The following is a 42,064-nucleotide window of genomic DNA, read 5'->3' as shown; positions in this document are numbered from 1 at the left end:
GGGTATTTAGCAAGAATGGAGGAAATTTAAGGGAAATAAGTGTGTTTAAGGAAGATGAAAAAGCCTTCAAGGTAAGTAAGAAGAAAATAAAAGAAGCGATAAGAAAGATAAATAAATCTTCACGTGAAGTTATGAATAATATAACGATATTGAACATAGGGAAAGTAACGCCAATTTACAGGATATTAAAATCAATAAAATATGAAAATATAATTTAAGTTTTTTAAATTTAACAAACGCCTTGAAACTAGCTAATTTAAGGGGTTGTCTATAAAAATTAACCTACAATATCTTGACACTATCGAAGTATATCACAAAAATATATTTGAAAGGAGGATATAATGTAATATAATATATAAAAGAATGCCTAGAAGGAAAAGCTAAAGATAGATACGAAGTAGTTGAGGTGATTATATGAATAGCATTCAGAGCAATTGCCCTGTTTTAATTCCAGAATCAGAAAGAAAACCCTTAGCCGAAATAGAAAGGGCCATAATAACAAAATTTAGGCACAAAATCTATTCACCCTTTGTAAGGGCAATTAAGGATTTTCAACTTATAAAGGATGGAGATAAGGTTGCGGTTGCGATATCAGGGGGTAAAGATAGCCTTCTTATGGCAAAGCTCTTTCAGGAATTTAAAAACCATTCAAAGGCAAAGTTTGAAGTTGAGTTTATAGTTATGGACCCAGGATACCATCCCGATATTAAAAAGCTTCTTATAGATAATTTAAATTATTTAAACATTCCTGCCCACATATTCGATGGGAAGATATTTGAAGTTGTAGACAGAATTGCCAAGGACTATCCTTGTTACATGTGTGCAAGGATGAGAAGGGGAGCTTTATATAATAAGGCCAAGGAGATTGGGTGTAACAAGCTTGCCTTAGGTCACCATTATAATGATGTTATTGAAACAATCCTTTTAAACGTTTTATACTCAGGGAATTTTAAAACCATGATGCCTAAATTAAAGGCACAAAACTTTGAAGGGATGGAACTTATAAGGCCTATGTATTATATTGAAGAGCGTTATATAGAGCAGTTTACAAAATACGCAGGAATATGGCCTTTAAATTGTGCCTGCATGGTGGCTGCTAAGAAAATAGGAAATAAGAGATATGAAATTAAAGAGCTTATAAATAACCTTAAAAAGGACTTTGAAGACGTTGAAAAGTCGATATTTAAGGCAGCTCAAAACGTAAATCTAGATAGCATAATAGGTTGGCAAAAGGGAGGACAAAAGTATTCCTTTCTAGATTTTTATGACAAAGAATGATTGACGTATATAATTTTAAAGTGTATCATATAATTAACTGAATAAAAATTTGCCGATCGCTAGGGGAGCCACGTGCTGAGAGGAAGGCATAGCCTTCGACCCTTAGAACCTGAACTGGGTAATGCCAGCGAAGGGAAGCGAAGCCTAACTCCTTTTGCGTCGGCTAAAAGGAGGTTTTTTTATGCAATTTTTAAACATCTTTAAAAGCATTTCAAAAATAACATTGACTTCTTGGGTTTTAATTATTATCTTGGTAGGTATTGGACTAGCTATGTCAAGATCCAAGGAAAAGATGTCGGCAAAGAAACTTACCTATGCAAGCCTTTTAATTGCCATGTCCTTTGTTTTATCCTATATTAAATTTCTGCAGATGCCCCAGGGAGGGACAATAACCCTAGGCAGCATGATTCCAATAATGCTTTTTGCTTATATTTTTGGCTATAAGGATGGACTTATTGCTGGTGCTGCCTATGGAATATTGCAGTTTATTCAAGACCAGTATATAGTTCATTGGGCACAGGTTATAGTAGATTATCCCCTTGCCTTTGCTGCCCTTGGGCTTGCAGGACTTTATAGAAAAAACTTTAGCATAGCTTTAATAATAGGTGGAATTTCAAGGATGATTTTTCATATAATATCTGGGGCTATTTTCTTTGCAAGCTATGCACCGGAGGGGATGAACCCGCTATGGTATTCAATTGTTTATAACATAAGTTATTTAGGGCCGGATCTTTTACTTTGCCTTTTAATATCCTTAGTTCCTCAATTTAAAAATGCCATAGAAAAGATAAAGCAGCAAGCCGTAAGCTAAAAAACTCCTCTAGGACACCTAGAGGAGTTTTTATTACATAGATTGAGTTTTTGAAGCGTTTTTATTAGCAAGTCTTGTAAAGAATACTAATACATATCCTAAAATTATTAGGATTACAGGACCACCATAGGTCTTAAAGATTAGGATTGCAGCTTCCTTTGTAGTTTCTGATCCCATTACATAGTCAAGTCCTGCACCGAAGAATCCTGCAATGCTTAAGATAAGAGCTATCCATGAGAAAATCATAGCCGTTGTGTTGGACTTAAAGAATGTAAATGGAGCTTCTTTACCTTTTAATCTAAATACTATATACGCTGCAATTAAAACTATATAAGGAACAACAAGCGATAACGATGAAAGGTCAGTTAATATTCTAAAGAAGGCATCGATTGAGTCAAGTCCTAATAGTGGGACTATAATCATTATGATAACAAGGGCACATTGAGCCCAAAGAGCCTTCTTTAATGTTCCGTTTTCATCCTTTTCAGTTAAGAATTTTGGGAAGGTTCCCTCTGGAACTTCAGCAAACATAGCCCTAATTGGTGATTCAATCCATACAATATATGCAGCGATAGATGTTATAGTAAGGATAGCTGCATATATTTGAACTACAATCTTGCCGTTTATTCCAAAGTTTTGTGCAAGTGTCTGATATACCACATAACCTGCGTTCTTAAGGTTAGCCTCTTGAAGAGCTTCAGGTGATATAACAAGGCATACAGCAACAGAACCTATAACGTAAGCTAAAGCTATAAGAACAGTTGCGATGATAACTGCCTTTGGGAATGTCTTCTTTGGATTATCAACGTCTTTAATATAAGTTCCTGCAACTTCAGCACCGGCAACAGCAAAAAGAAGCCATGAGAAGGTTGCAAAATAGCCTGTATCAAACTTTGGAATGGTGTTTTCAACTGTAAATTGAGTTGCTGAGGGTTTACCAACCAAAAGCCCAACAAAGGCAAAGAGAATAAATACTACTGTTGCTGCAATAGTGAATTTTCCACCAAAGTCAGCAAGCTTTGAGAACTTCTTAACTCCTGTTGTTGCGATATAAGTTAGTATTATTGCAAGAATAACGCTCAAGTAAGGAAGAAGATATGCGTTTTGGTCATTGAATCTGTTTTCACCAAATATTGCCCATGAAGTTGAAACTGGTATCCTTGCAAAAACCATTTGTAGATAAAATAAATTAGCAACGAAGTAGGACCATGTTCCAATGAAGGCCCACTTTGGACCAAGAACGCTCTCAATCCAAGTATAAATTCCGCCTTCCTTATCTTGGTTTGCTGATGCAAGTTCTGCCATCATAATTGATAATGGGAAGAAGAATAACAATGATACCAATACCCATGATGGAATCGCAGCAGGTCCAAGTGCAACAGCGTTGGTAGTTATGTTACCAAATCCAAAGGTTGGAACGAAGGTAAGCATAACCAAAGTCCAAAGTCCTAATTTTTTAGCATTGCTCATAATAAGACCCCCCTTTATACATTTGATGCATAAATATTGATAAGTTAATTATCTATGAAAAGAGGTGAATAGTCAATAACAAAATTTTAGCAAAATTTTAAAAACGGTGCCAGGCACCGTTTTATTTTATGATATTCTGAACAAATTTTGGAATATTAAAGGAGGATTCTAATATTTCTTTTGAGACATATTTTGTATCTATATCATTAACTTTATTTATCTTATCATATTTTTTTGAACCGATCGTAAAGCTCCAAAATCCTCCGGGATAAGTTGGAACTGTTGCGATGGAGATTTTAACTATAGGGAATATGTTTTTTAATTTTTTATATGTTGCCCTAAAAATATCAGGATACAAAATAGGAGATTCGCTTTGGCAGGCCATTATTCCATCTTCCTTGAGGGCATTGTAAACATCCCTATAAAAATTTTCGCTAAATAAAACTTCAGCAGGGCCAATTGGGTCCGATGAGTCTACGATTATTATGTCATATTCATTTTCCTTTTCCCTTACAAACTTTGCACCGTCTTCAAATATAAAGTTAACTCTTTCATCCTTTAAATCCTTTGAAATTTCCTTGAGATATTCTAAGGATGCTTTTACAACATCTTCATCTATTTCAACAACATCAATTCTTTCAACAGGATATTTAGTCGCCTCAAAGGCTGCCCCTAAGTCGCCTCCCCCTATTATAAGAACATTTTTTGGATTTTCATGCATGCTAAGGGGAACATGGGAGATCATTTCGTTGTATATGAAGCCATCCCTTTCGGTTGTCTGAACCACGCCATCTATTACAAGCATTTTACCAAAATCATAGGAGTTAACTATATATATGTCTTGGAATTTTGATCTTTTAGAGTAAAGTATATCTTTGACTTTGTAGGAAATCTTTAAGCTATCCCTGTCTACTTCTTCAAACCAAATCTCATCCCCTACTTTTTTGAAAAATCCATCCATCTTCATCAGCTCCTTTCCTACATATTTTTTATTATTAACAAATATTAGCTATTTTATAAAAGGCAATAAAAATAGCACTATATATTGATGATATCAATATATAGTGCCAGAAAACAGTTTATTTTATAACGCTGAATATATCGTTAACATTTATATTAATTCCTAATGATGATTTAACAATCATATTTTTTGTATAAATATTTGAAGATAAATATTTTCCGTTTGTATTTGTGCTATAAACTATAATTTGCTCTTCCCTTATGTCGACTATCCAATATTCAGGAACGTTGAATTTTTCATATATCTTCAACTTTAGGCCTTTGTCTCTGTATTCAGTGGCATAGGATAGAATCTCTATTATTAATTTTGGTATTCCCTTGTATTTTGAACCTTGAAATTTGTCGTCACAACAAACCATGACATCGGGTTGAAATTCATATTTTTCTTCGTTACTTTCGAATACAACTGCAACGTCGCTTGTAAAAACATCGCAGGATTCAAATCCTAAAAATTTTATTAGTTCACTTGCAATTTTATTTTTTACTCTATCATGATTAGGGTGAACAGGAGTCATAAGATATATATAACCATTATCATATTCCAATTTATTTGGATTCTCATTTTGTATTTTTTCAAATTCTTCATAGGATACGTATTCGTAAATTCTGGCTTTATCGCCCATGCAACTCACCCCTTAAGTTAATTATACCAAAAAAAGAATAAAAATAAAGGGTGATGGACTCACCCTTTATTTTACATATTTTTTCTTTATATCCTTCCAAATATCAGCACCTTCAATGCCCCATTTTTCAGGTTCAAATACTGGATCAAGCCCCTTTGCCTTTTGTTCTTCATAATCCTTTAATGTTGCAAGGGCTGGCTTTTGGAGTATTATTATTGCAATGATGTTGAGCCAAGCCATTATACCAACACCAAGGTCACCAAGGGCCCAAGCAAAGGATGCTGTTCTTATAGTTCCATAGAAGGCTGATGCTAAAAGAACTACTCTTAATACATTGATCAAAGTTTTTCTAAGCTTTTCATCGTTTATAAGGTATGCAAGGCTTGTTTCTGAATAGTAGTAGTATGCCATAAGTGTTGTGAAGGCAAAGAAGAATAGAGCAATTGCAACAAATGCTGCACCAAAGGATGGGAAGAGAGTCTCAACGGCCTTTTGAGTAAAGGCAGGTCCGTATTGAACACCTGGTAAGTTTTCAACGAAGAAACCGCCACCTGGCTTATGAACGTTGTATTTTCCAGTTATAAGGATCATAAATGCAGTTGCTGAACATACGAATAAGGTATCAACATAAACTGAAAATGCTTGAACTAAACCTTGTTTTGCAGGGTGTGAAACTTCTGCAGCTGCAGCTGCCATAGGGCCTGTTCCTTGACCTGCTTCGTTGGAGTATACACCTCTTTTTACTCCCCAAGATATAGCTGAACCCAAAAGACCACCAAAGGCAGCATCAAGACCAAAGGCATTTTTGAATATTAAAGCTAAAACGCTTGGAAGCTGATTGATGTTTACGATTACAATAATTAATGAAACTATTATATAACCAATAGCCATAAATGGAACTATAACTTCTGCAGCTTTACCGATTCTCTTTACACCACCGAATATAATAAGTCCAAGAAGAGTAATTACAACAATACCAGTTATATATGGCTTAATACCAAAGGCGTTATTTATACTTTCACCGATGTTATAAGCTTGGACACCTGGCAGTAATAGACCACAGGCTATAACCGTTGATGCAGCAAATAAAACTGCATACCATTTCATCTTAAGTCCCTTTTCAATATAATATGCAGGGCCTCCTCTGTATTGTCCGTCTCTTTCTTCCTTATAAATCTGTGCAAGAACCGATTCAACGTAAGCTGAACCTGCACCGAGGAAGGCGATAGCCCACATCCAGAAAACTGCACCAGGACCACCCATTGCAATTGCCGTTGCAACACCGGCTATATTACCTGTCCCAACACGTCCTGCAACTGCCATTGCAAAGGCTTGGAAGGAAGTTACACCTCTTTCGGAGTCTTGACCGCCAAGAAGATACTTAACCATGTCTTTGATATGTCTTACCTGGAAGAATCTCATTCTGAGTGAGAAGTAAAGTCCAACTAGAAGACAAAGATAGATAAGTGCCTTACTCCATACAAGACCGTTTAGGAAGTCGACAAATTGTGCTAGATTCATTCAAAAACCCCCTCTTTACTTTAGTTTGATATTAAAATTTTAACATATGGAATGAATAATATCAATAAAAATAATTCAAAATTTATAAAATTCTAAAAATTGTTATAACTTTAACAATACGGACAAGCTCTGAATTTACAAGAATTTCTTGATTTGTTATTCGTTTTTTCTATGCAAGATATAGAATATTTCTATTCATGAAGAAAATGGAAATAAAAAAGGCTGTTTAATTGTAAACAGCCTAATAAAGTTCCATTTCAAATATTTTTTTAATTTCCTCTAAATTTCTAGTTTTAGAAAGTGCAACTATTAGCTTAATTCGTGCCTTTTGCCCGGGAAGGTTATCACCGAATATTACTCCGATGTTTCTTAAATTTTTTCCACCACCTACATATCCATAAGAATCTAAAACCCTTCCCTGGAAGCACCTTGATACTACGACTACGGGGATGTTTCTATCTATTGCTCTTTTTATTCCATCAACCATTAGTGGGGGGACGTTACCCCTTCCCATGCCTTCTATTACAAGCCCATCAATTCCCCTTTCAATACAATAATCGATGTAGGAGGAGTCCATTCCTGTTACTGCCTTTATAAGTTCAACCTTTGCATTTACATTTTCAATATCGATATATTGGCTTTTCTTTGTATTTCTATAAAATATTACTTTATTGCTGTCTACGATTCCTATTGGTCCTAAATTTGGTGATTGGAATGCGTTTAAACTCATGGAATTTGCCTTTGTAACTTCGCTTGCTAATAGTAGCTCGCTGTTAAAGCATACTAAAACTCCTCTTCCTTTAGCTTCCTCTGATATAGCCGTGCAAATGGAGGCTGCAAGATTATGTGGCCCATCGTATCCAAGCTCAGAGCTATTTCTCATGGCACCAGTTACAATAACAGGTTTTTCAGAGTTTAAGGTAAGATCTAAAAAGTATGCTGTCTCTTCTAGTGAATCCGTCCCATGGGTTACTACAACACCTGTAATATCCTCCCTATCTAAAAGATTTTTTATAAACTTTGAAAGCTCAAGCATCTTTTCGGGAGTCATATGGGGACCTGGAAGATTTGAAAAGGTATGGGGCTCAATCTCTGCATAACCTTCAATTCCAGTTACCATAGCAAGGATTTCTTCTGCCGAAAGGGTTGGGACAGCTGCCTTTATCCTTGGGTCAACCTTCATAGATATGGTTCCACCGTTGAATACTATTGCGACCTTTTTCATAAAAATCCTCCTTTAGGTGATAGGCACTTAATTTTTATATACAATATTTTAATATAAGCTATATTATATGCCCATGTCAGTCTAATTTTATTATACAATAAATTAAACAAAATAAGAATAGATAATATTTGGAATAGGGGGTTGTAAAATTAACAAAATTATTTTACAATATTTATATACCCCACCGGGGGAAGGAGGAATACAATGCGAGATATAACATTTGGAATAGTATTTTTAGAAGGTGTTGCTTCATTTTTATCCCCATGTTTTTTGCCTTTGCTTCCTGTATATCTTGCCTATCTTTCGGGGGAGGCTAAGGAAAGAAGGATACTTAGAAATTCTTTCTCCTTTATATTAGGTTTTACTGTAATTTTTGTCCTTTTAGGCGCCACTGCAAGTGGTATAGGTAAATTTTTATTATCCCATAGGGAAGCATTTAATAAAACCTTAGGAATTTTAATAATTATAATGGGACTTTTTTACCTAGATATAATTAAGTCAAGTTTTTTGATGATGGAAAGAAAATTTGAGTTTAATTTTAAAGGAGAGGGATTTTTAAAGGGATTTTTGCTGGGCGTGGGTCTTGCCTTTGGATGGACACCCTGTATAGGACCAATTTTGGCATCAGTCCTTGCCATTGCTGCCAGCAAAAGTTCGCTTATATATGGTATGGTTTTGCTTTTAGTTTATTCTTTAGGAATTGCAGTTCCCTTTATAATTATGGCCTATTTAATTCAAAGGTTTAATATAAAAACTGGTGTATTAATGAAAAAAGTAAAATATGTTAAAATAGTTGCGGGGATAATAATGATAACAACAGGCATTATGCTCTTTACGGGATACTTTGAAAGATTATCGAGTTTTCTATGGAGGTTGTGATTATGAATAGAAAGACCATTCTCATTAGTATAATAATCATTCTTATAGTTGCTATTGGAATTAGCTTTAAGCTATATAAACCACAAAAACAGACTGAAGACAATACCATTACAAATGAAGATACAATAAAAACTGAGGGAAACTTTGCCTCAGATTTTTCCCTTGAAAACCTTAATGGCAAAACTATAAAGCTCTCTGATTATAAGGGGAAGGTAATAGTTTTAAACTTCTTTGCAACATGGTGCCCGCCATGCAAAGCAGAACTTCCCGGGTTTGTAAAGATGGTGGATGAATATAAGGGTAAGGATGTTGAGTTTGTTTTTGTGGATATTGGAGAGGATAACAAAACAGTAGAGAGCTTTTTAAAGGCTAATTCCTATAACATAGTTCCCCTTATGGACTTTGATGGGAATGTTGCTAATATCTATGGCGTTCGAGGTATTCCAACCACCTTTATAATCGACAGAAACTTTGAAATAATAAACCAGCATGTTGGATACATGGATGAGGGAACGCTAAAAGATTTAATAGATTCTACATTGAATAAGTAAAATTAGGCTCCACTTTACAGGTGGGGCTTTTTATGTTAAAAAAATATTATTAAGTTATTTAAGTTAATGGAAAAATTTGAAAATGTCAAAAAGTCAAAATGTCAAGAGGCAGGCACTTGAGGTGATAGAATGTTAAAGGATGGAGAAAGAATAGATGATTTACAGCTTGAGGGCCTAAAGATAATTCAAAACCCTAGTTGGTTCTGCTTTGGTATAGATGCGGTTCTTTTATCGGATTTTGCAAAGGCAAGGCATAAGGAGAGGGTTGTTGATCTTGGAACAGGAACAGGGATTATCCCTCTTTTAATGCATGGGAAATATAAGCCTAGCAAAATAATAGGGGTTGAAATTCAAAGGGAAGTTGCCGATATGGCAAGAAGAAGCGTTGAGTTAAATAATCTTTCAGATAAAATAGAAATATTTGAAGGGGATATTAAGGACTGCTTTAATGCACTTGGGGTTAATTCCTTTGATGTTGTTGTTACAAATCCTCCTTATAAAAAATCATCAACAGGTCTTACAAATCCGGAGGATAAAAAGGCGATATCCCGCCATGAGATACTTGTAAATCTTGATGAGGTTATTTTTTCTGCATCAAGACTTTTAAAGGGATATGGAAGACTTTATATGATTCACCGCCCTGAGAGGCTAAAGGACATAATATTAAGCCTTCATAATAATAAGTTTACTCCAAAGAGGATAAGGTTTGTTCATCCAAGTTTTAACAAACCACCAACGATGGTTTTAATTGAAGCAGTTAAAGCTGGTGGAGATTTTTTAAAGATCGAGGCACCCTTATACGTATATGATGATAAAGGAAACTACACCGAAGAAATTTTAAAGATTTACGGGATAAAATCTTAAATCTTAAGTGCCAGGCACTTAAAAAGGAGGTCGAAAGATGTCGGGGGAGATTTATCTTGTTGCAACTCCTATTGGGAATTTAGGCGATATTACACTAAGGGCTCTTGAAGTTTTAAAGGAAGTTGATTTTATAGCAGCGGAGGATACAAGGCAGACCCTGAAACTGCTTAACCATTTTGGCATAAAAAAGCCCCTTATAAGCTATCATGAACACAACAAATACGAAAGCGGAGAAAAGATTATAAAAAGAGTTCTTGAAGGCGAAAATATGGCCCTTGTTACGGATGCAGGAACGCCTGGAGTATCTGATCCAGGTGAGGCCCTTGTCAAAATGGCCATTGAAAAGGATATAAAGGTTTCCTTAATTCCTGGGCCAACTGCCTTTGTTTATGGTCTTGTGGTGTCTGGACTTAATACATCAAGATTTGTATTTGAGGGCTTTTTGCCGGTAGATAAAAAGGGGAGAAAAGAAAGACTTAATGCTCTTTTAAACGAGGAGAGGACTATAATTTTTTATGAAGCACCCCATAAATTAATAAGGACTTTGGAGGATCTTTATAAAACCTTTGGAGATAGAAGGATCGCCCTTTGCAGGGAACTTACTAAAAAATATGAAGAAATAATAAGATGCACTTTAAGTGAGGCCATTGAAATATTTAAAGAAAAAAAGCCTTTAGGAGAATTTGTTCTTGTAATGGAAGGGCTTTCAAAGGAAGAGGCTAAAAAAAGGCAAGAGGAAAGTTTAAAGGAAATATCCATAGAAGAGCAGGTTAAATTATATATGGAGGATGGACTTTCTAAAATGGATGCAATAAAAAGGGTGGCAAAGGAGAGGGGATTATCAAAGTCGGAGGTTTACAGAAGGGTCCTTGACTTATAATCAAAAAGGCATGCAGCATATTTGGGGGGCTTGCTGCATGCCAAATAAAAGGGGATTACTTGTCTGCTTTTAATTCTTCTAAACAATTTTTGCAAATGTTTTTGCCCTTGTAGTTTATAACATCCCTTGCGTCTCCGCAGAAGATGCAAGCTGGTTGATATTTCTTTAATATAATATGTTCTCCATCTACATAGATTTCAAGGGCGTCCTTTTCTCCTATTTCTAATGTTCTTCTAAGTTCGATTGGAATAACTATTCTACCAAGCTCGTCTACTTTTCTTACAACACCTGTTGACTTCATTTTTTCTCCTCCTATCAACAATATTCGACACTTTCTAATTAAATAATAACAGCATTCCCATTATTAGTCAATAGAGTAAAAGAAATTTTTACTAAAAATTAAAAGTTATTTTTTGAACAAAATAGGAATAACTTAACATTTTTTAAAATTTTAGTTTTGGTATAATTATATTGAGGTGGTATTATGTTTGAAGGCTTTAAAGTAAAACTTTCAGAGATAAATGAAAGGCTAAAAGGACAAGTTGAAAGGGTAAGCAAGAGGGAAGTTGAATCCATTATAAATGATTTTAGCAATAAGTTTAAGTTAAAAAGATTGTCGGATGAAGATATAAAGAAAGTAACTAAAGGTTTTGGAATAATAGGTGTTGATGGTTCTATAAATAACTTTGGTGGACTTTATCCCCATTACATATCGATAGTCCAAGCCCTTGCAAAATCCACATTAAATGAAAGTTATTTTCTTCAGGATGTTTATGCCCCTTTATTTGAAGATGAGGACGGCCAACTTAAAGACGAACAAAGAAGAAGATCAAGAATGTCAAGGCTAGAGCTTGAGGCTGCCTCCTATGCAGTGGAAAATTTTAAGTCGGATATAATCCTTTTGGATGGTTCCTTAATGCACTATGGGATAGATTGTCCAATAGAGTGGCAGGATTTAAAGGAAAAGGCAATAAAAAAAGGGAAAATCCTTATTGGAGTTGCGGAGGAGGTTAAGACAAAGGATATAGCAGAAAAGATAAGGGAAAGATTAAGTTTTTCTTCTGTTGTTTATGATAGAGAGGTTTTATTTGGACTTTTAAATGAAGGGGAAGTCCTAGAGATTACAGAGATTAAAACGGAAAAAACTCAAAAGGGAATTAAAACTCTTTATGGAAGGTTTTCAAAGGATCCACAGGTTATAGGGCTTGACTTTTTAGAGGAGCAGTTTGAAGAGGCAGTTAAGTATTTGGATCTTTTATATACACTAACCCCAAGGGATGGGAGGGGAATCCCCCTTTGGCTTGATATAGTTGATAAGGATGTTAAGGTTACCGATGACATGGTAAAGGCTTTGGTTGAGACGTATATAGACAGAGATATAAGGGAGAGGTTTTTTAATCCAAAGAGAAATAAAAGATAAGGAGGTTTACTATGCAGGTTGCAGGAATTACAAATCAGCAGGAGGTTTTTGTTGTATCTAAGGACAAACCCTTTAAGATAAATCAAATTTTGATTATAGAGGATAAGCTTCAGGGAACCTTAAGGGGAGAGGTTGTTGAAACAACATCCTATAACAAGTTCGTTCCCCTTAATATAAACGGGGAAATGGCGGATGGTAATATTTTAGCTTCCCTAAAGAATTTAGGCTACGAGATAGATGAAAATACTATCTACATAGCAAAGGTAAGGCTAATCCAGGAGGCCATGTATCCTGTAACAACGGGAAGCAAGGTAAGATTTCCAAAATTCAATGAGGTAAAGGACCTTCTTGTAAAGTGCAAGGATAGTGGGCTTGTGTTAGGGGTTATAAAAAGCACGGAGGAGCTTTTAGATACAATAGATGAAGACCTTGAGGACCTTTTTTGCACTTTGGAGAATGGGAAAATTACAAATCAAAATGGCGTCCCCTTTATATTCGATATAAAATCCATGAATCAGTATCCCCATATAGGGATATTTGGAGGTTCAGGCTCAGGAAAGAGCTTTGGAATGAGGGTTATTTTAGAGGAGATTATGAAGCTTAATATCCCAACGGTTGTTTTAGACCCCCATTATGAGATGGACTTTTCTAAAAAAAGCGATCTTCACTCTAAGTATTCCTTCGATTTTAATGATAAGTTTTTATGCTTGCAGATAGGAAGCGATATTGGGGTAAAATTCCAAGACCTTTCAACAAGGGACCTTATAAATTTAATTTCAGCTGCTGCGGCAGGAACTTTAACGGAGGCTATGTCCAGCGTAATAGAAAGGATGCACAAGTTTAAGGATACCTATTTTTCCTTCGAAAGAAGATTGTCCCTTTTAAAGGAGGCCTTTGAAATAGGAAATGAAGCGAAGATAAACAGGCTCCTTGAGGATGCTAAGTCAAGGGGTGATGATGAGGACGTTAGAAGGTATGAGGAAATGCTGGAGGTTTTTAGCGAATATAAAACAGTTCCAGCCCAATCTTTAAACGGAGTTTTATGGAGGCTTCAAAGGCTCTACAGGGATGGTCTATTTACAAGGGATATTAAGGATGTGGAAAATGGACTTTTAAACGGAAAGACAATAGTAGTTCAAGGCCCTATAAAGCTTTTAAATGTATTTTCCACATACCTTATAAGCACCCTTTATTATAAAAGAAGAGAATACAGGGATGCAAAGCAAAAAGGAGAGGCTGCGGACTTTTTCCCACCCTTTATCCTTGCCTTTGACGAGAGCCACAATTTTGCACCTAAAGGCTATGAAACGCCTTCAAAGTCAATTATAAAAGAAATCGCTCAAGAGGGAAGAAAATACGGTGTATTTTTAATCCTTGCCACCCAAAGGCCAGCTCTTTTGGATGAGACTATAACGGCACAGCTTAATACAAAGATAGTATTTAGAACGGTAAGGGCTTCAGATATAGATATTATTAAAGAGGAAACTGATATAACAAGCGAAGAGGCAAAGCGTTTGCCATATTTAACTTCGGGGGATGCCTTTGTATCCTCTGCAATAATGGGAAGAACTATTCCAATAAGGTTTAGAATGGCTATAACAACAACCTGCCATGGTGAAAACCCCTTTGATGAGCTGGATGAGGCTTTGAATAAGAAATATGAAGATGCTTATAATAAGATAAAAAGACATTTTCCTATATCACCGGCTGACCTTACTAGAGTTTTAAGTGAAGTTGGAAGTGATTTAGCACCCAACGTTGAAGCCTTTAAAATAATCCTTGATAAACTAGTTGAAAAGGGATACGTTGAAGTTAAAAATTCACCCTTTGGAGCATTTTATATGGATAAAAAATAGCAATACTATAAAAGTTACTTGGTTTAGCCCCGTGAAGGATTTCCCAGGCATTCGCTCATTTCGCTAAGCAATTCTAAGCTTTTCTTTGTTTTCAAAAGTCCTACCCTCATGAGCCGACCTCCATGTCGGCCATTCGGCTCTGCACGTCCGTGTGCAGAATTACGGACTTTTGAAAAGTCGAAAAGCAAGAATTGCTAGAGCTTATGAGAGATGCTCTTTTGAAATCCATTCACGGGGCTCTTGAAAAGTTAGTCTCATGGAAATGGTATGTCTACAATTTTAAAGTAGGAGGTTGAATATGAATATAATTGGAGAAGTTTATGATTTTTTAAAGGAAAAGGATGTAAAAGCTTTTTTAGTAGGTGGGGCAGTTAGGGATATAATTTTAGGATATAAGTTATCTGACATAGATATTGCTGTAGATAAGGATTTTTTATCCCTTGCTGAGGAGTTTTCAAAGGAAAAGGGTGGGCACGTATTTTTGATGCATGAGGATGTTGCAAGGGTTGTAATAGGCGATTTTACGATAGATTTTTGCAGGATGAAGGGGAAAACAATAGAAGAGGACCTTAAAAAAAGGGATTTTACGATAAATGCCATTGCAAAAAGTTTAAAGGATGATAAGATAATAGATATTTTAGGAGGTATTAAGGACTTAAAGGATGGAATAATTAAGGTTGTTTACCCTGATGCCCTTTTAGATGATCCGTTAAGGATGTTAAGGGCCTTTAGATTAAAGGCAAAACTCAATTTTAAGATCGAAGAGAATACGTTAAATCTTATAAAGAAAAACTATAAGAGGATAAATGAGGTTTCCGGCGAAAGAATTAGGGATGAAATATTTAAAATATTAGATGGCGAAAAGTCTTATCAGATATTAAGGGAGCTTGATGAAGTTTCACTTTTATCTGAAATATTTCCTGTATTTAAAAGGATGAAGCTGGTTGGCAAATGTAAATACCATACCGTTGACTCCTTTACCCATTCTATGTTCTCTTTAAAAACCTTTGAGGATATGATTGATAATGTTTTAAAAACAAAGCATGGTGAAGATATAAAAAGGCATTTAGAAGAGGATATGTCAGGAGTAAAAAGAAAAACCGTATTAAAGCTTGCAACCCTACTGCATGATATTGGAAAACCTAAGGCTTATAAGAAGGAAGGGGAAAAGATAACCTTTAAGGGACACGATGTAACGGGTTATGAGGAGTTTCAGGATATAGATAAAAGATATAATTTTTCTAAAGAGCAAAGAAGTCTTATTACAGCCGTGATAAAGGGCCATATGAGGATACTTGGACTTTTTAAAGTGGGGGCAACCGATAGGGCCCTTTATAAGCTCATTAGGGATTTTGAAAATAATACCCTTGATGTCATATTGGCCTCCCTCTTTGATGTTACTGCAACAAGACTTTTATTAGATGAAAGTGGTGAAAGGGAAAGATATTTTAACTTTTGTATGGAATTAATCGACAGGCTCTATAAAAAGAAGGAGCTTCCTAAAAAACTGGTATCGGGGGAGGATGTAATAAAACTTACAGGCCAAAAGGGAAGATTTGTTGGAGAAGTCTTAGACGCCCTACATGAGGAGGTCTTCTTAGGCAATATAAGAACAAGGGAGGAAGCGATAGATTTTATTAAGAATAATTATGCCAGGTAATATTGCCTGGCATAATTAATATTCTATATCCTCAATTCCTGCGAATATCTTTTCTAAATCTATTACTAAATCCTCAAATATGCTCACCCTTATTTTATCAGTAGATGTATAGTAGGATGCTTTTTTAAAGGATTTATCTTCACCTAATATGTGGGCAAATACGGTTTTATTTATAGGATCTACTATCCAGTATTCCTTTACTCCTGCTTTTTCATATAAGAAGTATTTATCCTGCAGGTCTATTTTCTTTGTTGCAGGAGATAATATTTCCACTATCATATCAGGGATACCAAGGCAGCCGCGTTTATCGATTTTGGATTTATCGCAAATAACTGATATATCAGGCTGAACGACATTTTCTATATCTTCATCCCTTTCATTGTTTAAAGGAATTCTTACATCAAAAGGAGCAGCAAAAACAAGGCATTCTTTATCAATTAAATAGTTAAATATATATCCGAAAATTCTACCGGAAATTAGCTGATGAAGGCTTGATGGGGAAGGTGCCATACAATAGGCAATACCATTTATAATTTCCCATCTAAAATCGTCCTTCCATGTTAAATAGTCTTTGTATTTGAACTTTTCTTGTTTTTTCGCTGCTTCACCCATTAAAATCACTCCTAATGTATTTTATATATATTATAATGCACAAATTAGGAAAAATTAATAGAATTATGTATAAAATATTAGGCTACCCTGAATTTGAGGTAGCCTAATATTCTATGGTATCTTTATTACTTGCTTGTATTTTGATTTAATCTGTATCCCAATCCTGCACCTTTGCCTAAACCATTTCTTAAGCCCTTTCCTTGACCTCTACCTTGCCCAATTCCCATTCCTTGACCGAATCCTACACCGTATTTTTGTCCTATTTTCGCATTGCCGCTTCCGTCACATGTAGCTTGATTATTTTTTATAGCATTATAAATTTCATCAGCTTGAGCCTGTGTTAAAACGCCTGATTTTACTTTTGCATCAAGAATTTCCTTTTTTACCTTTAACATTTCTGATTTAAACTCATCAAGCTTTCCAGCTTCCTTTGCAATAGTGCCGTATGTCTTTCCTGAAAGCCTTTCTTGATATAAAGCGTCAGTGCTCTTTCCAGTAAGTTTAGACACGATATCAACTGGTCTTGATGCAGCAAAGGCAAGGGCTGTTGAGCCGATTAAAGTTGTAGCGGCAAGTGCCACCAAAAATTTTTTCATCTTCATAAAATCAACCTCCTTGATTTATCTTATGGTTTTATTATAGGCTCTATTTTTGATGACATTATGTTGCTAATGTGTAGATTTTGTGAAGATAATTCAAAAGAAGTAGAATTTGTATTATGATATTCTTAGGGGTGATGATATGAGTAGTATCCTTTTAGTTGAGGATGAAGAAAGATTAAGGAAGGTTTTAAAGCTTTACCTTGAAAAGGAAGGCTTTAAAGTTGAAGAAGCTGAGGATGGAGAAGAGGCTTTAGAAAAGTTTGCAGAAAATGTCTATGATATTTTAATACTTGACGTTATGCTCCCTAAAAGGGATGGCTGGAGCGTCCTAAGGCAGATTAGAAAAAGAAGCGATGTTCCAGTCATAATGCTCACTGCAAGGGGTGAAGAAGATGATAAAATATTTGGCTTTGAGCTTGGTGTGGATGATTATGTTGTAAAGCCTGCAAGCCCAAGGGAAATCGTTGCACGGGTAAAGGCGATTTTAAAAAGGGTAAATAGGAAAAGTAGTGATATTCTTCAGGATTTTATAGTTGATAAAGCTGCAAGGGAAGTTTATGTGATGGGTGAGAAGGTGGAATTAACCCCAAAGGAGTTTGACTTGCTATTATATTTATATGAAAGGCCAAATGTTGCTTTATCTAGAGAACAAATATTAAATGCTGTATGGGGTTACGATTATTTTGGTGACCTTAGAACTGTTGATACACATATAAAAAACTTAAGGGAAAAGCTTGGTGAATATAGAGAATACATTGAGACTGTAAGAGGATTTGGATATAAATTTGAGGTGAAAAAATGAAGGGAATAAGGTTTAAACTTCTTATATACACAAGCCTTCTTTTAACTTTGCTTTTGCTTGCAAATTACCTTCTTCAGGGCAACTTGATTACAAGATTTTACTCAATTAACGAGAGGAATAAATTAATTAATTATGCAAAAGAAGTATCTGAATATTATCCTGAAGATATAATCAAAATGAAAGATGCTGCCCTAAGTGTTGCAAGAGCAATAGGAGGAAGAGTTAGCATATTTGATAAAAAAGGAAATATGATTTTTCAAAGCGGTAATTATATGTATGGAAGGACATCGAAAATAGAAGTTCAATATTTAAAAGAGGTTTTAAGAGGTAAGGTTGTTTATACAACAGATGAGATAATGCTAAGGCAAAGTCAGCTAATTACCCTTGGTTATCCAATGAAGGATGGGAAAGATTATGGGGCAGTATTTATCCATATTCCTTCTTTTAGTGTAAAAAACGATGTTGCAAGATTAAAGGGGCAATTTACAACGCTTTTAATATTAGCGCTGATAATTTCAATGGCAGGAGCATTTATATTAAGCAGTATATTTACAAATCCAATACTAAAAATCAAAGAAGCGGCAGAAAAAATATCAAAGGGTGAATATAAAACAAGGATTGATTTAAATTCAAAGGATGAAATAGGAGAACTTGCAAATACTATAAACGACATGGCTGCAAGTTTAGAGAAAACTGAAAAATTAAGACGTGAATTTATTGCAAATGTAACCCACGAGTTTAGGACTCCCCTTGGTATTATTAAAGGATACGCTGAAGCCCTATATGACGATTTGGTTCCTGAGGAAGAAAAAAAGGAATATATAGAAGAAATAATTGAAGAGGTTGAAAAGCTAAATAGACTAGTAAATGAAAACTTAACTTTGGCTAAAATTGAGTCAGGCAGCGTAACACTAAATAGGATAAAAATAAATATAAAGGATGTTCTTTTAAAGGTGATAGATAAGGTAAAAATAATAAAAGGCAGTAGGGAAATAACTTTAGATGGCATTGATGCTGAGACGTTTATAGATTCTGAATACATGGAAATGGCAATATTGAATATTTTAAGCAATTCAATTAAACATACAAAAGATGATGGAAAAATTGAAATCAATGTTACTAAAGGTGATAAAATAAAAATTAGCATAAAGGATGATGGCGAAGGAATTGATAAGGAGCATCTTCCCTATATTTTCGAAAGATTTTACAGAGCAAAGGAAAAGGGAGTAGGAGGCCTCGGACTTTCAATTGCAAGGGAGATTATAAAACTTCATGGGGGTGAAATAATTGTATATAGTGAATTAGGTAAAGGAACAGAGTTTGTTATTCTTTTGTAAATTAAGGATCCGTGAAATTTCACGGATCCTTTTTAGCTTGCCATTTTAGGTATATTAAGGGTGTATTCTCCATCGATATCAGCAATACAAAACTCACATTTAGCCCCATCATAATCGGAAATCCAGGAATAATACTCTATTTCAACTTCATCTATTACTTTTTCTCCCTCAAAATTTAACTTCCCAAACCTACTAAACCATTTTAAAAGCTCCTCTTTAGACAGCTTTTTAGCTAGGGCATATATTTCATTTCGCTGAAGCATTATATTTGTTATCGGGAATTTCATTATAAGATTTGCGTAGCGGATTTTGAAGAAGTTAAGATTATCGAAGTATTCGATGTGACGCTGATTTTTTGGAGAGAAGAGCTCATAAACTCCGCAGAAGTTTCGCCTTAGCAGCATAACCTTTCCGTCTATTTCGACGTTTACTACCTGACCCTTTCTTAAGCTTTTTACTTCATCTGGCTTAAATACCATATGAATCTCTCCTTTATAAAAATAGATTTAAAAATTTTCTGTAATTTCATTATAACATAAAAATTATTAAAAATGTGAAGTTTTTGTAAAGGAATTGAATATTTTATGTTATATATTATGCTTTATGGAATATAAATTATATAGCAGTTGAATTAGGTGGGGTTATGGTAAATAGGTTTTGGTTTTTTATGATTGTTTTAGGAATAGCTTCTTTTATTATTAGGGGGGATAATACTTTAATTAAAGTAATTACAGAATCCTCCCAAAGGTCTGTGGAACTTTTATTAGCTCTTCTTGGTATTATGGCCTTTTGGTCAGGGATTATGAGGATAGCTGAAAAAAGCGGTCTTGTGGAAATCCTATCCAAGGTTTTGAGCCTTCCTTTAAGATTTATTTTTCCTGGGCTCTATCAAAGGTCAAAGTCAGCTTTTTTTAATATTATAATGAATATAACCAGCAATATGCTTGGACTTTCAAATGCTGCAACTCCCTTTGGCCTTAAGGCAATGGAGGAACTTCAAAAGATAAATCCTAAAAAGGATACTGCCTCCGATTACATGGTTACATTTTTAATAATAAACTCAGCTTCACTGCAAATAATCCCTACAACTTTAATCTCCCTAAGAGCAAGTCTTGGTTCGAATAATCCGACAAGCATAATAACACCTATTATATTAACAAGCTTGATTTCTCTTATAATTGCCCTTATCCTTGATAGATTTTTTAGAAGGATATTTAAGTAATCTTTGTGGGGGATAGTATGCTTTTTATAGCTATTATGCTTATTTTTATATTAATTTTTGGATATATTAAAGGAGTAAACCTCTTTGATGAATTCGTCTTAGGAGTTAAGGATGGATTTTTGACTACTTTTAAGATAGCTCCATATCTTTTAACTATGCTATTTGCTATAGATATATTTAGAAGTTCCTCTGCATTAGATTTTTTTGTTGATATTTTAGAACCAGTTGCAAATTTTTTAAACATTCCAAAGGGCATTTTGCCTATGTTTATTATAAAACCCCTCTCAGGCAGTGGTTCGATTGCAGTGTTGACTGATATTTGCAGGACCTATGGTGTGGATTCATTGGAGGCTAATATTGCATCAGTTATGATGGGTTCAACGGAGACCATATTTTACACATTAAGCTTATATTTTGGAGTGGTTGAGATTAAAAGGATAAGGCACGCGCTTATTGTAAGTCTTCTTATTCATTTAATAAGCACCTTAATTGCCGTTTGGATAATTCGATGATTTGAAAAAATTTTTGTTTCAAAAAAGTAAAATTTGGTATAAAATAGTGCTAGATTATTTACATAAGAAGGTGATAGGATGAGGGATCTGACAAAGGGAAGTGAAGGAAAGCATATACTTTTATTTGCAATTCCAATGCTCCTTGGCAATCTTTTTCAAGCCCTTTATAATACAGTAGATAGCATTTGGGTTGGTCAGATTGTGGGGAGTAACGGCCTTGCTGCTGTTGCTGTAAGCTTTCCTATAATATTTATGCTGATATCATTAGTTATGGGTCTGACAATGGGGGTTACAATAATTATTTCTCAATACTATGGAGCAAAGGATATGGACAATGTAAAAAGAACTATAGATAATACCCTTTTAATGCTCTTGGTTGCCTCTTTTGTTACTACTATAATAGGGCTTTTACTGTCAAAGAAAATATTAATTTTAATTGATACTCCGGATGTTATACTGCATCAAGCAACTGTTTATCTTAATATAATGTTTGCCGGCATGATTTTTATGTATGGCTATAATGGGCTTAGTGCAATATTAAGGGGGATGGGGGATTCAAAAACGCCCTTATACTTTTTAATCGTTGCAACGGTTGTAAATATTATTCTTGATCCAATATTTATATATGTTTTAAAACTTGGTGTTGCAGGGGCAGCCTATGCGACGGTTATTTCTCAAGGTATATCCTTTGTTATGGGATTTGTTTATTTGTATAGAAAGCATGATATATTTAGGTTGAAATTCAAGGATTTGAGATTTGATAAAGGTATAATGGGACTTATATTTAAAATTGGCTTTCCAATGGCAATTCAACAGACCTTAGTTTCCGTTGCAGGGGTTTTCTTAAATGCTATTATAAACAGGTTTGGTGCAGATGCTATGGCCGCCTTTGGCGCTGCATCAAGGGTTGAGTCCTTTATATTTATGCCAACGATGAGCATCTCAATGGCGGTATCCTCCTTTACAGGGCAAAACCTTGGAGCTGGGAAAATAGATAGGGTAAAGCGGGGATTTAATGCGGCGATGTTGATGGGAGTTGTATTATCACTTTTTACGTTATTTATTACACAAGTAATTCCAAAGTATTTAATCCTTTTGTTTACAAATAATCAAACTGTTGTAGGGCTTGGGGTTCAATATCTGAAAATTTTAGGATTATTCTATTGCGCCTTCACATTTATGTTTGTATCCAATGGTGTTGTAAGGGGCTCTGGGGATACTTTAGTTGCAATGATAATAACCCTTGTGGCACTTTGGTTTGTAAGAATTCCCCTTGCAAACATGTTGTCAAGAAGGATAGGCCTTGTTGGAGTTTGGTATGCAATTGGAATAGGATTTTTAGTTGGAATGACTTTAAGCCTTTCCTACTATTTTAGCGGAAGGTGGAAAAACAAAGCTATAGTAAAACCTTCTTTAGAGGAAATATAAAGGGGCAAATTGGGAAAAATAATAACGGTGATGTTATGAAGTTTGCTGTTATTTTTTCCCGATTTGCCTCCTCTGTTATTGATTATATTTTGTTTGGCGTTATTTATTACTTTCTTTTAAAGCTTGGAGTTGCAGGATTTATCATTGCAAATTTAATATTTTTTGCATATAGGGTTTTAGCTAGCACATTTTTAGATGGCACCATAGGGATGAGGCTTTTAAGGCTTAAGATATATAACAATAATATTAAAAATGTTGTTAAAAGGGAGATATTTAGAATTGGATCAGCCTTTTATTATATAGGATACCTTTATGCCTTTTTAGATAAAGATGGAAGATGCCTTCATGATATTGCATCGGATACCTATGTTGGATATGAAAAAAGGGAGACTGAAAGGGGAAGGGCTGTTGTCCTTATTTATGTTTTATTTGTAGTATCCCTTTTAAAATATTCCTCTTCTTTTTTGTTAAACGAAGTTGGGCTTATAGGACTTAAGAAAATAGCTTCGTCTGATATATATTATCAGAGCTTTGAAGGGGATAACCTTTTGAGCTTATCCTCAGATGAACTTTATTTAAAGACATTAGGAAGAAAATATACGGCAGTAGTCGATATAGAGGGGAAAAAGGCAATTATAAGGCTTTCAAACAAGCTAAAATATAGTGAGATTTATAGGTTGAATTTTAATGGAAACAGGCTCATTGGCGAGTTTCTATATAGAATAGATTTGCCCCTGCAATATATAAGCAGCGTAAATTTTAGAGGCAAAAGGGAGCTTTTGGGTGTATCTCCAATGGGAGATATAGTGCTTGTTGATGAAACAGGGAAGGTTGTAGAAAAGGAGAAGTTAACCAATTTTGATGTTTTTATGCTAAAATGTGGTGAACTTGATGAAGATGGTTTTGATGAGGCGGTTTTATTGGATAGAAACGGAAATGTGCAAATATTTAAATATGTTAATGGAATAAAACTTATATACAGCGGAAAGGTAGGAGAGGATGTAATTCCAGAGTGTTTTTATATAGACAAAGGCATTTTTTTAGTTACAAAGGCTAACGATAGGAATTTGCTTTATCACTACACCTTTGAAGGTGGTAGGTTTAAGTTTCAATTTAAAAAGGATTTAAAGAAGGATGGTATAAACAATATTTTTAAATATAACGATGGATTTTTAGTATCCAGCATATTTAGAAACAACATGTCCTTAAGGATGGGAAGGATTCAAAAGATAGAGTTTTACAACAAAAATTTTAAAAAAATATACAACTTCGGAAACAGAAGGGCAAGGCTATATGCCTTTTATGTTAGAAACGTTGAAGATGTCGTTGACTTGGATGGGGACGGTTCATTAGAAATATTACTTAAGGCTGTGGGTAGCAGCGACGTATATGGCCAAGGTTACATCGTTGAAATCTATAAGCCAACTAAGCTTGGACTTTTTTTAAACAGAATTTTGACTTTGCTTGAGTAGTTTATATTTTTTAAAGGAAGTGGTATTATTAGCATAAGGGGGAAAGATTATGATTAAGTTTAAAAAGGTTGATTTTGATGTGGCGTTGAAAAATATTGATACTTTAGGCGATGTCATTAAAAAATATGATGATAAAATTATAGTTGCATACTTATTTGGTTCGGTGAATGATGGTAATATAAATGCACTTAGCGATATAGATATTGCGATATTATTCAAAGAAATGCCAAAGGAGGATATTATTAATTTAGAATTTGAAGTATCGGAGGACATTTCAAAACATCTTAAGACGGAAGAAATAGACTTAGTAAACTTAAACTTTGCACCTTTATCTGTAAGATATGGAGTTATAAAAAATAAAAAGATTTTATATTATTCGGATAAACAAAAGGTAGTAGATTTTGAGTTTGAAGTTATAAAAAGCTTCCTTGACTTTAAACCAATTAGAGACATGATTAATCTTGAATTTGTAAAAGGAAAACACTAATTTTTATGATTTTTTGCTTGAATATTAAATGAGGATATCTTATAATTTTAATAGACACCCCCCATAGGTGGGGAGAGAGGAGGATGAAAATGCACAAAAGAGACGAAGCAGCAAAATATTTAAAAACTGCTAAGGGACAAATTGAAGGAATATTAAAAATGATAGATGAAGGCAGATACTGCGTTGATATTTCAACCCAAATAATAGCAGCCCAATCCCTTCTTAAAAAGGCGAATATGCTGATTTTAAGGGATCATTTAAATAACTGCGTAAAGATGGCCTTTATGCAGGATCAGGCTGAGGAAAAGATAGATGAGATAATCGACATAATGGAAAAATTACTTAAATAATAGGTGCCTGGCACTTAAATTTAAGATTTGGAGGTGTGGTATGGAAAAGGTTTTGAAAATTGGTGGTATGACCTGTGCTGCTTGTGCAAGGGCGGTTGAAAGGGCATCAAGAAAGGTTGATGGAGTTTTAGAGGCTAATCTTAATTTTGCTGCTGAAAAGCTTTATGTAAAATATGACGAGACTAAAACTTCCGTTGAAGAAATTATAAAGGCAATAGAAAGGGCAGGATATTCAGCAGAAGAGGAAAAGGAGTTTAAAGATATTAGAATCGGAATAGGCGGGATGACCTGCGCATCCTGTGCAAAGGCTATAGAGTTTTCTGTAAAAAAACTAAAGGGTGTTTTAAAGGCGGAGGTTAATTTTGCAGCAGAAAACCTTTATGTTGAATATGATCCATCAAAGGTTAGATTATCACAAATAAAAGAAGCCATAAAAAAGGCAGGTTACGAGCCTTTATCGGAAGAAGATAAAACTATAGATAAGGATCAGGAAAGGAAGGAAAGGGAAGCTAAAAGTTTATTTAATAACTTTATTATATCAGCCGTAGTCACCCTCCCTCTACTTATAATCGCAATGGGACACATGTTTGGACTAAAGCTTCCTAAAATAATCGATCCCCATGATTATCCTTTAAATTTTGCCCTTGTTCAGCTTATTTTAACTATCCCATCTGTTTATGCAGGAAGAAGGTTTTTTATCGTAGGTTTTAAAAGCCTAATTAAAGGGGCACCAAACATGGATAGTTTAATTGCCATAGGAACATCGGCGGCAATCTTATACGGTATTTTTGCAACTTATCAAATATATTTATTGAATACTGAATATGCAAAGGATTTATACTTTGAATCAGCATCCACCATTATAACCCTTATTTTACTTGGTAAATACCTTGAGGCAAAAACAAAGGGAAGAACAAGTGAAGCCATAAAGAAGCTTTTAGGCCTTCAACCAAAGACGGCGACGATACTTCAAGATGACAAGGAAATGATAATTCCAATCGAAGAGGTTGAGGTTGGGGATATCATCCTTGTAAAGCCTGGGGAAAAGATTCCGGTGGATGGTGAGATTATAGAAGGAGAGAGCAGCGTCGATGAATCGATGCTAACCGGCGAGAGCGTTCCAGTTGATAAAAAGGTTGGAGATAAAGTTTTTGCAGCAACCATAAACAAAAACGGCTTTATTAAATTTAGAGCAACAAAGGTAGGAAAGGATACGGCACTATCACAAATTATAAAGCTTGTTGAAGCAGCCCAAGGTTCAAAGGCACCAATTGCCAGGATGGCGGATATTATATCAGGATACTTTGTCCCTGTTGTAATTTTAATCGCGATTACATCCTTTATAGCCTGGATGATAGCAGGAAGGGGCTTTATATTCTCAATGACAATATTTATTGCAGTGCTTGTAATTGCCTGTCCCTGTGCCTTAGGACTTGCGACGCCAACGGCTATTATGGTAGGCTCCGGAAAAGGTGCCGAAAACGGTATACTTATAAAAACCGGTGAGGCCCTTGAAACAGCACATAAGATTCAAACCATAGTCCTTGATAAAACTGGAACAATAACTGAAGGGAAACCAAGGCTTATAGATCTTTTTGCAATAGATGAGGAAGAAAATTTTGTTCTTTCAATTGCTGCATCCTGTGAAAAAATGTCAGAACACCCAATAGCACAGGCAATCGTAAAGGGTGCAGAAGAAAAGGGGACGGTTCTTAAGAATGTTGAGGGCTTTACTGCAATTGCAGGTCATGGAATAAAGGCCTTTGTTGAAGGGAAGGAAGTTTTGATAGGAAATAAAAAGCTTATGGAGGAAAAGGGAATTGATCTTTCAAAGGGAATTCAAAAGTTTGAGGAATATGCAGAAGGCGGAAAAACCCCTATGTTTATTGCTTATGATAAAAGGTTGATTGGAGTTTTAGCTGTTGCAGACTCGCCTAAAAAGAGTAGCGAAGAAGCAATAAAGATGTTAAAGGATCTTGGAATCGAAGTTGTTATGATAACCGGTGACAATAAAAAAACTGCAATGGCAATTGCAAAGGAGGTTGGAGTTGATAAGGTTCTTGCTGAGGTTCTGCCACAGGATAAGGCAAATGAGGTTAAAAAGCTTCAGGAAGGTGGAAGGATTGTTGCAATGGTTGGTGATGGGATCAATGATGCTCCAGCTCTTGCTCAAGCGGATGTTGGAATTGCAATAGGCTCTGGAACTGACGTTGCAATTGAATCTGCTGACATCGTTCTAATGAGGGATGACCTTTTAGACGTTGTAAAGGCAATAAGGCTAAGCAAAGCAACTATAAGGAATATAAAGCAGAACCTATTCTGGGCATTTTTCTACAACGTAATTGGAATTCCGGTTGCTGCAGGGGTATTGACCATATTTGGAGGACCAAAACTAAATCCAATGATTGCAGCAGCAGCCATGAGCTTAAGCTCAGTTTCAGTTGTTACCAACGCCTTAAGGCTTAAAAGATTCAAATAAACTTAAATCTTAAGTGCCTGGCACTTGTAGAAAGGAGGCGAAAAAATGAGAAAAAAGCTAAACATCGAAGGAATGTCCTGCAACCACTGCGTTATGCATGTTAAGAACACCCTTCTTGAGGCAGGATTTAACGTATTAGAAGTAAGCCTTGATGGAAAATATGCTCTTGTTGAAGGGGAAAATTTAGACGATGCAAAGATGAAGGATGCAGTAGCCGATGCTGGATATGATGTTGTATCGATTGAAAATATATAATTTGGGCAGTCTATAGACTGCTCAAATTATATAAAGGAGGGTTCTTATGAAAAAAGTATATATTGTTTTGATATTAGTTCTTACTTTAATTCTTTCATCCTGCAGCGCAACAGATGTTATTGGTAAAAATAGTAAAAAATCCTTTGACAAGATTTACGAAACAAATATAAACGATATAGGTTTTGTTTCAAATAAAAATAGATTTGTTTTTACATTGCCAACTGGTGAAACATTTGAATGGAGTAAGGATTTTAAAGATAATAGGGAGGATATAGTTTTTGAAGTAGATGCAAAACCATTTTTAGATGCAGGACTTGATGCAAATGATCTTCCAGATTATATAACTTTAAAGGATGGCAAATTGATTTTTAAGTTTGACCTTAGCGACAGAAACATAAAGTATAATGATAAGGATGGCGGAAAAACCTTCGAGGATATAATAGATAAGCATAGGGACTTATTAGGATATCATGAGGAGCTTGAACATTTTGGTTTGAAATTAGCCGAAGGATATAAGATAGAATGGGCAAAGGATATGGATACAAACGATAAGGATATAGTGTTTATACTTAACCCACAAGCCTTAAGGGAACTTGGAGTTGATGTTGAAAGGGTTTCAGGATGGACATATACAAAAATGAAGGAAATGGACAAAGAAGTCGAACTTTTATTAAAGCCCTTTGATTTGAAATAAATACACTATGTAAATAGCTAGGATGGGCAAATCTTTCATATGCCTATCCTTGTTAATTTCTAAGGAGTTGAATAGCAAAGCATATCAAAATGATTTTAATTGTAGGGTAAGATACATTAATATTAGAAGAAAAAGAGGACATACAACAAGTTATATAAACATATCTTCAGCACTTTATTATAGGCCTTTTTTATGGCTTGGTTGATTATATCTTAGTAAAGTTGGCACTTTAATAGAGTACTTTTTATTAAAAAAATATTGAAGTTTATTCACCACTCTAATGTTTATTATAAAATCAAAATTATTTCTTAAATGTAAAATTTTGTAATAAAAAATATATATTCGACATACCAAAATAGACAAAAAATTAATATACGTTATTGATATAATCAATAATGCGGTTAAAAAGTGTTATTTTAATAATACTATAGTGTTATTGGAGTGGGAATGATGAAGCATGCACTTTATTTGGGCGCTTGGTGCATGTGGAGTTAGTAGCGCAACCGACCCGGTATTATATCCGGGTCTATTTTTTTGAAATAATGAATAAAATAACTTTTTCAAGGATATAATTTTTAATAGTGTCTTTACATGGGGGGATTATGAATGTTTTATAAATTATACAAAAGAATAATTAATCTCCCAGATGAAGTTAAAATAATTACTTTCTACAGATTTTTTTCCTTGATTATTACATCTACTTTCTATCTATTTATGAACTTTAACCACTCTATATATCGAAAGATGTTTATTTTACTTTGTATTACAGTTGCCCAAATACTTTTAAATTATACAATTTGTAAAGTTAAGGATAGCATAGATAAGATATTTATATTATTAACAGTTGAAACAATAGGAAATGCAATAATTTTGATTCCATCTGGTGGATTGGAGAGCCCGTTTATATGGCTCTCGTTAAACACAATACTTGTTTCTGCATTAAGACTGTCTAGTAAATTATTATGGCTAAATTTATCAATTTACTTGCTATCTATTACATACTTTAATCTTCATTTCAATGTTAAAAGTAGCTTTAAAGATTTAATGGCTATAGAGTTTAATAGGATTTTAAGCTTAGTGCTTATAAGCTTTGCATTTCAAATAATTTCGAAAAAAATTAAACAATTAGATAAAAGTAACAACAAACTAAAACAGAAAATAGACTATATTTTTGAAATATATCAAAATATTCATTATCTAACAAGCTCGAAGGAATTAGAAACACTTATTGATACAATACTAAAGTTTACGACAAAGGTTACTAAAACGGATTATGCTTTTTTCCTTCTTTTCAATGATGAAGATATAAAATTTTATGAAACGAAAAAAAACTCTATCATAAAGGATATTATTTTAAAATTTATGAACGAGATAAAAAATTCAGCTTCTCCAGTTATTAAAAACGTAGAAAATTTAGAAATTATTTTAAATGCTGTTAGAGCAGATTACAAAACATACGGAATATTAGGTTTTGCAATAAATTCTAAAGAAGAAAACATAGATCAGATTAAATTTTTAACAGAATTAAGTTCATTATCCTTTGATAGGATTTATTTTGAGGATGTAAAGGAAAAAATGTTGATTTCAAAGGAACAAAATAGGATTGCAAATGAAATACACGATAATGTAATACAAAGGCTTTTCTCACTTTCTTGTAAACTCTATTCATTTTATAAAAATATAGAAGGGTTAGATAAGGAGCTGGCTAAAGAGTTAATAGGCTTTAGAAATTCAATAGACTCAACTATGCGTCTGCTTCGTGAAACTATATATGACCTTAGCTGGAACAAATATGCAAATGATTCCTTTATTGTTGAAATAAATAATTATATAAACGATATTAAATATATTAATAATGCTGAAATTAATTTCAATATATCAGGTGATATTGAAATTCTAAGTATTTTACAAAAAAAGGCATTATACAGGATAATATGTGAAACATTATCTAATTCAATAAGGCATGGGAAGGCTGATATAATCGATATTAATTTATTAATAAACAAAGAAGAAGTAAATCTAATAATAACTGATAATGGAAATGGATTTAATGTTAAGGCTATGGGAAATAGTGGAATAGGCTTAAAAAACATAAAAACATTAGTTGACGTATTAAAAGGTAGTATAGAAATAGACAGCAAGATTGGAAAAGGCACAAAACTATTTATTAAATTGAAGAATGCAGAACAAAAATTGGAGGGGATAGTATGAATGTAATTGTTGTTGATGATCATCCTCTTGTTAGAGTGGGATTGTCTTCTGCATTAAAACTTGAAAAAAATATTGAGAAAATTTATGAGGCTTCAAACATTCAGGATACAATAAAAATACTTACGATGAATAAAATTGAAATTGCTATTGTAGATTTAAGATTGGCTAATGAAAGTGGTCTTGAACTAATTCGAATAGCAAAAAATAAAAATATTGAAACAAAATTTATTGTTCTCACATCATCATTGAATAGGGAAGACTTTGAAAGGGCAAAGGATCTAGATGTTGATGGTTACCTTTTAAAGGATGCATATATTGAAGATATTATTTATGCCATTCATGTTGTAGAAAGAGGCAAGAAGTTTTATTCTCAGGAAATACTTAATATAAACTTCGAAAACAATTTCCTTAATACCCTAACTGAAAGGGAAAAGGAAATTTTAATAGAAATTGGTAAGGGACTTAGCAACATTGAAATTGCACAAAAATTATTTATTTCAGAAAACACTGTTAAAAAGCATATAACTAATATTTTAGCAAAACTAAATTTAAAACATAGAACAGAGGCAGCTTTGTATATAAATAATATATTAAAATTTGGTAATGCTGTATAGGAGTTGGTGAATTATGAGAAAAGGATTTAAAAAAACAAGATTTATATTTATATTAGTTGTTTTGCTGACTTTGAACTTTTTAGGAATTACATACGCATATTGGGAAGAGGGATTAGATATAAATATGCATCTTCAAACAGGAAATATATTTCCTGAATTTGTAGGAGCGCTACCAATTTCTAAAAAGGATACAATTTCAGTAGAATGTGGCATGGATACGATTAATATAAACGGCAAACTTAAGCCACATGAATCAGCAATAATATTTTACGAAATAACAAACAAGGGAAGCGTTCCTATTAAGTTGGCGGATATAAATTTTATTAAGGATGATGGAATTATAGTAAACAACATACTTCCTATTGGAATAATAGATACATACGGAAGACAAAATGGCTTTGGAACTATACAAATTGGTGCATTAAAGGAAGGCCAATATAATTTTGAACTTGAGCTTATCTATGGACAATTTAATAGTCAGGAGGATAACTATGAAAAAACTTTTAGTTTTATTGATTAGCCTATTTTTATCCATGATTTTTATATCCGGAGGATATGGCTACTGGCAGAAGAAGATAATAATAAGGGGCAGCATTAATGTTGTTAAACCACCGATGCCGCCTAAACCTAAGATAAAAACTGAATATAAGAATGACGATAAGAAAGAAGAAAAGGATAAGATAGAAGAAACAGTGGTAGAAGATAGCCAAAATCAAGCAGTTGAAATTCGTAGAAACGGAGAAATTCAGATAATAAATGAAGTAGAAAGTGAAATAAAAGAAGAAAATGCTGAGGAAAACAGCAAAAATAGCAATGCCACAGCAGAGGATATAAACTCTGATTCTAAGGTGAAAGAAACAAACTCAAATTAAGGGGGATGTTTATGAAAATCAATATTTCACAAAAGAATAGAGCTTCAATTGCTCTCTTTTTTATTTTCATTAATTATTTACTTGAAAGCTCTTCTCTATTATTCTATGTAAAACTGCCCCTTTTTCAGTTTTACTGGAAACCTCTTGTTCATCTAATAGTTATTTTTGTTATTTTAACATTTCCAAGACCAAGACCTAAAAGCAAGTTGAAAATGAAGGAGAATATAAATTATTGGGCCTTCAATTTTGCAGCTATATATATTATTGTATATTCATTAGCTGGACTTATAGATGGATTTGGGAAAAGTCCCTATAGCCATACTCCCCTAGGTATCTTAAATAATCTTTTTTATATCTTTTCTATTCTTGTTGCAAGGGAACTTGTAAGAAGCTATGTAGTTAATACATTCGTGAAAAAAGAAAATTTTTTGTTTTTTATACTTATTTCTCTTTTTATGACAATTATTAGTATTTCATTTTCCAAATTTGAAAATCTAAAAAATGTTAAGGATTGTGTGATGTTCTTTGCAAAGGATTTTGCACCTGATCTTTCAAAAAGTCTTATCTCTACTTATTTTGTATTTATAGGTGGTGCAGGGCCTTCAATTATTTATCAAGGACTTATAGAAACCTTTGAATGGTTAAGTCCTATTCTGCCAAACCTAAAATGGATAACAATGGCGCTTGTTGGAGTTATGGTGCCTATATTTAGCCTATCTGCTCTTCAGGGCTATTACTTAAAAGAAATGAAGTCGCTAAAACATCAAGAAGAAGAGGATCTTTTGGGTTGGATTATAACAAGCGTTGCATCGATACTTTTAATATGGTTTACCGTTGGAGTTTTTCCAATTTTCCCATCGGTTATTGCAACTGGAAGCATGGAACCAATGATAAAACCGGGGGATGTTATTTTGATTAAAAGAGTAAATATAGATGATTTAAAGGTAGGCGATGTAATACAGTTTAAGAGGGAGAATATACTAATTTCCCATAGAATAATAGAAATAGTTAAAAAGGATAATATTATATGCTATAGAACAAAGGGGGATAATAATTCAGTTGCAGATTCAGAACTTGTAAAACCACAGGATATCAAAGGGAAAATAATAAAGGTGGTTCCCAAAATAGGTTGGCCAACATTATTATTAAAGAGTAGAAACAAGGTTCCTCTTGAAAAAGTTCAATTTTAAATACTACTAAAGTAGTATGAATAGTAGGAAAGTAGTAGAAAAATGGCACAAATATACCCACCAAAATTATACTTTTGGTGGGTTTTTTAATTTAAATATGGGTCTATAATAATAAATGAAAGCAAACGGATTAAGTAAATGGCCGGCCTACTTTGATCCGTAATATAAATCAAAATTTAACCTTAAAGGAGGAGTTTTAAATGAAAAAGTCAAGATTTTTTGCTCTTATTCTTGCTGTTGCAGTAATGCTCATGGGTGCAGGATATGCATATTGGACTGATTCAGTAACATTCTCAAACACAGTTAAAACTGGTCAAGTTGAATTAGCTTTTGATAAAAACGATAGTGGAAGTTTAGTTTTCCAAGAAGGTAACCAAGGCGTTGCAACTGGCTCAGCTGAAGTTTCAGCAGATTCAGCTACTATAACTGTAAACAATCTTTATCCAGGTGCTTCAACATCAAAGAGTTTAACAATTGTTAATGATAGCACAATTCCGGTTAAGTTAATAGGACTTTCATTCATACCAAGCAAAGAAGGAATAGTTGATGGAGAACTCATAGTTAATGCAGTTGTTAAAGTTGGAGAAACTAAAGTTTGGGAAGGTAGCTTAGTTAATGGACTTAATTTTACAAATCAAAATGTTATAGTTCCAGCAGAAACTGACGTTACAATAGATTTATCAATTTCAATGCCAACTACAGCTACAGCTAGCGAAAGCAAGACTTTCAGCTTTACAGTATCACCACAATTCTTGCAATTCAATCAATAATAATTTAATAAGCAGGGTTTAATACCCTGCTTAATTAATATAAAGAGGTGTTAGATATGAAAAAATCAAGGTTCATATCAATAGTTTTAGTAATGGTATTTCTGATAATAGGTGCAGGATATGCTTATTGGACAGATACAGTTACATTTGGAACGACAGTTAAGACAGGTAATGTAGATATAGCTTTTGAAAGTGATCCACAGATGGAAGATTTAGATGAATATGTTGAAACTAAAGTTACTGCTATTGATAATAATAATGTTAATATTAAAATTGATAAATTATATCCAGGTGGTGGAGATGGAGTTTCTTTTAGGCTTGTAAACAGTGGAACTATACCTGTTGTATTTGATAATGTTAATGTAAGCACAATTAATGATGATAAAAGTATGATCAGTAATAATGTATTGACTTTTAGTGTTGAGCTTTGCAAAGTTAAAAATAATGGAGAATACATTAATCCTTTTAAAAATTCACCAATTTTATATAATTTAGATCAAGTTTGCAATTTAATTAATTACAGATTAAGAAATTGGAATGGACAAAATAATCCATTGATTTTGAATCCGGGTGAAGCTCTAGAAATAAGAAATCCAGAAGCATTACAGGCAGGGTATTTTGTAAGTATGTCACCAAATGCAGGGGATCAATACGAAAATGCTACTTTAAGCTTTAATCTTAACTTCCAATTCAAACAATGGAATGCACAATAAGCCAGTTTTTTGCTGGCTTTTTTCTTTTTGCAGGAATTTTATAACAAATATAGAATTATATACATAGGAATAAAAAAGGGGTGGTTGAGTATGAAAAAGTTAAAGATTAATAAAATAATAAGGATTGTAGGTATTGCTTTTTTTTCAGCTCTTTTTTTATTTTCATCGTCATATTTGTTCTATAGATCAAAAAACCCTATAACAAAAAAAGAAAAGGCAACTTTATATAACTATAAAGCAACATCAGATGCACAGTATAAAGTAGCTCTAAAGCCTAATATAATTTATGGTGCAAAAATTATGGATGAAGGAAAGGTATATATTGGAGAGATAGTTGACAATATTCTTGCTAAGTTTGTATATAATTTTGAAGGGAGTAGCAAAACAAAAATTCAAGGTGAATACAACGTTATTGCATCAGTTGAAGGTTATGTTGCTGAAAATGAAAAAACAAAAATAGTATGGAATAAAAATTATGTTTTATTGCCTACTGAAAAATTTCAAGTAGAATCAAATTTTTATAAAGTTGAAAAGAATATTAGCATTAACATAGATAATTTTAATGCCCTTGTTGCAAAGGTTTATGAAACTACAAAAGTTGCCGTTCCAACAAAAGTAGTTGTCTATATGAATGTTAACTTAAGAACAGAAGCTGAAGGACAACCTATTGAATCAAAAATGTCGCCATCCATTATAATCCCTTTAGCCTCGAATTATTTTGAAATAGCAAAGAATATCCCTGAAGAGCAAAAGGGGGATATAACAAGGGAACAGACTATAAGGATTGAATTTAATAAAAAATACAAGCTTCTTTTACAAATATCAATTGCATTTTCTACAATCATGATAATTCTTCTTTTAATATTAACAGAAGGTGTTGAAAAAGATGCACACACGAAGGCAGTAAACAAAATACTAAAAAATCATGGAAATAGAATTGTGGCAGTTGAAGGAGATGTCCAAAGCAGTCAAAGTATAGTAAAGGTTAAAACAATAGAGGATTTAATTAAAATTGCTGATGAAATTGAAAGGCCTATTATGTATAAATTCCATAAAGAAACTAAAAAAATTAACGAATTTTTTGTATCCGATGATAAAGTGATGTATGTTTTTGTTCTTAAGGATTATGTAAAAAACGAGGAAAAGGAAAATAGTAGAAAGGTTAAAGTTAAGCAAACCAAAACAAAAGAAAAAACAGTTTAGTAAGCTGTTGACAACGTTTAGTATTTTGTATAAACTTGTGAATAAATAGCATAATATTAATAAAGCTGTGAAGGAAAGAGTAGCACGTGTAGCATTTAAAGAGAGCCGGGGTAGGTGAAAGCCGGTAATGTAAAGCGTGTGAAGATGGCTCTGGAGCTTGTATGCTGAAGTTTAGTAGGCATACACGGTTTATCCGTTATCTTAAGGTCACTGACCTTACAAGGCCTAAGTCGCGAGGCTTAGGTGAATTAGGGTGGTAACGCGGCACCTCGCCCCTAAACGGGCGGGGTGTTTTTTAGTTAAATTTGGAAATGTCAAAAAGTCAAGTGGCAGCCACTTTCGAAAGGAGGTTATTTATGAAGGAAAAATATTACATAACAACGCCAATTTATTATCCAAGTGACAGGCTACATATTGGTAATACCTACACAACAGTTCTTGCGGATGCCCTTGCAAGGTTTAAAAGATTAACCGGATACGATGTGTTTTTTCTAACAGGAACCGACGAGCATGGTCAAAAAATTCAAAGGATTGCAGAGAAAAAGGGAGTAACTCCTAAGGAATATGTTGATAACATAGTAGCTTCAATTAAAGAATTATGGAAGACAATAAATATATCTTATGATAAGTTTATAAGAACCACCGATGATTACCATATCAAGGCGGTTCAGGATATTTTCAAAAAGCTCTATGAAAAGGGAGATATCTACAAGGGCTACTACGAAGGATGGTATTGCACACCCTGTGAATCCTTCTTTACAGAAACACAGCTTGTTGATGGAAAATGTCCCGACTGCGGAAGGGAAGTTGAGTGGACCAAGGAGGAGGCATACTTTTTTAAGCTTTCAAAGTATCAAGATAAGCTTCTTAAATACATAGAAGAGCATCCAGATTTTATACTTCCTGAAAAAAGAAAGAACGAGATGATAAATAACTTCATAAAACCTGGTCTTGAGGATCTTTGTGTTTCAAGAACATCATTTACATGGGGAATCCCAGTTAGCTTTGACGAAAAGCATGTTGTTTATGTTTGGATAGACGCCCTTTCAAACTATATAACAGCCCTTGGATATGGAAGCGACGATGATAGTCTTTACAAAAAGTTCTGGCCGGCGGATGTTCATCTTGTTGGAAAGGACATAGTAAGATTCCATACTATAATTTGGCCTATCATGCTCATGGCCCTTGACATTCCTCTTCCAAAGACGGTTTATGGCCATGGATGGCTCCTTGTTGATGGCGGCAAGATGTCAAAGTCAAAGGGAAATGTTATAGACCCTGTTGTTTTAACTGAGCACTTTGGTGTTGATGCCGTAAGATATTATCTTTTAAAGGAAATATCCTTTGAACACGATGGAAACTACAATAGCGAGATGTTCATAAAAAGAATAAACTCAGATCTTGCCAACGATCTTGGGAATCTTGTTTCAAGAACCCTTACTATGATCGAAAAGTATTTTAACGGCACAATAGAAAAGGGAATATTTGAAGGGGAATTTGACGAGGACCTTAAAAATACTGCCCTTGAGGTGCCTAAAAATGTTGAAAACTTAATGGATAGCCTTAGAGTATCAGAAGCCCTTGATGAGATCTGGCGTCTTGTAAGAAGGGCAAACAAATATATAGATGAGACTATGCCTTGGGTTTTAGCAAAGGACGATGCAAATAAGGAAAGGCTAAAGGGAGTTTTATATAATTTAACTGAGGCTATAAGGATAATTTCTGTTTTAATATCATCCTTCATGCCAGATACTTCAAGAAAGATAAACGAGCAGTTTAACTTTGGAGGCAAGGTTGTAACCTGGGACAGCATATTAGAGTTTGGGAATTTAGAAAGAGTTTCGGTAAAGAGGGGAGAATTATTATTTCCAAGGATTGACGTTGAAAAGAAGCTTGAGGAGCTTGAAAAGCTCTATGGACAAAAGGAGGAAAAGAAAATGGTTCCAATAAAGCCTGAGATTACAATTGAAGATTTTGACAAGATCGATTTAAGGGTTGTAAAGGTTTTAGAGGCTGAAAGGATAAAGGGTGCAGATAAGCTACTAAAGCTTAAGGTTGATTTAGGTGGCGAGGAAAGACAGATAGTTTCAGGTATTGCAAAATATTATGAGCCTGAAAAGCTTGTTGGAAAGAAGGTAATTTTGGTTGCAAATTTAAAACCTGTTAAGCTAAGGGGAGTAGAATCTTTTGGAATGATACTTGCAGCATCAACAGAGGATAAGGAAAAATTAGTCCTTGCAACTGTTGATGATGATATTGAAACAGGAAGTCAGGTAAAATAAAGGGAGCCTTTTTAGGCTCCTTAAAATTTTTCTTTTATACCCAGCTCCTCCTTTAATGCCTTTTGAAGGATTTGTGAAAAGTTCACTTTTTTTTGTTCTGCAATATCATTTAGCCATTTTGGAATTGTCAACGTCTTTTTAACTGCTCTATTTTCCATTTCACTTCTAACGAGGGGCATCCATGCTTCTATTAACATTATAGATTGATTCTTTTGGATTTTTATTTTGTTTAATGGCGTAGGCTCAGGAATAGGATCATTATCCTTTTCCATCCCATATAGGTGAAGTTCTAATGCTTCTTTTGCATTTTTATATGCCTCATCTATTGTATCACCACAGGTAAAGCATCCAGGAAGGTCAGGAAATTCAACAGAAATACCATCATCATCGATATCAAAAATTGCAGGGAAGACATAAAGGTCCTTTTTCACTATAAGCCCTCCTTTTTATAAATTGAGGGGTAGCAGGAATTTAATTAATTTCTATTCCTGCTTGCTTAAATATGCTTTTTACTGTTTTAATGGGTAAGTTCTTTTTTGGGTGGGGAATTGTTATTTTACCCTTTTTTGTGGGATGTTTAAATTGATGGTGATCCCCACGAACCTCAAATAAAAACCACCCATCATCTTGAAGTATTTTGATGATTTCTCTTGATGAAAAAGCCTTCATAATATTCCCCCTCACTATTATTATAATACGTATAATAATACGTGTAAAGTGATATCTGTGCTTTTTGGGTAAAATAATGGTATAATTTATATTACTTTTGGATCACTCAAATATATGGTAAAATTTGAAAATGTCAAAATGTCAAAAAGTCAAGTGGCAGGCACTGGAGGTGTTATTATGTTCGATTCTCACGCTCATTATGATGATAGAGCCTTTGATTTAGATAGGGATGAGGTTATAGAAAAAATAAAAAATGAAGGAGTAAAAAGGGTTTTAAACTGTGCATCCAGCATAGAATCCTGCTATACTACGATTGAGCTTACTAAAAAATACGATTTTTTCTATGGTGCTGTTGGGGTTCATCCTGAGTTTTCAAAGGATCTAAATATAAACCTTATTGGTGACCTTACTAAGGAGGGAAAGATTGTTGCAATAGGAGAGATTGGCCTTGATTATTATTGGGATTACGATAGAACTTTACAAATGAAGGCCTTTAAAGAGCAGCTCGACCTTGCAAGGCAACTTAATCTTCCAGTTGTAATCCATAATAGAGAAGCCCACGATGACACATTGAGGGTTTTAAAGGAATTTAAAGGAATTAGGGGAGTTTTACACTGCTATTCAGGAAGTTTAGAGTTTGCAAGGGAATTTATAAAGCTCGGTTTTTACCTTGGATTTACAGGGGTTGTGACATTTAAAAATGCAAAAAAGGCAGTTGAAGTAGTAAGGGAAATTCCCCTTGAGTATTTGCTTGTTGAAACCGACTGCCCCTACATGGCACCACACCCCCATAGAGGCGAGAGGAATGATTCATCCTATTTAAAATACATAATAGAAAAGATAGCCGAAATAAAGGGAAAGACATTTGATGAGGTAAATAAAGCAACATCTAAAAACGCATCGGAACTTTTTAAAATAGTGTGCATATAATAATATAAACCTTTGAATATTTTTTTTTAGTATGGGAATAATTAATAAAGGATATGGACATAAATGGAAATAAATGTTAAAATAATTTTATCCAATATTTTCCTTGAAAATGATTTAATTATAGTATAAAATTAATTAAACCTCTTTTCATGGATGGGGAGATAAGCGGACTCATTCATATTTTATTCATAAAAAGTTCAAAATTTGACAAATTCTGTCGATTTGATTATAATTTTTAAAGTCCCATGCCCCATGAAAGGAGGTAAGTTAATGAAAGGGATGAAACTAAAAGCCCGGGCTATAATTTTAGCTGTGGTTCTGTTAATTGCTTATTTTACCTTCACCACCATGGCTAAAAAGAAGGTAACTGTCCTTTATGATGGAAAAGTAAAAACAGTTACATCAAATGCTAAGACAGTTGGGGCTTTGCTTAAGGAGACTGGAATCTACATAGGAGAAAAGGACAAAATATACCCTGATATAGACTCCAAAGTAAAAGACGGATTAGCAATATCGATAAAAAGAGCTGTTCCTGTAACCATCAAGGTGGATGGGAAGGAGCTTAAAGTAAAATCGGCAGAGGAGACAGTAGAAAGGCTCCTTCAAAGCGAAGGGATAATTTTAAATGAAAAGGACAAGGTTTTGCCAACATTAAACTCATTGGTAAAACCTAATATGGAAGTTAAAATAACCCGCGTAGAAGAAAAGACGATTATTTCATCTAAAATTATCCCTTATAAGGTGGTAAAAAAGCCTAACCACGATATGCTCAAGGGAACAAGTAAAGTCATCCAAAATGGGATGGATGGTATCCTCGAGATAACCACTAAGGTTGTTATGGAGGATGGGAAGATAATATCAACCAAGAAGGTTGGAGAGGCTATAAAAAGAAGGCCAATAGATAAGATAATCCAAGTTGGAACGTTAGGCTTTTTTGTTCCTTCAAGAGGTAGTGAACCTGTTGCCTATGTTAAAAAATTAAGGATGAAGGCAACAAGCTACACCTCAAGCTATGAATGCACCGGAAAGCGTCCGGGAGACCCAGGCTTTGGAAGAACAGCAACAGGAACAATAGCAAGGAGAAATCCAAACGGATTTTCAACAGTTGCTGTTGACCCAGATGTTATCCCCCTTGGAACAAGGCTCTACATCGAAGGCTATGGCTTTGCCATAGCAGAGGATGTTGGAGGGGGAGTGAAGGGAGATAAAATCGATCTTTATTTTGAGCCCGGGACAAAGGAATTTAGAAATTGGTCAACAAGATACGTTGACGTCTATATTTTAAGGTAAAATGTCAAGTGCCTGGCACTTGACATTTTGACTTTTTGACATTTCCATATTTTTCATATAATCCTCAATAAATGGATTTGTTTATTTAAATTATCTAAAAAACTTCAGTATAACCACTTTTAAAATATTTATATTTTTCTTATACTAAATTTGCAACACACATTAAAGGAGGACAAGGATGATAAAAGAAGTTATAATCGTAGAAGGAAAAGGTGACCTTTTAGCTGTAAAAAGGGCCGTTGATGCCGATTGCATTGTAACCAGTGGCTTTGGGCTTAATAAAAAAATAATTGAGGATATAAAAAGTGCCTATGAAAAAAGGGGAATAATAATATTTACAGACCCGGACTTTTCAGGTGAAAGAATAAGGGAAAAACTGACAAAACTTTTCCCAAAGGCAAAACATGCCTTTTTGCCAAGGGAATTTGCCGAAAAGGATGGAGATATTGGAATAGAAAACGCATCGGTGGAAGCCATAAGGGAAGCCCTATCAAAGGTAAAAACGGAATATTTTGAGGACAGAAATGAGTTTACATATGAGGATCTTTATAAAAACAAACTTACAGGCTATGAAAACTCATCTCTTTTAAGGGGCCTTTTGGGAAGGGAGCTTGGAATAGGCTACTGCAACGCCAAAACCTTTTTAAAAAGGCTAAATAGATACGGCATAACAAGAGAGGAGTTTGAGAAGGCTTTAACTAAAGAGCAACAGAAGTCGCCCACTTCTGTAAGTGGGTGATGAATGTTGATTGATAAATTCTTTTTTATGATATAATCAGTATTACAGGAAGGAGGTGTAATTTTGCTAAAGGCTTATAAATACAGGATATATCCAACAAAAGAACAAGAAGAATATTTTGCTAAAGTATTTGGTTGTGTAAGATTTATATACAACAAAATGCTACATGACAAAATAGAATACTATAAAAAAACAGGAGAAATGCTAAACAATACACCTGCACAATATAAAAAAGAATATTCKTTTCTAAARGAAGTAGATAGTCTTGCAC

General features: G+C 34.0%; 44 protein-coding genes, 1 pseudogene, 2 riboswitches and 1 other annotated feature. Of the genes and pseudogenes, 34 read left to right on the top strand and 11 right to left on the bottom strand.

The window, feature by feature from the left end; genetic code table 11:
• From Q3V94_RS08000 to thiT, 3 genes and pseudogenes are all read left to right on the top strand, one after another.
• A pseudogene (locus tag Q3V94_RS08000) lies at positions 1-218 on the top strand (UPF0236 family protein); the annotation flags it as partial.
• Between the two features lie 196 nt (positions 219-414).
• Positions 415-1,278: an ATP-binding protein gene (locus tag Q3V94_RS07995; RefSeq protein WP_303526699.1), complete on the top strand. Its 864-nt coding sequence runs from the start codon at positions 415-417 to the stop codon at positions 1,276-1,278.
• Between the two features lie 51 nt (positions 1,279-1,329).
• Positions 1,330-1,431: riboswitch (TPP riboswitch) on the top strand.
• A gap of 28 nt (positions 1,432-1,459) precedes the next feature.
• Positions 1,460-2,089 (top strand): energy-coupled thiamine transporter ThiT, encoded by a 630-nt coding sequence (thiT, locus tag Q3V94_RS07990; RefSeq protein WP_274766519.1) that lies wholly within the window; start codon positions 1,460-1,462, stop codon positions 2,087-2,089.
• A 33-nt stretch (positions 2,090-2,122) separates the two neighbouring features.
• On the opposite strand, the gene Q3V94_RS07985 is transcribed toward thiT, so the two are convergent.
• From Q3V94_RS07985 to Q3V94_RS07965, 5 genes are all read right to left on the bottom strand, one after another.
• Positions 2,123-3,559, bottom strand: a complete 1,437-nt coding sequence (locus tag Q3V94_RS07985) for an amino acid permease (protein ID WP_303526694.1) — start codon at positions 3,557-3,559, stop codon at positions 2,123-2,125.
• Between the two features lie 121 nt (positions 3,560-3,680).
• On the bottom strand, positions 3,681-4,526 hold the full coding sequence (gene speE, locus Q3V94_RS07980) for a polyamine aminopropyltransferase (protein ID WP_368506511.1): 846 nt from the start codon (positions 4,524-4,526) through the stop codon (positions 3,681-3,683).
• Positions 4,527-4,638: 112 nt separating this feature from the next.
• On the bottom strand, positions 4,639-5,202 hold the full coding sequence (locus Q3V94_RS07975; RefSeq protein ID WP_008907694.1) for a Uma2 family endonuclease: 564 nt from the start codon (positions 5,200-5,202) through the stop codon (positions 4,639-4,641).
• A 66-nt stretch (positions 5,203-5,268) separates the two neighbouring features.
• A complete protein-coding gene (locus Q3V94_RS07970) occupies positions 5,269-6,723 on the bottom strand; it encodes a sodium:alanine symporter family protein (RefSeq protein ID WP_008907693.1) in 1,455 nt (484 codons plus the stop codon).
• 241 nt (positions 6,724-6,964) lie between these two features.
• On the bottom strand, positions 6,965-7,948 hold the full coding sequence (locus tag Q3V94_RS07965; RefSeq protein WP_008907692.1) for an asparaginase: 984 nt from the start codon (positions 7,946-7,948) through the stop codon (positions 6,965-6,967).
• A 204-nt stretch (positions 7,949-8,152) separates the two neighbouring features.
• Between Q3V94_RS07965 and Q3V94_RS07960 the strand changes: the two genes are divergently transcribed.
• The 4 genes from Q3V94_RS07960 (at position 8,153) to rsmI (ending at position 11,122) form a co-directional block, all read left to right on the top strand.
• A complete protein-coding gene (locus Q3V94_RS07960) occupies positions 8,153-8,827 on the top strand; it encodes a cytochrome c biogenesis CcdA family protein (RefSeq protein ID WP_008907691.1) in 675 nt (224 codons plus the stop codon).
• Complete coding sequence (locus Q3V94_RS07955) at positions 8,815-9,378, top strand: TlpA disulfide reductase family protein (protein ID WP_083852753.1); 564 nt, start codon at positions 8,815-8,817, stop codon at positions 9,376-9,378. The genes Q3V94_RS07960 and Q3V94_RS07955 overlap by 13 nt, the downstream gene beginning before the upstream one ends.
• A gap of 129 nt (positions 9,379-9,507) precedes the next feature.
• Positions 9,508-10,242 (top strand): tRNA1(Val) (adenine(37)-N6)-methyltransferase, encoded by a 735-nt coding sequence (locus Q3V94_RS07950; protein WP_008907689.1) that lies wholly within the window; start codon positions 9,508-9,510, stop codon positions 10,240-10,242.
• A 37-nt stretch (positions 10,243-10,279) separates the two neighbouring features.
• Positions 10,280-11,122 (top strand): 16S rRNA (cytidine(1402)-2'-O)-methyltransferase, encoded by an 843-nt coding sequence (gene rsmI, locus Q3V94_RS07945; protein WP_303526692.1) that lies wholly within the window; start codon positions 10,280-10,282, stop codon positions 11,120-11,122.
• Positions 11,123-11,177: 55 nt separating this feature from the next.
• On the opposite strand, the gene Q3V94_RS07940 is transcribed toward rsmI, so the two are convergent.
• A complete protein-coding gene (locus Q3V94_RS07940; protein WP_008907687.1) occupies positions 11,178-11,423 on the bottom strand; it encodes an AbrB/MazE/SpoVT family DNA-binding domain-containing protein in 246 nt (81 codons plus the stop codon).
• A gap of 183 nt (positions 11,424-11,606) precedes the next feature.
• Between Q3V94_RS07940 and Q3V94_RS07935 the strand changes: the two genes are divergently transcribed.
• The 3 genes from Q3V94_RS07935 (at position 11,607) to Q3V94_RS07925 (ending at position 16,058) form a co-directional block, all read left to right on the top strand.
• On the top strand, positions 11,607-12,542 hold the full coding sequence (locus Q3V94_RS07935; RefSeq protein WP_303526690.1) for a DNA double-strand break repair nuclease NurA: 936 nt from the start codon (positions 11,607-11,609) through the stop codon (positions 12,540-12,542).
• Positions 12,543-12,553: 11 nt separating this feature from the next.
• Positions 12,554-14,398 (top strand): ATP-binding protein, encoded by a 1,845-nt coding sequence (locus tag Q3V94_RS07930; protein WP_303526689.1) that lies wholly within the window; start codon positions 12,554-12,556, stop codon positions 14,396-14,398.
• Between the two features lie 298 nt (positions 14,399-14,696).
• Positions 14,697-16,058 (top strand): CCA tRNA nucleotidyltransferase, encoded by a 1,362-nt coding sequence (locus Q3V94_RS07925; RefSeq protein ID WP_303526687.1) that lies wholly within the window; start codon positions 14,697-14,699, stop codon positions 16,056-16,058.
• Positions 16,059-16,073: 15 nt separating this feature from the next.
• Here Q3V94_RS07925 and Q3V94_RS07920 read toward each other — a convergent pair whose 3' ends face one another.
• Positions 16,074-16,670: a Uma2 family endonuclease gene (locus tag Q3V94_RS07920; RefSeq protein ID WP_303526684.1), complete on the bottom strand. Its 597-nt coding sequence runs from the start codon at positions 16,668-16,670 to the stop codon at positions 16,074-16,076.
• 125 nt (positions 16,671-16,795) lie between these two features.
• A complete protein-coding gene (locus tag Q3V94_RS07915) occupies positions 16,796-17,272 on the bottom strand; it encodes a DUF2680 domain-containing protein (RefSeq protein ID WP_303526683.1) in 477 nt (158 codons plus the stop codon).
• Between the two features lie 139 nt (positions 17,273-17,411).
• Here Q3V94_RS07915 and Q3V94_RS07910 point away from each other — a divergent pair, with 139 nt between their 5' ends.
• Positions 17,412-18,074: a response regulator transcription factor gene (locus Q3V94_RS07910; RefSeq protein WP_274766504.1), complete on the top strand. Its 663-nt coding sequence runs from the start codon at positions 17,412-17,414 to the stop codon at positions 18,072-18,074.
• Positions 18,071-19,411, top strand: coding sequence for a HAMP domain-containing sensor histidine kinase (locus Q3V94_RS07905; protein ID WP_303526681.1), 1,341 nt, complete (start codon positions 18,071-18,073; stop codon positions 19,409-19,411). Before Q3V94_RS07910 ends, Q3V94_RS07905 begins: the two co-directional genes overlap by 4 nt.
• 32 nt (positions 19,412-19,443) lie before the next feature.
• Here Q3V94_RS07905 and Q3V94_RS07900 read toward each other — a convergent pair whose 3' ends face one another.
• A complete protein-coding gene (locus tag Q3V94_RS07900; protein WP_303526679.1) occupies positions 19,444-19,890 on the bottom strand; it encodes a hypothetical protein in 447 nt (148 codons plus the stop codon).
• Positions 19,891-20,054: 164 nt separating this feature from the next.
• Here Q3V94_RS07900 and Q3V94_RS07895 point away from each other — a divergent pair, with 164 nt between their 5' ends.
• From Q3V94_RS07895 to metG, 18 genes are all read left to right on the top strand, one after another.
• Complete coding sequence (locus tag Q3V94_RS07895) at positions 20,055-20,633, top strand: nucleoside recognition domain-containing protein (RefSeq protein WP_303526678.1); 579 nt, start codon at positions 20,055-20,057, stop codon at positions 20,631-20,633.
• A 17-nt stretch (positions 20,634-20,650) separates the two neighbouring features.
• A complete protein-coding gene (locus tag Q3V94_RS07890) occupies positions 20,651-21,145 on the top strand; it encodes a spore maturation protein (RefSeq protein ID WP_008907676.1) in 495 nt (164 codons plus the stop codon).
• Positions 21,146-21,223: 78 nt separating this feature from the next.
• A complete protein-coding gene (locus tag Q3V94_RS07885) occupies positions 21,224-22,573 on the top strand; it encodes an MATE family efflux transporter (RefSeq protein WP_008907675.1) in 1,350 nt (449 codons plus the stop codon).
• Complete coding sequence (locus Q3V94_RS07880; RefSeq protein ID WP_303526676.1) at positions 22,528-24,045, top strand: RDD family protein; 1,518 nt, start codon at positions 22,528-22,530, stop codon at positions 24,043-24,045. Before Q3V94_RS07885 ends, Q3V94_RS07880 begins: the two co-directional genes overlap by 46 nt.
• Positions 24,046-24,094: 49 nt before the next feature.
• Positions 24,095-24,532, top strand: coding sequence for a nucleotidyltransferase domain-containing protein (locus Q3V94_RS07875; protein ID WP_303526675.1), 438 nt, complete (start codon positions 24,095-24,097; stop codon positions 24,530-24,532).
• Between the two features lie 89 nt (positions 24,533-24,621).
• Positions 24,622-24,882, top strand: a complete 261-nt coding sequence (locus Q3V94_RS07870) for a metal-sensing transcriptional repressor (protein ID WP_303526674.1) — start codon at positions 24,622-24,624, stop codon at positions 24,880-24,882.
• A 40-nt stretch (positions 24,883-24,922) separates the two neighbouring features.
• A complete protein-coding gene (locus Q3V94_RS07865) occupies positions 24,923-27,361 on the top strand; it encodes a heavy metal translocating P-type ATPase (protein WP_303526672.1) in 2,439 nt (812 codons plus the stop codon).
• Positions 27,362-27,406: 45 nt separating this feature from the next.
• Positions 27,407-27,616: a heavy-metal-associated domain-containing protein gene (locus tag Q3V94_RS07860; protein WP_303526669.1), complete on the top strand. Its 210-nt coding sequence runs from the start codon at positions 27,407-27,409 to the stop codon at positions 27,614-27,616.
• Between the two features lie 46 nt (positions 27,617-27,662).
• Positions 27,663-28,310 (top strand): hypothetical protein, encoded by a 648-nt coding sequence (locus tag Q3V94_RS07855; protein ID WP_303526667.1) that lies wholly within the window; start codon positions 27,663-27,665, stop codon positions 28,308-28,310.
• 435 nt (positions 28,311-28,745) lie between these two features.
• Positions 28,746-28,828, top strand: a riboswitch (cyclic di-GMP riboswitch).
• An 88-nt stretch (positions 28,829-28,916) separates the two neighbouring features.
• Positions 28,917-30,521 carry a sensor histidine kinase gene (locus tag Q3V94_RS07850; RefSeq protein WP_303526665.1) on the top strand — a complete coding sequence of 535 codons (1,605 nt, stop codon included), beginning with the start codon at positions 28,917-28,919 and terminating at the stop codon, positions 30,519-30,521.
• Positions 30,518-31,135: a response regulator transcription factor gene (locus Q3V94_RS07845; RefSeq protein ID WP_303526664.1), complete on the top strand. Its 618-nt coding sequence runs from the start codon at positions 30,518-30,520 to the stop codon at positions 31,133-31,135. Before Q3V94_RS07850 ends, Q3V94_RS07845 begins: the two co-directional genes overlap by 4 nt.
• 13 nt (positions 31,136-31,148) lie before the next feature.
• Positions 31,149-31,655, top strand: coding sequence for a hypothetical protein (locus Q3V94_RS07840; protein WP_303526661.1), 507 nt, complete (start codon positions 31,149-31,151; stop codon positions 31,653-31,655).
• Complete coding sequence (locus tag Q3V94_RS07835) at positions 31,627-32,007, top strand: hypothetical protein (protein ID WP_303526659.1); 381 nt, start codon at positions 31,627-31,629, stop codon at positions 32,005-32,007. Before Q3V94_RS07840 ends, Q3V94_RS07835 begins: the two co-directional genes overlap by 29 nt.
• Positions 32,008-32,018: 11 nt before the next feature.
• Entirely contained in the window at positions 32,019-33,197 is a 1,179-nt protein-coding gene (locus tag Q3V94_RS07830) for a signal peptidase I (protein ID WP_303526657.1), read from the top strand.
• A 200-nt stretch (positions 33,198-33,397) separates the two neighbouring features.
• On the top strand, positions 33,398-33,967 hold the full coding sequence (locus Q3V94_RS07825) for a SipW-dependent-type signal peptide-containing protein (RefSeq protein WP_303526654.1): 570 nt from the start codon (positions 33,398-33,400) through the stop codon (positions 33,965-33,967).
• Positions 33,968-34,023: 56 nt separating this feature from the next.
• Complete coding sequence (locus Q3V94_RS07820; protein ID WP_303526652.1) at positions 34,024-34,680, top strand: SipW-dependent-type signal peptide-containing protein; 657 nt, start codon at positions 34,024-34,026, stop codon at positions 34,678-34,680.
• Between the two features lie 90 nt (positions 34,681-34,770).
• On the top strand, positions 34,771-35,883 hold the full coding sequence (locus Q3V94_RS07815; RefSeq protein ID WP_303526650.1) for a DUF5305 family protein: 1,113 nt from the start codon (positions 34,771-34,773) through the stop codon (positions 35,881-35,883).
• 58 nt (positions 35,884-35,941) lie between these two features.
• Positions 35,942-36,163, top strand: a binding site (T-box leader).
• Between the two features lie 76 nt (positions 36,164-36,239).
• Positions 36,240-38,165 carry a methionine--tRNA ligase gene (gene metG / locus Q3V94_RS07810; protein ID WP_303526647.1) on the top strand — a complete coding sequence of 642 codons (1,926 nt, stop codon included), beginning with the start codon at positions 36,240-36,242 and terminating at the stop codon, positions 38,163-38,165.
• A 20-nt stretch (positions 38,166-38,185) separates the two neighbouring features.
• On the opposite strand, the gene Q3V94_RS07805 is transcribed toward metG, so the two are convergent.
• Together Q3V94_RS07805 and Q3V94_RS07800 are read right to left on the bottom strand one after the other, a co-directional pair.
• Positions 38,186-38,599 (bottom strand): type II toxin-antitoxin system HicB family antitoxin, encoded by a 414-nt coding sequence (locus Q3V94_RS07805; protein ID WP_368506512.1) that lies wholly within the window; start codon positions 38,597-38,599, stop codon positions 38,186-38,188.
• A 37-nt stretch (positions 38,600-38,636) separates the two neighbouring features.
• On the bottom strand, positions 38,637-38,834 hold the full coding sequence (locus Q3V94_RS07800) for a type II toxin-antitoxin system HicA family toxin (RefSeq protein WP_303526641.1): 198 nt from the start codon (positions 38,832-38,834) through the stop codon (positions 38,637-38,639).
• Between the two features lie 177 nt (positions 38,835-39,011).
• Between Q3V94_RS07800 and Q3V94_RS07795 the strand changes: the two genes are divergently transcribed.
• The 4 genes from Q3V94_RS07795 to Q3V94_RS07780 form a co-directional block, all read left to right on the top strand.
• A complete protein-coding gene (locus Q3V94_RS07795; RefSeq protein WP_303526638.1) occupies positions 39,012-39,764 on the top strand; it encodes a TatD family hydrolase in 753 nt (250 codons plus the stop codon).
• Positions 39,765-40,112: 348 nt separating this feature from the next.
• The gene (locus Q3V94_RS07790; protein WP_303526635.1) at positions 40,113-41,054 is read left to right on the top strand and encodes a ubiquitin-like domain-containing protein; all 942 of its coding nucleotides are present in this window, start codon (positions 40,113-40,115) and stop codon (positions 41,052-41,054) included.
• A 178-nt stretch (positions 41,055-41,232) separates the two neighbouring features.
• A complete protein-coding gene (gene rnmV / locus Q3V94_RS07785) occupies positions 41,233-41,793 on the top strand; it encodes a ribonuclease M5 (RefSeq protein ID WP_008909964.1) in 561 nt (186 codons plus the stop codon).
• Positions 41,794-41,856: 63 nt separating this feature from the next.
• Positions 41,857-42,064 (top strand): helix-turn-helix domain-containing protein (locus tag Q3V94_RS07780; protein ID WP_303526631.1); only part of this gene is annotated, 208 nt, incomplete at its 3' end.

The organism is Caloramator sp. CAR-1, from assembly GCF_030546345.1.
Classification (GTDB): domain Bacteria; phylum Bacillota; class Clostridia; order Clostridiales; family Caloramatoraceae; genus Caloramator; species Caloramator australicus.
Note: the sequence above shows the minus strand (reverse complement) of the source record. Positions and strands in the feature narration are given on the sequence as shown.

What these genes read in the sequence shown, in the direction of transcription:
- Q3V94_RS07900 (WP_303526679.1), bottom strand. Translation starts at nt 19,890, where the DNA reads ATGGTATTTAAGCCAGATGAAGTAAAAAGCTTAAGAAAGGGTCAGGTA.
- Q3V94_RS07935 (WP_303526690.1), top strand. Translation starts at nt 11,607, where the DNA reads ATGTTTGAAGGCTTTAAAGTAAAACTTTCAGAGATAAATGAAAGGCTA.
- Q3V94_RS07845 (WP_303526664.1), top strand. Translation starts at nt 30,518, where the DNA reads ATGAATGTAATTGTTGTTGATGATCATCCTCTTGTTAGAGTGGGATTG.
- Q3V94_RS07950 (WP_008907689.1), top strand. Translation starts at nt 9,508, where the DNA reads ATGTTAAAGGATGGAGAAAGAATAGATGATTTACAGCTTGAGGGCCTA.
- Q3V94_RS07870 (WP_303526674.1), top strand. Translation starts at nt 24,622, where the DNA reads ATGCACAAAAGAGACGAAGCAGCAAAATATTTAAAAACTGCTAAGGGA.
- Q3V94_RS07925 (WP_303526687.1), top strand. Translation starts at nt 14,697, where the DNA reads ATGAATATAATTGGAGAAGTTTATGATTTTTTAAAGGAAAAGGATGTA.
- Q3V94_RS07855 (WP_303526667.1), top strand. Translation starts at nt 27,663, where the DNA reads ATGAAAAAAGTATATATTGTTTTGATATTAGTTCTTACTTTAATTCTT.
- rnmV (WP_008909964.1), top strand. Translation starts at nt 41,233, where the DNA reads ATGATAAAAGAAGTTATAATCGTAGAAGGAAAAGGTGACCTTTTAGCT.
- Q3V94_RS07970 (WP_008907693.1), bottom strand. Translation starts at nt 6,723, where the DNA reads ATGAATCTAGCACAATTTGTCGACTTCCTAAACGGTCTTGTATGGAGT.
- Q3V94_RS07860 (WP_303526669.1), top strand. Translation starts at nt 27,407, where the DNA reads ATGAGAAAAAAGCTAAACATCGAAGGAATGTCCTGCAACCACTGCGTT.
- Q3V94_RS07905 (WP_303526681.1), top strand. Translation starts at nt 18,071, where the DNA reads ATGAAGGGAATAAGGTTTAAACTTCTTATATACACAAGCCTTCTTTTA.
- Q3V94_RS07960 (WP_008907691.1), top strand. Translation starts at nt 8,153, where the DNA reads ATGCGAGATATAACATTTGGAATAGTATTTTTAGAAGGTGTTGCTTCA.
- Q3V94_RS07955 (WP_083852753.1), top strand. Translation starts at nt 8,815, where the DNA reads ATGGAGGTTGTGATTATGAATAGAAAGACCATTCTCATTAGTATAATA.
- Q3V94_RS07940 (WP_008907687.1), bottom strand. Translation starts at nt 11,423, where the DNA reads ATGAAGTCAACAGGTGTTGTAAGAAAAGTAGACGAGCTTGGTAGAATA.
- Q3V94_RS07890 (WP_008907676.1), top strand. Translation starts at nt 20,651, where the DNA reads ATGCTTTTTATAGCTATTATGCTTATTTTTATATTAATTTTTGGATAT.
- Q3V94_RS07820 (WP_303526652.1), top strand. Translation starts at nt 34,024, where the DNA reads ATGAAAAAATCAAGGTTCATATCAATAGTTTTAGTAATGGTATTTCTG.
- Q3V94_RS07885 (WP_008907675.1), top strand. Translation starts at nt 21,224, where the DNA reads ATGAGGGATCTGACAAAGGGAAGTGAAGGAAAGCATATACTTTTATTT.
- Q3V94_RS07850 (WP_303526665.1), top strand. Translation starts at nt 28,917, where the DNA reads ATGTTTTATAAATTATACAAAAGAATAATTAATCTCCCAGATGAAGTT.
- Q3V94_RS07920 (WP_303526684.1), bottom strand. Translation starts at nt 16,670, where the DNA reads ATGGGTGAAGCAGCGAAAAAACAAGAAAAGTTCAAATACAAAGACTAT.
- metG (WP_303526647.1), top strand. Translation starts at nt 36,240, where the DNA reads ATGAAGGAAAAATATTACATAACAACGCCAATTTATTATCCAAGTGAC.
- thiT (WP_274766519.1), top strand. Translation starts at nt 1,460, where the DNA reads ATGCAATTTTTAAACATCTTTAAAAGCATTTCAAAAATAACATTGACT.
- Q3V94_RS07830 (WP_303526657.1), top strand. Translation starts at nt 32,019, where the DNA reads ATGAAAATCAATATTTCACAAAAGAATAGAGCTTCAATTGCTCTCTTT.
- Q3V94_RS07910 (WP_274766504.1), top strand. Translation starts at nt 17,412, where the DNA reads ATGAGTAGTATCCTTTTAGTTGAGGATGAAGAAAGATTAAGGAAGGTT.
- Q3V94_RS07875 (WP_303526675.1), top strand. Translation starts at nt 24,095, where the DNA reads ATGATTAAGTTTAAAAAGGTTGATTTTGATGTGGCGTTGAAAAATATT.
- Q3V94_RS07975 (WP_008907694.1), bottom strand. Translation starts at nt 5,202, where the DNA reads ATGGGCGATAAAGCCAGAATTTACGAATACGTATCCTATGAAGAATTT.
- Q3V94_RS07915 (WP_303526683.1), bottom strand. Translation starts at nt 17,272, where the DNA reads ATGAAGATGAAAAAATTTTTGGTGGCACTTGCCGCTACAACTTTAATC.
- Q3V94_RS07835 (WP_303526659.1), top strand. Translation starts at nt 31,627, where the DNA reads ATGAAAAAACTTTTAGTTTTATTGATTAGCCTATTTTTATCCATGATT.
- Q3V94_RS07930 (WP_303526689.1), top strand. Translation starts at nt 12,554, where the DNA reads ATGCAGGTTGCAGGAATTACAAATCAGCAGGAGGTTTTTGTTGTATCT.
- Q3V94_RS07840 (WP_303526661.1), top strand. Translation starts at nt 31,149, where the DNA reads ATGAGAAAAGGATTTAAAAAAACAAGATTTATATTTATATTAGTTGTT.
- Q3V94_RS07825 (WP_303526654.1), top strand. Translation starts at nt 33,398, where the DNA reads ATGAAAAAGTCAAGATTTTTTGCTCTTATTCTTGCTGTTGCAGTAATG.
- Q3V94_RS07985 (WP_303526694.1), bottom strand. Translation starts at nt 3,559, where the DNA reads ATGAGCAATGCTAAAAAATTAGGACTTTGGACTTTGGTTATGCTTACC.
- Q3V94_RS07795 (WP_303526638.1), top strand. Translation starts at nt 39,012, where the DNA reads ATGTTCGATTCTCACGCTCATTATGATGATAGAGCCTTTGATTTAGAT.
- speE (WP_368506511.1), bottom strand. Translation starts at nt 4,526, where the DNA reads ATGAAGATGGATGGATTTTTCAAAAAAGTAGGGGATGAGATTTGGTTT.
- Q3V94_RS07895 (WP_303526678.1), top strand. Translation starts at nt 20,055, where the DNA reads ATGGTAAATAGGTTTTGGTTTTTTATGATTGTTTTAGGAATAGCTTCT.
- Q3V94_RS07995 (WP_303526699.1), top strand. Translation starts at nt 415, where the DNA reads ATGAATAGCATTCAGAGCAATTGCCCTGTTTTAATTCCAGAATCAGAA.
- Q3V94_RS07800 (WP_303526641.1), bottom strand. Translation starts at nt 38,834, where the DNA reads ATGAAGGCTTTTTCATCAAGAGAAATCATCAAAATACTTCAAGATGAT.
- Q3V94_RS07790 (WP_303526635.1), top strand. Translation starts at nt 40,113, where the DNA reads ATGGCTAAAAAGAAGGTAACTGTCCTTTATGATGGAAAAGTAAAAACA.
- Q3V94_RS07865 (WP_303526672.1), top strand. Translation starts at nt 24,923, where the DNA reads ATGGAAAAGGTTTTGAAAATTGGTGGTATGACCTGTGCTGCTTGTGCA.
- Q3V94_RS07965 (WP_008907692.1), bottom strand. Translation starts at nt 7,948, where the DNA reads ATGAAAAAGGTCGCAATAGTATTCAACGGTGGAACCATATCTATGAAG.
- rsmI (WP_303526692.1), top strand. Translation starts at nt 10,280, where the DNA reads ATGTCGGGGGAGATTTATCTTGTTGCAACTCCTATTGGGAATTTAGGC.
- Q3V94_RS07815 (WP_303526650.1), top strand. Translation starts at nt 34,771, where the DNA reads ATGAAAAAGTTAAAGATTAATAAAATAATAAGGATTGTAGGTATTGCT.